This is a genomic window from Nostoc sphaeroides, assembly GCF_003443655.1.
Taxonomy (GTDB): domain Bacteria; phylum Cyanobacteriota; class Cyanobacteriia; order Cyanobacteriales; family Nostocaceae; genus Nostoc; species Nostoc sphaeroides.
In genome coordinates this window covers 2,652,713-2,710,383 of record NZ_CP031941.1, presented here as the reverse complement: position 1 = coordinate 2,710,383, position 57,671 = coordinate 2,652,713, and the positions used below count along the sequence as shown (strand labels likewise).

General features: G+C 40.5%; 46 protein-coding genes, 1 other RNA gene and 1 pseudogene (1 of these 48 cut by a window edge). 39 read left to right on the top strand and 9 right to left on the bottom strand.

The features are described 5' to 3' along the window. Window positions 1-333 carry the 3' portion of a peptidoglycan-binding domain-containing protein gene (locus D1367_RS12005; protein ID WP_118166661.1) on the top strand. Its footprint begins 1,095 nt before the window's first position, so 333 of the gene's 1,428 nt are visible here — the last part of the coding sequence; its start codon lies beyond the left edge, outside the window; the stop codon is at window positions 331-333. On the opposite strand, the gene sbcC is transcribed toward D1367_RS12005, so the two are convergent. Then, a complete protein-coding gene (sbcC, locus tag D1367_RS12000) occupies window positions 330-3,356 on the bottom strand; it encodes an exonuclease subunit SbcC (RefSeq protein WP_118166660.1) in 3,027 nt (1,008 codons plus the stop codon). The two genes, D1367_RS12005 and sbcC, sit on opposite strands and share 4 nt — an antisense overlap. A 125-nt stretch (window positions 3,357-3,481) precedes the next feature. Between sbcC and D1367_RS30750 the strand changes: the two genes are divergently transcribed. From D1367_RS30750 to D1367_RS30745, 10 genes and pseudogenes are all read left to right on the top strand, one after another. After that, window positions 3,482-3,925, top strand: coding sequence for a hypothetical protein (locus D1367_RS30750; protein WP_118166659.1), 444 nt, complete (start codon window positions 3,482-3,484; stop codon window positions 3,923-3,925). Between the two features lie 261 nt (window positions 3,926-4,186). Next, on the top strand, window positions 4,187-4,618 hold the full coding sequence (locus D1367_RS11990) for a hypothetical protein (protein ID WP_118166658.1): 432 nt from the start codon (window positions 4,187-4,189) through the stop codon (window positions 4,616-4,618). Between the two features lie 47 nt (window positions 4,619-4,665). Next, the gene (locus tag D1367_RS11985) at window positions 4,666-9,087 is read left to right on the top strand and encodes a tetratricopeptide repeat protein (RefSeq protein ID WP_181985153.1); all 4,422 of its coding nucleotides are present in this window, start codon (window positions 4,666-4,668) and stop codon (window positions 9,085-9,087) included. A 58-nt stretch (window positions 9,088-9,145) separates the two neighbouring features. After that, entirely contained in the window at window positions 9,146-9,406 is a 261-nt protein-coding gene (gene vap15 / locus D1367_RS11980) for a type II toxin-antitoxin system VapB15 family antitoxin (protein WP_118166656.1), read from the top strand. Between the two features lie 59 nt (window positions 9,407-9,465). Further along, the gene (locus D1367_RS11975) at window positions 9,466-9,690 is read left to right on the top strand and encodes a hypothetical protein (protein ID WP_118166655.1); all 225 of its coding nucleotides are present in this window, start codon (window positions 9,466-9,468) and stop codon (window positions 9,688-9,690) included. An 8-nt stretch (window positions 9,691-9,698) separates the two neighbouring features. Then, on the top strand, window positions 9,699-10,118 hold the full coding sequence (locus D1367_RS11970; RefSeq protein WP_118166654.1) for a PIN domain-containing protein: 420 nt from the start codon (window positions 9,699-9,701) through the stop codon (window positions 10,116-10,118). 22 nt (window positions 10,119-10,140) lie between these two features. Then, window positions 10,141-10,512: a hypothetical protein gene (locus D1367_RS11965; RefSeq protein WP_118166653.1), complete on the top strand. Its 372-nt coding sequence runs from the start codon at window positions 10,141-10,143 to the stop codon at window positions 10,510-10,512. Window positions 10,513-10,523: 11 nt separating this feature from the next. Further along, window positions 10,524-10,802, top strand: a complete 279-nt coding sequence (locus tag D1367_RS11960; protein WP_118166652.1) for a hypothetical protein — start codon at window positions 10,524-10,526, stop codon at window positions 10,800-10,802. Between the two features lie 2 nt (window positions 10,803-10,804). After that, window positions 10,805-11,254 (top strand): annotated as a pseudogene (locus D1367_RS33085) (HNH endonuclease). A 117-nt stretch (window positions 11,255-11,371) separates the two neighbouring features. Continuing rightward, window positions 11,372-11,524 carry a hypothetical protein gene (locus D1367_RS30745; protein ID WP_181985152.1) on the top strand — a complete coding sequence of 51 codons (153 nt, stop codon included), beginning with the start codon at window positions 11,372-11,374 and terminating at the stop codon, window positions 11,522-11,524. Between the two features lie 251 nt (window positions 11,525-11,775). Here the strand turns inward: D1367_RS30745 and D1367_RS11950 are convergent, their stop codons facing one another. Then, on the bottom strand, window positions 11,776-13,857 hold the full coding sequence (locus D1367_RS11950; protein WP_118166651.1) for a cation:proton antiporter domain-containing protein: 2,082 nt from the start codon (window positions 13,855-13,857) through the stop codon (window positions 11,776-11,778). Window positions 13,858-14,234: 377 nt separating this feature from the next. Here D1367_RS11950 and bchM point away from each other — a divergent pair, with 377 nt between their 5' ends. From bchM to D1367_RS11935, 3 genes are all read left to right on the top strand, one after another. Next, a complete protein-coding gene (gene bchM, locus D1367_RS11945) occupies window positions 14,235-14,921 on the top strand; it encodes a magnesium protoporphyrin IX methyltransferase (RefSeq protein ID WP_118166650.1) in 687 nt (228 codons plus the stop codon). An 849-nt stretch (window positions 14,922-15,770) separates the two neighbouring features. Next, window positions 15,771-16,256 carry a hypothetical protein gene (locus D1367_RS11940; RefSeq protein WP_118166649.1) on the top strand — a complete coding sequence of 162 codons (486 nt, stop codon included), beginning with the start codon at window positions 15,771-15,773 and terminating at the stop codon, window positions 16,254-16,256. A 79-nt stretch (window positions 16,257-16,335) separates the two neighbouring features. Next, window positions 16,336-16,716 (top strand): DUF423 domain-containing protein, encoded by a 381-nt coding sequence (locus tag D1367_RS11935; RefSeq protein ID WP_118166648.1) that lies wholly within the window; start codon window positions 16,336-16,338, stop codon window positions 16,714-16,716. Window positions 16,717-16,753: 37 nt separating this feature from the next. Here the strand turns inward: D1367_RS11935 and D1367_RS11930 are convergent, their stop codons facing one another. Next, window positions 16,754-17,533 (bottom strand): nucleotidyltransferase domain-containing protein, encoded by a 780-nt coding sequence (locus D1367_RS11930; protein ID WP_220451034.1) that lies wholly within the window; start codon window positions 17,531-17,533, stop codon window positions 16,754-16,756. Here D1367_RS11930 and egtC point away from each other — a divergent pair. The 4 genes from egtC to D1367_RS11910 all read left to right on the top strand — a co-directional run bounded on the left by egtC (window position 17,532) and on the right by D1367_RS11910 (window position 23,415). Next, a complete protein-coding gene (gene egtC / locus D1367_RS11925) occupies window positions 17,532-18,320 on the top strand; it encodes an ergothioneine biosynthesis protein EgtC (RefSeq protein ID WP_118166647.1) in 789 nt (262 codons plus the stop codon). The two genes, D1367_RS11930 and egtC, sit on opposite strands and share 2 nt — an antisense overlap. Window positions 18,321-18,610: 290 nt before the next feature. Next, window positions 18,611-19,645: an L-histidine N(alpha)-methyltransferase gene (gene egtD / locus D1367_RS11920; RefSeq protein ID WP_118166646.1), complete on the top strand. Its 1,035-nt coding sequence runs from the start codon at window positions 18,611-18,613 to the stop codon at window positions 19,643-19,645. Window positions 19,646-20,033: 388 nt separating this feature from the next. Next, window positions 20,034-20,258, top strand: a complete 225-nt coding sequence (locus tag D1367_RS11915; protein WP_118166645.1) for a hypothetical protein — start codon at window positions 20,034-20,036, stop codon at window positions 20,256-20,258. Between the two features lie 1,987 nt (window positions 20,259-22,245). Continuing rightward, a complete protein-coding gene (locus D1367_RS11910; RefSeq protein ID WP_118166644.1) occupies window positions 22,246-23,415 on the top strand; it encodes a PAS domain S-box protein in 1,170 nt (389 codons plus the stop codon). Between the two features lie 213 nt (window positions 23,416-23,628). On the opposite strand, the gene D1367_RS11905 is transcribed toward D1367_RS11910, so the two are convergent. Further along, the gene (locus D1367_RS11905; protein ID WP_118166643.1) at window positions 23,629-24,318 is read right to left on the bottom strand and encodes a CPBP family intramembrane glutamic endopeptidase; all 690 of its coding nucleotides are present in this window, start codon (window positions 24,316-24,318) and stop codon (window positions 23,629-23,631) included. A 519-nt stretch (window positions 24,319-24,837) separates the two neighbouring features. Here D1367_RS11905 and glpK point away from each other — a divergent pair. Further along, window positions 24,838-26,352 carry a glycerol kinase GlpK gene (gene glpK / locus D1367_RS11900; RefSeq protein ID WP_118166642.1) on the top strand — a complete coding sequence of 505 codons (1,515 nt, stop codon included), beginning with the start codon at window positions 24,838-24,840 and terminating at the stop codon, window positions 26,350-26,352. A gap of 418 nt (window positions 26,353-26,770) precedes the next feature. Here glpK and D1367_RS11895 read toward each other — a convergent pair whose 3' ends face one another. Then, window positions 26,771-27,937, bottom strand: a complete 1,167-nt coding sequence (locus D1367_RS11895; RefSeq protein ID WP_118166641.1) for a choice-of-anchor tandem repeat GloVer-containing protein — start codon at window positions 27,935-27,937, stop codon at window positions 26,771-26,773. A gap of 1,244 nt (window positions 27,938-29,181) precedes the next feature. On the opposite strand from D1367_RS11895, the gene argC reads away from it, so the two are divergent. The 14 genes from argC to queF all read left to right on the top strand — a co-directional run bounded on the left by argC (window position 29,182) and on the right by queF (window position 40,273). Beyond that, the gene (argC, locus tag D1367_RS11885; RefSeq protein ID WP_118171357.1) at window positions 29,182-30,153 is read left to right on the top strand and encodes an N-acetyl-gamma-glutamyl-phosphate reductase; all 972 of its coding nucleotides are present in this window, start codon (window positions 29,182-29,184) and stop codon (window positions 30,151-30,153) included. A 430-nt stretch (window positions 30,154-30,583) separates the two neighbouring features. Then, window positions 30,584-30,790: a hypothetical protein gene (locus D1367_RS11875; protein WP_118166639.1), complete on the top strand. Its 207-nt coding sequence runs from the start codon at window positions 30,584-30,586 to the stop codon at window positions 30,788-30,790. Between the two features lie 678 nt (window positions 30,791-31,468). Beyond that, window positions 31,469-32,110, top strand: coding sequence for a beta-carboxysome protein CcmP (locus D1367_RS11870; RefSeq protein WP_118166638.1), 642 nt, complete (start codon window positions 31,469-31,471; stop codon window positions 32,108-32,110). Between the two features lie 10 nt (window positions 32,111-32,120). Further along, window positions 32,121-32,927, top strand: coding sequence for a pentapeptide repeat-containing protein (locus D1367_RS11865; RefSeq protein WP_118166637.1), 807 nt, complete (start codon window positions 32,121-32,123; stop codon window positions 32,925-32,927). 146 nt (window positions 32,928-33,073) lie between these two features. Next, on the top strand, window positions 33,074-33,571 hold the full coding sequence (locus D1367_RS11860; protein ID WP_118166636.1) for a helix-turn-helix domain-containing protein: 498 nt from the start codon (window positions 33,074-33,076) through the stop codon (window positions 33,569-33,571). A 22-nt stretch (window positions 33,572-33,593) separates the two neighbouring features. After that, window positions 33,594-33,794, top strand: coding sequence for a hypothetical protein (locus D1367_RS32170; protein ID WP_228674536.1), 201 nt, complete (start codon window positions 33,594-33,596; stop codon window positions 33,792-33,794). Next, window positions 33,778-34,278 carry a transposase gene (locus D1367_RS11855; protein WP_244945000.1) on the top strand — a complete coding sequence of 167 codons (501 nt, stop codon included), beginning with the start codon at window positions 33,778-33,780 and terminating at the stop codon, window positions 34,276-34,278. Before D1367_RS32170 ends, D1367_RS11855 begins: the two co-directional genes overlap by 17 nt. Before the next feature lie 914 nt (window positions 34,279-35,192). After that, a complete protein-coding gene (locus D1367_RS32770) occupies window positions 35,193-36,536 on the top strand; it encodes a calcium-binding protein (RefSeq protein WP_118166635.1) in 1,344 nt (447 codons plus the stop codon). Between the two features lie 249 nt (window positions 36,537-36,785). Next, the gene (locus tag D1367_RS11845) at window positions 36,786-38,231 is read left to right on the top strand and encodes a PQQ-dependent sugar dehydrogenase (RefSeq protein ID WP_181985151.1); all 1,446 of its coding nucleotides are present in this window, start codon (window positions 36,786-36,788) and stop codon (window positions 38,229-38,231) included. An 89-nt stretch (window positions 38,232-38,320) separates the two neighbouring features. Then, complete coding sequence (locus D1367_RS11840) at window positions 38,321-38,587, top strand: YciI family protein (RefSeq protein WP_118171354.1); 267 nt, start codon at window positions 38,321-38,323, stop codon at window positions 38,585-38,587. Between the two features lie 38 nt (window positions 38,588-38,625). After that, window positions 38,626-38,722: signal recognition particle sRNA small type (ffs, locus tag D1367_RS11835), an RNA gene on the top strand. A gap of 25 nt (window positions 38,723-38,747) precedes the next feature. Continuing rightward, complete coding sequence (locus D1367_RS11830; RefSeq protein WP_118166633.1) at window positions 38,748-39,134, top strand: phasin family protein; 387 nt, start codon at window positions 38,748-38,750, stop codon at window positions 39,132-39,134. 156 nt (window positions 39,135-39,290) lie between these two features. Beyond that, a complete protein-coding gene (locus D1367_RS11825) occupies window positions 39,291-39,689 on the top strand; it encodes a hypothetical protein (RefSeq protein WP_118166632.1) in 399 nt (132 codons plus the stop codon). Between the two features lie 164 nt (window positions 39,690-39,853). Beyond that, a complete protein-coding gene (queF, locus tag D1367_RS11820) occupies window positions 39,854-40,273 on the top strand; it encodes a preQ(1) synthase (RefSeq protein WP_118166631.1) in 420 nt (139 codons plus the stop codon). Between the two features lie 101 nt (window positions 40,274-40,374). On the opposite strand, the gene D1367_RS11815 is transcribed toward queF, so the two are convergent. Further along, a complete protein-coding gene (locus D1367_RS11815) occupies window positions 40,375-41,610 on the bottom strand; it encodes an RNA-guided endonuclease InsQ/TnpB family protein (protein WP_118166630.1) in 1,236 nt (411 codons plus the stop codon). Between the two features lie 66 nt (window positions 41,611-41,676). Here D1367_RS11815 and tnpA point away from each other — a divergent pair, with 66 nt between their 5' ends. Then, the gene (tnpA, locus tag D1367_RS11810; protein WP_118166629.1) at window positions 41,677-42,090 is read left to right on the top strand and encodes an IS200/IS605 family transposase; all 414 of its coding nucleotides are present in this window, start codon (window positions 41,677-41,679) and stop codon (window positions 42,088-42,090) included. A gap of 163 nt (window positions 42,091-42,253) precedes the next feature. Here tnpA and D1367_RS32765 read toward each other — a convergent pair whose 3' ends face one another. The 3 genes from D1367_RS32765 to D1367_RS11800 form a co-directional block, all read right to left on the bottom strand. Then, window positions 42,254-42,379, bottom strand: coding sequence for a hypothetical protein (locus D1367_RS32765; protein WP_276469600.1), 126 nt, complete (start codon window positions 42,377-42,379; stop codon window positions 42,254-42,256). Between the two features lie 380 nt (window positions 42,380-42,759). Continuing rightward, entirely contained in the window at window positions 42,760-44,157 is a 1,398-nt protein-coding gene (locus D1367_RS11805) for a cytochrome c biogenesis protein (protein WP_118166628.1), read from the bottom strand. Between the two features lie 30 nt (window positions 44,158-44,187). Next, the gene (locus D1367_RS11800) at window positions 44,188-44,928 is read right to left on the bottom strand and encodes a cytochrome c biogenesis protein CcdA (RefSeq protein ID WP_118166627.1); all 741 of its coding nucleotides are present in this window, start codon (window positions 44,926-44,928) and stop codon (window positions 44,188-44,190) included. A 181-nt stretch (window positions 44,929-45,109) separates the two neighbouring features. Here D1367_RS11800 and D1367_RS11795 point away from each other — a divergent pair, with 181 nt between their 5' ends. From D1367_RS11795 to D1367_RS30735, 5 genes are all read left to right on the top strand, one after another. Further along, window positions 45,110-52,261: an AAA family ATPase gene (locus D1367_RS11795; protein WP_118166626.1), complete on the top strand. Its 7,152-nt coding sequence runs from the start codon at window positions 45,110-45,112 to the stop codon at window positions 52,259-52,261. A 589-nt stretch (window positions 52,262-52,850) separates the two neighbouring features. Next, window positions 52,851-55,433: a GAF domain-containing protein gene (locus D1367_RS11790; protein WP_118166625.1), complete on the top strand. Its 2,583-nt coding sequence runs from the start codon at window positions 52,851-52,853 to the stop codon at window positions 55,431-55,433. A 25-nt stretch (window positions 55,434-55,458) separates the two neighbouring features. Further along, window positions 55,459-55,614 (top strand): hypothetical protein, encoded by a 156-nt coding sequence (locus D1367_RS30740; protein WP_181985150.1) that lies wholly within the window; start codon window positions 55,459-55,461, stop codon window positions 55,612-55,614. Window positions 55,615-56,335: 721 nt separating this feature from the next. After that, a complete protein-coding gene (locus tag D1367_RS11785) occupies window positions 56,336-56,827 on the top strand; it encodes a hypothetical protein (RefSeq protein WP_118171351.1) in 492 nt (163 codons plus the stop codon). A 497-nt stretch (window positions 56,828-57,324) separates the two neighbouring features. Continuing rightward, a complete protein-coding gene (locus tag D1367_RS30735; protein WP_181985149.1) occupies window positions 57,325-57,468 on the top strand; it encodes a hypothetical protein in 144 nt (47 codons plus the stop codon). The last annotated feature ends 203 nt before the right edge of the window (window positions 57,469-57,671 follow it).

Below are 57,671 nucleotides of genomic sequence, written 5' to 3'. Positions count from 1 at the left end.
GAGAATTCTCCTGAGACTAATGGTTATGTATTTGCTGAGACTAATGACTATGTAGCACCTCAAAATAATCGCTATTTACCTCCTACTAATAACGTAGTGCCTGTTATCAATGGCAACACATTAGTTGCTAATAATCCCTACAGAGTAATAGTGCCAATTTCCAATAATGATACTCTCAGTAAAGTGCAACAATATATACCTGATGCTGTCACGGAGCAATCACATTTAGGGGATTATGTGAATGCTGGGGCATTTAGCGATCGCGCCCAAGCAGAAACGCTATCAAAAATGCTCCGTTCTTATGGTTTGGATGCACGCGTTAAATTTAATTAAATTGACAAACTCAACTGCGAACCTTCTTGAGTTTTATTAACCTCAATCCTGGCTTGGAAAGCTTCTTTGAGGTGGGGCATGTGAGTTACAGTGAGGATGCAAGCAAAATCGGAAGCGATCGCATTAATCGCTGCAATCAAGCGATCGCATCCTTCGGCATCTTGTGTACCAAAACCCTCATCCACAATCAACAATTGCAACGCCGCCCCCGCCCGTTGCGCTAATAATTTCGCCAAAGCCAAACGGATGGCAAAGTTAATTCTAAAGGCTTCTCCACCAGAGTAAGTTTCATAAGATCGCGTTCCTCTAGAATCGGCGATTAAAATATCTAGAGTGTCTATCAGCTTGGCATTTTTCTTGGTTGATTTAGCACTACGTCCAGCTTTTTGAGTAATAAATTGTACATGAAACTGATTACCACTCAGCCGCGAAAGTAGTTGATTTGTCTCGGCTTCCAGTTGCGGTAACACATTTTCAATCATCAGTGCTTGGATACCATTTTTACCAAAAGCTTGCGTTAATTCCTGATAAACACGATATTCCTGCTTACAAGATTGTAATTGCTGCTGCTGTTGTTCATACTGAATTTGCAGCGTTTCTAGTTGATGCGCCAACTGTTCTAAACGCCCTAACTTGGCAATTTGCTCATCGAGTTGGCGTCTGCGGATTGCTAACTGCTGCTCTAAAGCTTGAATTTGGGCAGATGGGTTAGCTGTTGCTTGTAGTTGCTGGATAATGCTTTCGATTTGTCCGCCAAGTTTTTGCCGTTCCGTTACTCTGGCGCTTCTGGAATCCTCCAACTCTTGCAATCTCGTCTGGAGTTGCGGATATTGCTGCTGGGCTGACAGCAGTTGTTGATACCGCAAATGCCAAGATTGAGCTTGGCGGACAGCCATACGTAGATTGTTGTGCTGTTCGGAACTGTAGCCAATTTCGGTAATGTGACGCTCAAGAGCCGCGATTTGTTTAGCACATTCAGAATCAATCTGATCCTGCTGGATTTTGGCTTGTAATTGAGCAATTTGGGATTGTAATTCTGGTTTTCGGGCTAATAGTTGCGCTTGTCGCTTAGTAGCATCCTTAATCTGCTGGAGTTTAATTTCTGCCCAGCGCCACCGCTCAACTTCACTCCGGGCGAGGGCGTGGTCTTGTTCATTATAATTAACCTGTTGTAAATATTGGTCTAGCTGCCGGAGTTCGGCTTGTTTATCGGGAGCGTAATCACCAGCTTGGAGCGATCGCTCTAAATGTTGTTTTTCAGCAGCAATTTGTTGTAACTGTTGTTGCACATCAGTTGTAGCTTCTAACTGGGCTGCCAACTGTCCCCGTTGTTCGCGTAAACCATCATAACCCGCTAATTGTTGCGAAATTTCCCGATATTCCTGCCTAAGTACCTGAATTTCTCTATCTGACACAGCCATTTGTTCTCGCACTACCCAAAACTGCCCTTGAGTATCCTCTATCTCAGCCTGGGTTTTTTCTACCACCCGACTCCAGTGATGTTCATCTAAAGGACGTTCGCATAATGGACAAAGTGCTTCAGGATTTTGCAGCATTTGCAATTTCTGCTCTAATTCTCCCAGCAGTTTTTCATAGTCGCGTTGATGAGCTTGCAAACGTTCGATAAAGTGCCGCCTTTCTTGCCCTTTTTCTTGGACTCGTTGTAAATAAACCCGCTTTTTCTCCAGTTCTTCAATCTGGATTGCCACATCCATCACCGCTTGTTGCAGTTGCGGTTGGCGGCGGTGCTGGCGTTGCAATTGGTTCTCAGTACTTTGGAGTTGTTCAAGTCGCGCTACTAAACCAGCATGAGTGCGATCGAGTTGGCTTTGCAAAGTTGCTCGTTGTTGCAACAAGGGAGTAACTTGCATTTGCAGTTGATCTAAACGAGCAACATGGTGACGAGCTGCGGTTAGTTGTGACAAAGCAGCTTCTACTTCACCTGATTTAGTCAGAGTTTGCTGAATATCTCGCTCTTGTTGCTGCAAAGCTTCAATTTGGGCTTGGGCTTGTTGCAGTTGCCGTTCTATTTCGTGAATTTGTTTGGTAAGCTGTTGTTGCTTTTGTTGGCGAGTTTGTTGGGCGCGAGTATATTCTTCAAATTTGGTAGCAAAAGCTTCTTCTTGAGATTGGAGACTTTGATATTGGGCGTATCCAGCTTTAATTTCAGTTTCTTGATGTAATATTTTTTCTAAATCTGATAGCTGAGAGCCAATAGCTGATTGTTCTTGTTGAAGGCGATCGCAATCTTGGGTAAGATTTTGGTATTGCTGCTTTACAAAGCTGAGTTGTTGTTCCCAATTTTGGCGCTGGTGCTGGACAACTTGCAAACTTTGTAATTGAATATTATCAAAGGCTTGTACTTGTTGCAGTTGATTGAGTTCGGCTTCTAACTCGACTCTTTGCGCTTGGGTTGTCTCGCGTTGTTGCAACTGAATTTTAATCGACTCCAAAGAACGCTCTAACTCTACTGCCCTGGCTTTGAACTGACGAGAAGATTCCTTTGCCCGTTCTTCCAAATCATCATACTGATTGAGTTTCAACAACTCCGCTAAAATTTCTTTGCGTTCCGTCGGGCGTTTGAGCATAAACTCATCTGCACGCCCTTGACGTAAGTAAGCAGAATTAATAAATGTATCATAATCGAGCTTGATATGTTCTAGAATCAAATCTTGGGTTGCTCTTACCCCTTTGCCAGTGAGTGAGCGAAACCCAGATGGTATTTCTATTTGAAATTCAAGAACGCTAGTACCTCCCCGAATTCGGGTACGAATCACGCGATATTTTTGCTGGTTACTTTGAAAAGTAAAATCAACCCGAACTTCTTTCGCCCCAGAATAGATCACATCATCTTCAGCAGTGGCGCGGCTTTCACCCCAAATTGCCCAAGTGATTGCTTCCAAAAGTGAAGATTTACCCGCACCATTGGAACCCGAAATACAAGCCGTATGCAAACCACGAAAATCTAAAGTTGCATCACGGTAACTAAGAAAGTTTTTGAGGATAAGTTGTACTGGGATCATTCACGCTATAGCGCCACATCTACTTTTAATAGTTAACAGTACAGATGCACTGTTTGTTAGTTTAGCTATCTAGATATCAGGTTTCTAGTCTTGAAGACATCAATTTTACAAAATTTAACAATAGGTTGAGTAAATTTTTCTTGTTGCATGAAAAAGTTTTGCTGTCTTTGGAGAAAAATAAAACTTCTGTGGAGGTTTGTTGTTATTTTTGCCTCTTATCTGAGAGAAAAACATTTATAGAAGAGTGGCAATACTTTGAAAATCGTGTTGAGGTACTTCAAAGTCGTGTTGGGGTACTTCAAAGTCGTTTTGAGGTACTCCAAAGTCGTGTTGGGGTACTCCAAAGTCGTTTTGAGGTACTTCAAAGTCGTTTTGAGGTACTTCAAAGTCGTTTTGAGGTACTTCAAAGTCGTTTTGAGGTACTTCAAAGTCGTTTTGAGGTACTTCAAAGTCGTTTTGAGGTACTTCAAAGTCGTTTTGAGGTACTTCAAAGTCGTTTTGAGGTACTCCAAAGTCGTTTGAGGTACTTCAAACTTTGTCGCACCGCGATCAAATACACAGGTGCGTAGGCGTAGCCCACACTTCGGCAAGCTCAGTGACCACCGTAAGCATCGCTTTCATAAATCTCCACAAACAAAGTGATGTCTACAACGGACTACGCCTACACTTGATTTTTAAAACAGTCGCTACAAATCTTCAAAATCTACGCAGTATTGAGATGATTGGGCTAAATTTCGCCTCAAAGTAAAAGAATCAAGGTGATAGGGGAAAAAGGGTTAATATACTTAGTAAAAATGTATGTATATTTCTGAGATAGACATCATAAACCAATGGATATAGCTCTAATCGTTAAATTTCTTGCTCCCTGTCTGCCATTTCTGTTAAATGTGGGTAATAAAGCTGTAGAAGGGGCATCTCAAAAAGTAGGTGAAGATGTTTGGAATAAAGCCAAGGCGATTTGGGGAAAGTTACATCCCAGAGTAGAGGCTAACGCAGACGCAAAAAAAGCAGCCGAAGCCGCAACCAAAAATCCAGGGGATGAAGATTACCAAGCAGCGTTCCGGGCGCAATTAAAAGATATTTTAAACTCTGATACAGCATTGGCAGAAGAGATAGCCGAGATTTTGCAAGAAACAAAATCTGCTGATAGTTCTGTTAGTCTCAATGCTCAATCTTACGATGAAAGTATACAGATAAATACAGCCGGTAACGTTAATAATCCAAATTATGACTTGAGTAAGAATATCAACAGCCCAAAGTAACCACCAATATTGCTGTTTTTGGTGCTGCACAGCAAGAAATATTGGAGTTGCTAGAACGCAGCACCAAAGTAGAATCGCCTGGGATTCTCAAAGCAGGGAATCCCGGTAAAAGTTTGGCTTACTGGCAAGGAAGAACAGCAGAAATCGCCCAAATACAGCAATGGTTAACTGATAAAAATACCTTTTTAATTGGCATAGAAGGCATCGGTGGCACAGGTAAATCGATGCTGGCTACGAAAATTTATGATGAAATTAAGGGTTTCCCCAAGCGATTTTGGGCTGATGTCAGTAATGGGGCAGGTTTTAGCGATTTAGCCCGCCAAGTCCTCAGTGAATTTGGCTTTCCGGTTCCAGAACAAGAAGCGCAGTTAGTAGAGGCGCTAGTTGGGTGTTTACGTTCTGGACAATTTTTACTGATCATTGACAACCTGGAGAGTTTATTACAGCCAGATAGACAGTGGGGAAATCTGTTCTACGGCGACTTTTTCCAAGCATGGGTGGAACATGGCAGTAATAGTAAAGTGTTAGTCACCACCAGGGAAAGACCAGAATTAAAAGGCTTTGAGTGGCTACCCCTAAAAGGTTTGCAAGTAGATGAAGGGGTAGCACTGTTAACTGTATTAGGCATTCGCGGAGATTTAACGCAGTTTGTGGAATTAGTAGATGGGCATCCTCTACTGTTGAGATTGGTAGCAGACTTATTAAAGGCAGAATATTCACAAGACCCGGACTTAAGTAGGTTAGCAGATTTAGGCTTAGGGAATTTGCGGCAATTGTTGACAGATTCCCAAGTGGTAGGTATCCATCACCGGGAAAATGTGGGGATGGTTTTGGTGTTGGATGCCAGTTTTGAGCGGTTGAATGAGTTACAAAAAGCGTTATTGCTGAATATTAGTGTTTATCGTGGTGCGGTTGAGAGTGCCGCAGCCGTGGCAATGTTGCCGGGAAGTTCAGAAACAGAGATTGAGAGAGAATTAAGAAATCTGGTTAAGCGTTCTTTGTTGGTAGAAAAACTCAATGGTAAGCGGCGATTTGAGTTTCAGCCCGTGGTTTTGGAATATGTGCGGTATCAGGCTGGCGATCGCACAGAGGCGCATCAACGAGCCATTGATTATTATCGCTCAATCGCTAAACAACCACCTTGGACAACAAAAGATGATGTTAAAGAATACTTAGAAATCTTTCATCACTTTTATCAGTTGCAAAATTATGACTCTGCCTTTGATGCGCTTTGGAATTGCAATAATTTTTTAACCTTGCGGGGTTATTATGCAGACCAAATAGAATTTTATGGACAGTTGGTAAGTAAATGGAAAGAAATTAGCGATCGCGAAAATTGGAATTATAGAGCTTCTCTCACTTCATTGGGTCTTGCTTACTTATATCAGGGGCAGTACCAACAAGCGATTGAGTTCTTGCAGCAGTCTTTGGATATCGCTACCGAAATTGGCAATCGCAATTCTGAAGGCTTATGCTTAATGAATTTGGGTATTGCTTACTCATATCAGGGGCAGTACCAACAGGCGATAGATTTCTATCAGCAGTCTTTGGATATCGCTACCGAAATTGGCGATCGCAATGGCGAAGGTAATTCCTTAAACAATTTGGGTATTGCTTACTTATATCAGGGGCAGTACCAACAGGCGATAGATTTCTATCAGCAGTCTTTGGATATCGCTACCGAAATTGGCGATCGCAATTCTGAAGGCTTATGCTTAATGAATTTGGGTATTGCTTACTTATCTTTGGGGCAGTACCAACAGGCGATAGATTTCTATCAGCAGTCTTTGGATATCGCTACCGAAATTGGCGATCGCAATTCTGAAGGCAAATCCTTAGCTAATTTGGGTAATGCTTACTTATCTTTGGGGCAGTACCAACAGGCGATAGATTTCTATCAGCAGTCTTTGGATATCGCTACCGAAATTGGCGATCGCAATTCTGAAGGCTTATGCTTAATGAATTTGGGTAATGCTTACTACTCCCTGGGGCAGTACCAACAAGCGATTGAGTTCTTGCAGCAGTCTTTGGATATCGCTACCGAAATTGGCGATCGCAATTCTGAAGGCAAATCCTTAGTTAATTTGGGTATTGCTTACTTATCTTTGGGGCAGTACCAACAGGCGATTGAGTTCTTGCAGCAGTCTTTGGATATCGCTACCGAAATTGGCGATCGCAATTCTGAAGGCTTATGCTTAATGAATTTGGGTAATGCTTACAATTATCAGGGGCAGTACCAACAAGCGATTGAGTTCTTGCAGCAGTCTTTGGATATCGCTACCGAAATTGGCGGTCGCAATTCTGAAGGCTTATGCTTAATGAATTTGGGTAATGCTTACTTATCTTTGGGGCAGTACCAACAGGCGATAGATTTCTATCAGCAGTCTTTGGATATCGCTACCGAAATTGGCGATCGCAATTCTGAAGGCAAATCCTTAGCTAATTTGGGTAATGCTTACAATTATCAGGGGCAGTACCAACAGGCGATAGATTTCTATCAGCAGTCTTTGGATATCGCTACCGAAATTGGCGATCGCAATACTGAAGGCAAATCCTTAGTTAATTTGGGTGATGCTTACGACTCCCTGGGACAGTACCAACGGGCGATTGAGTTTTACCAGCAGTCTTTGGATATCGCTAGGGAAATTGGCGATCGCAATGGTGAAGGTAATTCCTTAAACAATTTGGGCAATGCTTACAAGTCCCTGGGAGAGTACCAACGGGCGATTGAGTTCCACCAGCAGTCTTTGGAAATATCTAGGGAGATAGGCGATCGCAATGGCGAAGGTAATTCCTTAAACAATTTGGGCAATGCTTACAACTCCCTGGGAGAGTACCAACGGGCGATAGAGTTCCACCAGCAGTCTTTGGAAATATCTAGGGAGATAGGCGATCGCAATGGCGAAGGTATTTCCTTCAACAATTTGGGCAGTGCTTACAACTCCCTGGGAGAGTACCAACGGGCGATAGAGTTCCACCAGCAGTCTTTGGAAATATCTAGGGAGATAGGCGATCGCAATGGTGAAGGTAATTCCTTAATGGGTTTGGGCAATGCTTACTACTCCCTGGGACAGTACCAACGGGCGATTGAGTTCTACCAGCAGTCTTTGGAAATATCTAGGGAGATAGGCGATCGCAATGGCGAAGGTAATTCCTTAAACAATTTGGGCAATGCTTACAACTCCCTGGGAGAGTACCAACGGGCGATAGAGTTCCACCAGCAGTCTTTGGAAATATCTAGGGAGATAGGCGATCGCAATGGCGAAGGTATTTCCTTCAACAATTTGGGCAGTGCTTACAACTCCCTGGGAGAGTACCAACGGGCGATTGAGTTCCACCAGCAGTCTTTGGAAATATCTAGGGAGATAGGCGATCGCAATGGTGAAGGTAATTCCTTAATGGGTTTGGGCAATGCTTACTACTCCCTGGGACAGTACCAACGGGCGATAGAGTTCTACCAGCAGTCTTTGGAAATATCTAGGGAGATAGGCGATCGCAATGGTGAAGGTAATTCCTTAATGGGTTTGGGCAATGCTTACTACTCCCTGGGACAGTACCAACGGGCGATTGAGTTCTACCAGCAGTCTTTGGAAATATCTAGGGAGATAGGCGATCGCAATGGTGAAGGTAGTTCCTTCAACAATTTGGGCAATGCTTACGACTCCCTGGGACAGTACCAACGGGCGATTGAGTTCCACCAGCAGTCTTTGGAAATATCTAGGGAGATAGGCGATCGCAATGGTGAAGGTAGTTCCTTCAACAATTTGGGCAATGCTTACGACTCCCTGGGACAGTACCAACGGGCGATTGAGTTCCACCAGCAGTCTTTGGAAATATCTAGGGAGATAGGCGATCGCAATGGTGAAGGTAATTCCTTAATGGGTTTGGGCAATGCTTACTACTCCCTGGGACAGTACCAACGGGCGATTGAGTTCTACCAGCAGTCTTTGGAAATATCTAGGGAGATAGGCGATCGCAATGGTGAAGGTATTTCCTTCAACAATTTGGGCAATGCTTACGACTCCCTGGGACAGTACCAACGGGCAATTGAGTTCCACCAGCAGTCTTTGGAAATATCTAGGGAGATAGGCGATCGCAATGGCGAAGGTAATTCCTTAAGCAATTTGGGCAATGCTTACAACTCCCTGGAACAGTACCAACGGGCGATTGAGTTCTTGCAGCAGTCTTTGGAAATCAAAAGGGAGATAGGCGATATTCGAGGGGAAGCGATCGCATGGTTTAATTTAGGTCTGTCATTAGAAAACCTCAACCGAGAATCAGACGCGCTGGGTGCTTATCGCAATGCCCGCGAATTATTTCAGGCAATAGGACTTGATGCTGATGTACTAGATTGCAACAATGCAATTGAGCGTCTTTCTCAACCAAAAGTGCCTGTAGTCTCTCGTCGTGGGTTTTGGGCGTGGTTGCGTCGGTTGTGGCGTTGGGTTCGTGCTTGGTTTGCGCGATAAAATAAGGTGTAAGAATAGTGATAAAGATATAATTTAATATAGAAGAATATTTGACACTATGTTACAAAATATCTATCAACTACCTTTGACATTTGAGCAGATTCTTAGCCTAGTTAAACAACTTTCTGATTCGGAAAAATTGTTACTGAGTAAGGAACTAGAAAAAGAAACCTTGAATAAAAAGTTAACTCAGTTACTAGAAATATTTCAAACCGATGAATTATCTCTAGAAGAAATTACCGAAGAAGTTGAAATTGTCCGTTCTCAAATTTATGCCAGAAAACAAAGTAGCGAAGATAATCATTGGTTTCGCCGCTAAATAAAATCCATTCACTTATAATAAATCTAAACTGTTAATTTCCAATATCTTAATCAATTATGCAAAAACTAGAAATAGAAATTGACGAAGAAACACTTGCAAAAATCAACCAATTGGCACAAACCAATAATTGCCAAGTATCAGATTTAATTAAAGCTATGATTGATCATCTTACTCAACCAGAAGTTCTTAATGATTCATCTATTGGCAAATGGGCTAATGATTCTGAATTAGTTGATGAAATGGTTGCAGATATTTTCAAACACAGGAATTATAGAGACTAAAGTTAGTTGTGAGAAAATCTTTAATTGATACAGATATTTTATCAGAAACTCGCAAAGGTAAAAATCCTAAAATCAATGCTAAATCTATTACTTATAGAGCTATATGGCAACAGTACACAATTTCTGTAATTACTGTTTCTGAAATCATCAAGGGATGGAGGAAAATAAATCGCAATGACCGCATTCAAGAGTTTTTGGCAGATTTGTCTGAAGTAGAAATTTTGCATTTAGACCAAAGCTGTGCGGAAATTTCAGGTTTGATTCAGGCAGATTTAGAAAAAGCGGGACAACCAATTGGATTAGCAGATGTCTTAATAGCTTCTATAGCTATCGAAAATAATTTAATATTAGTAACGGGTAATACTAAACATTATCAAAATATCCAAGCATTAGGATATCCTTTATTAATCGATAATTGGCGAGAATGAAAATTTTTGTTTGATATTTATAATGAACCAAATTCAAGATTTACATAAACAAGCAATGGACTTTGCTGAAATAGCACAAGTTGCTAAACTAAAAGGCGACTCTGTTTTAGCCTTAGAACTCTCCAGACAAGCATTTGAAAAAGAACGGTTAGCAGCAGAATTAACAGTAAGTAATCTTGCAGCAGAACCAACACGTTCAGTATTGTATCGTAGTGCAGCAACTTTAGCAATTGACTGTGGAGAAATTACCACAGCAGAACGTTTAATTGCAGTCGCTTTATCAGGAAATCCACCCCAAGAGATTGCAGAAGAACTCAAGGATTTATTTGTGCAGATTAATATCGATAAATATTTTGCCCGTCGTGGCATTGTATTTGATAAAGCTAAATTGTAATTTTGGATGATATGACACCTCCATTGCTACCAAACCTTCAAAGTCTACCCGCTACCTTTCCTTTAGAAGGTGCAATCAGTATCAAGTTGCAAGAGGGAATACCTATATTTAAAGCTTCTAACATTGTCCAAAATCGTATTGCAGCTTTACTAGCCAAACAAGAAATTTCTCCACTCCACCCACAAGAAGAACAAGAGCTAGATAGCTATGAAGAAATTGACGATTACCTAAGTTTTCTCAATCGTCTAGCTAGAAATATTTTACAAAATCCCAATAATCAGACTGTGTAAAAGTGGCTAGTCGTAAAATTCCCGATGCAATTCAGCAACAAGTACGTCAGCGAGCCTCTGAATTGTGTGAATATTGCCACGCTTCAGAAAAGTGGCAGTATGTATTATTCACAGTAGATCATGTTATTCCTTGAAGTCAAAACGGCAAAGATACTATAGATAATTTGGCTTTAGCCTGTTTCCATTGTAACCGCAGAAAATCAGCCAAAACCACAGCCATAGATCCTGAATCTGGTTTAGAGTTTCCTTTATTTAATCCAAGAGAAAGTCTCTGGAGTGAACATTTTATTTGGTCTGCTGATAAACTTAAAATTAATGGGCTAACACAAACTGGCAAAGCAACAATAGCTGCACTAAATTTAAATCGAGAAAGAATTGTAAATATTCGTGCTGCTGACAAAGTAGTTAACCGTCATCCTCCACCAGAAGATCCTATTGAGGATATGAGTTAATTCATCAACATCATTGCAAATAGTGCGATCGCAAGTTCAACAACCCATCAGATACTCGACATTTTCGGAATTATGAGGCTTACCGCTCATTTGAGCTATTGTTATCTAAAGAGCAATTTGAATGATAGTTATAAAACTATGCGATCGCTCTTGTCAATTCCCATCACTGATCTAAGGCAATACAGTTCAGTTAAGCCCAAAAACCTTGGTAAAGACGCGAAATTTCGCGTCTCTACAGGTCTAAAATTAGTACCAAAAATCCTTAACTGAACCGTATTGTGATCTAAGGGACTTCCAAGTAAAAAAATATTCCATTGCTATTGTTCACTGTTGACCGTTGACGGTTCACGAGTTTTCAGTCAACAGTCAACAGTCAACAGTCAACAGTCAACAGTCAACAGTCAACAGTCAACAGTCAACAGTCAACAGTCAACGACTTGAATGTGGAATAATTTATTTTTTGGAGTTCCCTAAAAGCGATCGCCAGTCTTTTCTCTTTTTAGTGGCGTTGACTCCCTACATCACGAATGAGGTTCTCCCAACAACACAATTGAACAGGTCAATTCTCGAAGTAACTGCGTTGTCACTTCGCTGACGGCTAATCCACCTGCTGTGCGATAACGAACGGAACGTAACACCGCTAAATCAAATGCCTGAGCCTCCCGAATTATGACTCTAGCAACATCATCACCCTTGATTGTTTGGATATTCGTATTCACCTGTAACTGACCTTTAGAAGTAATATCAGACAATTGAGATACAAAGTTTTCTACCCGATTCGGTGGTGTTTTGCGAGCAGATACGTGTAACAACACAACTTCTGCTTGATTAACATCAGCCAAAATCTGGGCAAATCTCAAAGCGCCTATAGTTTCTCGCGTTAAGTCTCCAACTGGTACAAGAATTCTTTGAATTGTCTTGGGACTACTTAAGAGGCGTGTTACTGCTACTGGACAGTGAGAAGACCAGAAAACGCTATCAATTACATTACCAAATAAACGGGCACGCAAACCTGTTGTCCGCGACCAACCCATCACTATTAAACTAGCATTTTGTTCTCGACTGGTGCGGCTAATCCCCAAAGCTGCATCATCATCAATCCGAATTGCTGGTAATACTTCCACATCAAATTCTTGACTGATTTCTTTAGCTAATTTCAATCTTTCCCGGCTTTGGTCGAGTGCTGTTACTAATTGTGGATCATCCATCTGAATATGTGCTCTAGTAATAGCTAATGGCACAATTCTTCCAGATTCATGACTAGCCAGTAGCGCTGCCATTTCTATTAAATAGCGCTGGGTTTGGGGGTTGTATATTGGCACTACTACAGTAAATGGATATTCGTTTTTATCTACTTGCTCATCTTCATTACCTTGCCACCAAGTTGTCAAACTATCAGTTTCAAAATCTGTCTGAGAAAGCTGTAGTGAAGGAGCAAATCGTGCTGTTATTATAGGGCCCAAAATAGCTGTCACCAGCATAAGCACAATCACACTGTTTAAGACAGCTTCACTGATTAAGCGCTCACCAGCAGGATTTACAGTTTGATAAGCAACCAACGTTGCTGCTAGTGTGGCTGCTACCTGTGGTAATGACAATGACCACATCGTTAGCAATTCTGCTGTGTTATAGCGATACAATAATTTAGCTAACAATGCCGCTATAAATTTGCTGCCAATCAAAGCCACTACAATTACTAGAGTCAGCCAAATTGAACTGAGGGTTTTGATAAATGCAGGAATATTAATCAATAATCCCATGTCCACAAAGAAACAAGGGATAAATAAAACACTACCAATAAACTCGATTTTTTCTTTAACTGGGCTACGTCCCAGAACGTCGTTGACAGCTAAACCTGCTAAAAAAGCACCAACAATTTTTTCAACTCCAATTACCTGCGCTCCAACAGATGCCAAAAATAATGCTAGTAAGATAAACAAAAACTGCTTACTTTGTTCATCCCCAGAGCGGCGAAAAAACTCTTTTCCTGCCCAGTCAAAGCCAAACAGGACAACAGCAGTGTAAATTGCTAATCCACCTAATAAAATCGCTAAACTCATGGCGGAGAATTGTCCTCCATGAATTCCAACACAAATAGCTAATACTAGCAAAGCACCTGTGTCAGTAAAAATTGTGGCACCAATCGTGACGGTTACAGCTTCATTGCCTACCACTCCCAAACGACTCACAATTGGATATGCTAAGAGGGTATGAGAGGCCAGTAAAGAACCAATTAGGAAGGAGGAATTCCAGCCAAAATTGAATAATCTTCCTGTAGCAATGCCAGCAATCATTGGAACTAAAAATGTTAAAGTGCCAAACCCAATTGAGCGATTTCTAGTTTTACGAAACTGCTCTAAGTCAATTTCTAACCCTGCTACAAACATCAAATAAAGCTTGCCGATCTCCGAGAGCAGATTGATAGTTTCAGACTCAGGGTTTAATAACTTTAGTCCATTTTGCCCTAGTAATATACCTGCCACCAACAACCCCACTAATCCAGGTAGCCGTAATCGCTCAAATATAGGAGGTACAGTAAAGATTACTGTTAGGAGAATTGTAAATGCAACAATAGGACTGTCTGTTAGGGAGTTTAGTGCCATGTTTAATAATTAAACCTAAATAGTAAATTTACTTTTATAAGAAATTTTACTTAAAATTTTTCATAATTTCAGTTTTATTAGTTACAATAAATTAAATATTTAACAGCATAAATGTTGCGATCGCAATTACGATACCACCTAAAGAAGGGGTTGTCTACATCTACAGGTTGAAATAAGAATAGAATTTATAGTAACGAAAAAATGAATGAATAAATAGTAAAAAATGGCTCATACCGTTTATCCTTTGAATGATTAGAGGCGCAAAGATGTGCTAACCGACTTCTGTGCGCCATATCTATAAAAATCTGGAAGACCGTTCTTATGGGTTCCTATCAATGATAATTTTAAGCATTGGGAACCCCTAAAAATCAAAGTTTATGAACGTAGCCGACGATAAAACGATTGTTCGTGAGTATTTCAATTCCACCGGATTTGACCGTTGGAAGCGAATCTACGGCGATGGCGAAGTCAACAAAGTCCAACTAGACATCCGCAATGGACACCAGCAAACTGTGGATACAGTTCTCGGCTGGCTGAAGGCTGATAACAATTTACCAGAGCTATCAATCTGCGATGCTGGGTGTGGTGTCGGTAGTCTCAGCATCCCTCTAGCGGTAGATGGTGCGAAAGTCTATGCCGCCGATATTTCTGAAAAAATGGTGGAAGAAGGCAAGGATAGAGCCAAGCAAACTTTGCCAAATGCCGAAAATCCGACTTTTGCCGTGCAAGATTTGGAATCGTTGAGTGGTAGTTACCATACCGTTATTTGCTTGGATGTTCTCATCCACTACCCCCAAGAAAAAGCGGATGAGATGATTTCTCACCTCTGTTCTTTAGCACAGTCGCGGATAATTCTCAGTTTTGCACCGAAGACCTGCGCCCTAAGTATACTCAAAAAAATTGGCAGTTTCTTTCCTGGGCCAAGTAAAGCGACTCGTGCATATTTGCATCGTGAGGCTGATGTGGTGAGAATCTTGGAAAGCAATGGCTTTTCATTGGAACGAAAAGCGATGACGAAGACTCGTTTCTATTTTTCCCGCCTACTTGAAGCTACACGCAAGTAAGTTTAGAATCGCAGCAAGATAAATATTAGGGACTTCCAAGTAAAAAAATATTCCATTGCTATTGTTCACTGTTGACCGTTGACGGTTCACGAGTTTTCAGTCAACAGTCAACAGTCAACGACTTGAATGTGGAATAATTTATTTTTTGGAGTTCCCTTATAGCTTTGCTGCGATTTAAAAATCTCAAGGCTTAACACTGGTAAGTATTCTAGTACAGCGATCGCTCTGATTTGGAGCATGAACAATTATGATAGCGATCGCACAGCCATATTTAATTAATAAAGCCAAAATTTATCACTGATTTAACTGTCTTTTTGGATTTCACGGAATGAACGATAGGGTTTAAGGAACTTTCGGGGTTTAAGTCCCCTGTCTCTACAGGCAGCACGTTTTGTGTCGGGGTCTAAATCCCCGTCATAAAACGTAATTACGAATTACGAATTACGAATTACGAATTATTTTAATACCCCAACAATCTGTTTGTTGCAAGTTTTGGGTCGGGGTCTAAATCCCCCGAAGTTTTGTGGACGGAAACCGTCCCCACAACAGCACTCAACTCTTAGAGACGCAGCGCGTTCGTCACAAAACTTAATTACGAATTACGAATTACGAATTATTTAACCTAATATCTTACCAAATAAATGGAATCAAACGAGAACTAGATTGTTGATACTCTGCATACTCTAGATACTTGACAGACATTAGAGAGTTTGTAACACCTGAAGCAATTTAAGCAAAGATCGTTAAAGCAAGAATCACGCGACTTTGAGTCGTGTGAGGTTCAAATATTGGAACCTTTGCGAAAGTCAGGTTAAAATCGCTAGCAAAGTGTAAATCTAAAGTGTAACTATGAAAACTGCTGAAAAATTGGCCGCAGCTTGGCTACTGACAATGGGATTTATGTTTATAACTCTATCAGCAGCAGAGGTATTTAATAAAACGACTACGGAAAAATCAATCACGCTACCCTTAGCTTGGGATGGTTCGATTGAGTTCTCACCAACAAATACTCCTGTAATTGACGATACTACGGTAGAACGTCTAATTTTTGGCATTCCTACACTAACACTAGGGGCATGGTTAGCATTGGGATTATACCGTCAAAGCCGACAGGAGAAAAAAGCGCTTAATCAACAAGTTAGCGATCGCCTGCAATCGATTTTTTATGAGATGCTAAAAGAAAATCATGGGCGTATAACTGTTTTAGGCTTTGCAATGCAGTCACAACTACCCGCAGCCCATGCTAGGCAATATTTAGATGAAAAAGCTAAAGACTTCAATGCAAACTTTAAGGTGAACGAAGAAGGGGCCGTATCATATCATTTTGATGTCTAATTGTCATTTGTCCTTTGTTATTAACTAATGACTAATGACTAATGACCAATGACTAATAATTAACTTACGGCTAGGTCTAATGACGCAGATTTTTTTGAGTGTAGCTGCTATTTTAGGCGGTTTGTCAGTTGCTGCTGGTGCTTTTGCTTCCCATGCCTTACGGGAAAAGATTAGTGAGCGATCGCTAGAAATTTTTGAAACTGGCGCTCGTTACCAAATGTATCATGCTCTAGCACTTTTTCTCGTAGCAATACTAATTAGTCGCACCGAATTCCCTCAACCCACTCTCGTAGCCAGTGGATGGCTGTTTATCATTGGCATTGCTATTTTCTCAGGAAGCTTGTACGCCCTTAGCTTAACCGGTATTAAATCTTTAGGAGCGATCGCACCATTAGGCGGCGCAGCTTTTCTTGCTGCTTGGGGTACTTTAGCTTTTGCCGCTTGGAATTTGAAGTTGTAAAGTAACAAGAATATTTTTCTACAAACAAAGTTATGAATTATGAGTTGTTAACTTGTAATTCATAGCTCCTCATTCTCAGGCGTACCAACAAATTATGCAAATCCGCATTCGCTGAAGGTACTTCAGGTAATGGGCTAGATTGATATGCCTCCTGCAAATTATTACGCAGATGTTCATATTCTATTTGATGAAAAGCTACATTAATATCTGACAAAATAGACTTTTCTGTACCTGCTAACTTCTGGGCAATTAAATCAGGAATATATGGTAAATTAAAAACCTCATTCAGCTTAATTAAGTTAACTTCAAGTATCCCTGTTTGCATCAGATGAATCCCAGTTAATAGAACTCGATAAACATAAAGTAATGGCTTGATTCGATGTGTCTGTTCTTGATTAAAAAGTTTCCATTGTGTTGCAGCAAAACCAAGATAGTGGTAACTATGATGACGGGTAATGCAATTTTTAGCAATAAATTTTAATTCTTCATGTTCGGGTGAAGTGGTTAATATTAAAGGTGAATACAGTTGTTCTAATACGTAACCATTCTTTTTAAGTAGCATCAAAAAGAATTTTTTGACATCATGAGTAACTAAATCAATTTCCAAAGATTCCCGAACTTCTGAAACTTCAATAGTTTCACTCCCAGTCTCTAAGCCCACCACTTCTCTAACTGGTAAAATATGCACACCACGTAAGTCATAATCAGAATCAGGTGACGGAAAACCATATAAGTGAGAACCACTGATGATGGTGAATAAAAGCGGGTAAGGCTGTTGCCCAATAATTGTGTTAATAGAAGGTGGAATATTCATCATGGGTCGTTTACTTGCTTACCTCGGTTCGCCTGTTTCTTTAGATCATCTTTTGTATAAACCAGAACACTCACTGATACTCCAGAGCTATCAACCCCGCGAAATGACCTCTGGGGTAGTAAATGCAGATGGCTTTGGTGTGGGTTGGTATCATAGCCACAAAGATATCGAACCCTTTACATACAAAAATACCCTACCTATTTGGAATGACATAAACTTACCCAGTCTCAGTCGTTACGTTGAATCAAAGTGTATACTTGCTTATGTTGGTAGTGGTACATCCGAACAAGCCGTAAATTTTATTAATTGTCAGCCCTTTAACCATCAACAACAGCTATTTATTCACGATGGACAAATCGAAAATTTTCGCAAAACATTACACAGAAAAATTCGCAGCACTTTAACTCAGGATTTTTACGAAAAAATTAATGGAAGTACTGACTCCGAACACATTTTTGCATTGTTACTTTCACAAAGTAAAATTAACAAACATCGATCTCCAGAGTATGCTTTACGTACTACATTATTAACACTATTAGAGATGGCAAAGCGCTATCAAGTAGAAGCGTCAATCAATGTAATATTTAGTGACGGACATCGCCTGATAGCTTCTCGCTTTGCTACCACTTCCCCGGCTCCATCTCTTTACTGGATTCGAGATGATCCAACTTTTTCAAAATCTGTAATTATTGCGTCGGAACCTTTATTTATAGGTAATTGGATTGCTTTTCCAGAAAATAGCATCATTACTGTAGAAGCAGACTGTGAGATCAAAATTGAGCAAATTTAGTCTGAAAGAGTCTATTTTTCAAACCTTCTTTGAATGTCGCTCAAAAACTTTTGCACTATTTCAGGATATGGACGAAGCCACATTCTGTAGTCAGTCTCATCTTGACTTTAACCCCGTTGGCTGGCACTGGGCCTTATTGTCATTTGAATCGGTAAATTCCTAAAAATACCTTTAACGCTTAAGCTATATAGCTCAAGCATGATTTTATTAGCTATGGCTATGTGTTTCACTAATTAGAGTAAAGATTTGCCATCATAGGTAATCTATTACGCCAAGCATACGGAGGCTTAATGTCGATATCTAAAGCTGTAAACAGGAACGTTACTTTTCAAAACACCGTTGAAAAACGCTTGCAGATGCAGCGTTTGATAGGAGCAACTCAAATAGTTGCACCTAGTACTGGGAGCGATGTAGTGAAGGGATTAACTCAAACATCTAAATCTCTACCCCCCTGTTACTTTTATGATGACCGTGGTTCTGAGCTATTTGAGCAAATCTGTGATTTACCAGAATATTATCTCACACGCACAGAAACAATGATTTTACAGCAGTATGCTGGCGAAATTGCCAAGATAACTGGCGCTTGTGAATTAGTAGAACTTGGCAGTGGCAGTTCTACCAAAACCCGCATTTTACTAGATGCCTACCAGCAGCTAGACTATCCCCTGTACTACTTACCAATTGATGTGTCTACAGGTATCTTGGAAAGTAGCGCCAAGCAGTTATTAAAAGATTATCCTTTACTGCAAGTTTATGCTTTAGCGGGAACCTATGAATTAGCCCTTGCAAAACTCCTACCGACACAATTATCCAGCAGGATGATTTGTTTTATTGGTAGCAGCTTAGGTAATATTACACCTAATGAGTGTGATGTATTCTTCTCTCAAATTACAGAAGCCCTACAAGTAGGTGAGTATTTCTTGTTGGGGATAGATTTACGAAAGCCGAAACAGATTTTAGAACCAGCTTATAACGACAGCCAAGGAGTGACGGCAGCATTTAACCTCAATATGCTGGAGCATTTAAATCAACGGTTTGAAGGGAATTTTGACACCACCCAGTTTGAACACTGGGCATTTTACAATGAAAGTGAGCATCAAATAGAAATGCATTTACGCAGCCTGCGATCGCAAATTGTAGAATTACGCGCTCTTAACCTCAAGGTTAATTTTGCACTAGGTGAGACTATCCTCACCGAAATTTCCCGCAAATTTGACCTCAATATTATCAAGCAGCAACTCACCGCACAGGGTTTATTACCTCTTCATGTGTGGACAGATGCAAATCAATGGTTTGGTTTATTGCTCTGTCAGCTGCAAGCATAAAGCAAATCAGGATATGCCTCATATATACTAGACGTATCCGAAAATGAATGTAGAGACGTTGCAATACAACGTCTCTACAAGGGTTTCAGGTAACGCGTAATTAATTTATGGAGATGTGTACTGGTTCTGAGTTGAGTCCAATATAGACATAACAAAAGTAGCCCCAACACTAGAAGGGTTGGGGAATAACATTTGAGTGAGTCCTTATATTGCATACAAACGCGCTATAGATGATATTCGTCCCACCCCAACAACAGAGAACAATGAATCTCTCTCACAATTAGTATTTTCACCAGTTTTCGTTGTATATTATGTGTTGATGAATATCTCTATCAGCCCAAATGAGTAAACTAAATATTTAGCCCCTGATTATTGCTGCATCGAAGGTGTGGGAAAAATTCTGCTGAATATAGGAAGCCGTGGCTTCGGCTTAGTTGCAGTTATATTGGCATTAGCACCAGAAGAGTTATTGCCTGCCTCAGAGAGCATAGGTGGTTTACTATTAGTAGAATTGGCAAAATCACTCAATTGGATAGCGGAAGCTGAATTTGAAGATATGGAAGTAATATTCTCAGTATTTTGGCTGTTGGATTTTACCGGAGTTTCAGCTTGAGATGGAGTAATGATGAAAGCCGAGCTTGTTCCTAATACCAGTATTAGCAGATTAGAAATATATTGTCGCATGGGGATTTCTCAAATCGGTTAATAAATGTTTAAAGCTTCAAAAAGTTGTATTTGTTCTCAGTTGGAAATAAAACCGTGATTTTCCAAGAGAAATCACTCCGCCGTTAAAGAAAACCTAATTACAGCGATTTTTAGATGAATTGACTAGTAGCTATGCTTTAGATTTGAACGCAGCTTAGTACATCGATTCACTCACAAAAACTTAACCCCTTCATTTACCTTTACAACAAGGTAATGGAAAGCTAAAGTTTACTCTCCTTTTAGAGAGGGGTTATTCTATAATTACGGAATCGATCTTATAGAGAGCCGGTAAATAGATACACCTGAAATAATTGACATTTATTCATCAATTAAGCCAGCACAACTATTAATAATTTAGTTGTATTCTTTGATTATTGAAATAGAAATTTTACTGAAGTTTTTGAAAAATACAATTTTCAGTAAGTCAGCTAATAAATCACATATTTAATGAACTAAAACTAACAATATATAAAGTCTTCATAAAAGCTGACTTTTATGAAGTTTTTTTTATAAAAGTACGTATATGCGTTCAGGAAGAATACTACAGCAGTTTTCAGTTATTTAAATCACGACTGAGACGGGAAGTAGTGAGTTGGGAGTCGTGTAATTCAATTACTTGATCAGCGCTGTAAACTGAAGTAAGTAAAAAAAAGTGATGAGATGAGATTTTATAGTATTTACACCTCACCTATCACTCCTTATAACTTGCGCGTTAATAAGCTGTTACGCATTTTTAAATTACAACAGCTTACTGGTTGATTTATCCTCTAACTAAAGAAGCGGATACTTGTTAAGTTCTTCTGTGATATCCTATACAAATATTTTTAACTTATTAATATCCATTAGTCTTACTCTTGCTTATGCCAGATAGTTCCTTAATAGATTTGTGAAAATCGAAAAGCTCAGATTTCCGACTTTTCTAAGAAGTCAGGAATCTTTTTCTTCAAAAAAATGTCTTCATAAGCACAAATAAACTTAACTTAGACTATATATCTTTGGTAGTAGTAGCTTGATGCTTGTGAGGGAAGTTGAGGAAAAGATTATCAGTTATTCTGAGTAATCATGGAAACAATTATTATTAGCACTAAATCATTCATTGGGAGAATGAGAAAGTGGGTTAAACAAGAATAGGAACCAATACTGCGTAGGTTTTGAGTCTATCCCCCCAACCCCCGATAAATTGGGGAGCTTATTTTCCCCCAATTTATCGGGGGACTAAGGGGGATCTTCAATGACTATGCACCAAAACCTACGCAGTATTGGAATAGGAACTTAAAGTTGAGATCCAGAGTTTTCTAACTGTGTTGTTTTATCTAATTTCTCTGCAAGCCATAATTGTGACTGGCTTATAACTTTAATCACAAATTAGCATAATCTGAGGTCAGAGGATTTTGGATTTGTATTTAGCTGAGTTTAACAAATCTTCCCACTATAGGTAGAAATAATCCTTAGCAAAATGCTGTAAGCTTTTTTGTAAAAAAACATCTGAGTGCAAAAGTTATCAATGGACACTCTTTAATTCCCTAGATTCAATCTGCTTTGATCGTTTAGGTTAAATGCAATACATGTAATTTACAAAACTATACCACATGTAGTGCTATGAGACATAAGTTGTTGAAAACCTAGAATAGACATACGGGACTTCCAAGTAAAAAATATTCCATTGCTATTGTTCACTGTTGACCGTTGACGGTTCACGAGTTTTCAGTCAACAGTCAACGACTTGAATGTGGAATAATTTATTTTTTGGAGTTCCCTACTGTTATAGGTTCTATTGAATAATAATTACAGTTCAGAACTAGTTGAATTTATAATATGGAATGCTGCAATTTTTCCAATAATTTACCTAGTAGATTTTTTGCTTCGACTCTGCAAGTAAGTAGCGGGAATTTAAGGTGAACATAGAAAAATTTATCCAACGCTCAGAAACATTGCACAATCGTTTGGCAGATTTATATCAAACTGCTAGTGTATTACCTTGGATTTCACCTGATCTGCTACCGCAAGCTTTTAAGGAACTCTATAACACCTCAAAGGTAGTGCAGTTAGCAGCAGAGGAACTCCATCAGCAAAATGAGGAACTATTACAAACACGGAATTGCTTAGAAAAAGAACGCCAACACTATCAAGAATTATTCGAGTTTGCGCCTGACGCTTATTTAGTGACTAATACACAAGGAATCATTCAAGAAGCTAACTTCACCGCAGCTAAATTGCTCAATATTTCAAAGCAATTTTTGGTGGGCAAACCAATGATTAACTTCGTCCCTCTAGAAGAACGTCAGCATCTCCGTAACGAACTTATCGAACTATCTCAATCAGACAGAGTTAAAGAGCTATTGATACGCTTGCAACAACATCATGGCGAGTTATTTGATGCAGCTTTGACAGTGGCAGTTGCCCGGAATGCGCAGGGTAAGGCAACCTCTTTACGCTGGGTGTTACGTAATATTTCTGAACGGAAAGGAGCAGAATCAACAGTTGTCAAAAACGATAGCAACCTCTTGTACGATCGCGCTGTGCAAAAATATTCTAAAGGAGAAACTATTCCCCTTAACCCATTAGTAATTTTGTATGTTTGTCAGGGTTTGGTCAAACTTAGTACTTACTGTGAAACGGGTGAAGAAGTTTTAATAGGATTGGCAACACCAGAAATGGTTTTTGGCTCTAGTTTGACATCTCTAAACATTTACCAAGCAACAGCCCTCTCTGATGTTGAGTTGGTGTCAATTTACGCAGCAGAGATAGCAGCTTCCCCCAACCTGAGCCATATCCTTTTACCAAAAATTAATCAGCGCTTACGCCAAACAGAATCTTTTTTAGTGATTTGTGGAAGACGACGGGTACAAGAGCGCTTACACCATTTATTACAACTTTTAAAACAGGAAGTTGGTGAAACTGTGCCGGAGGGAAGTCGCCTAAGTGTTCGCTTTACTCACGAAGATATTGCTAGCGCTTGCTGCACTACCAGGGTTACAATTACACGATTGATCGGCAAATTACAAGAAGAAGGTTTAATCAGTTTTGACTTAAAAAAACACATGATTTTGAGAGGGTTTAATTAATTAATTACTTTCTTGTAGATTGATGACTTATAATTCAATACGGTTCAGTTAAGCGCTATTTCTACTAAATCGTGGGTTTTAAGACGCGATAAATCGCCGTCTCTACAAGTGTTTTGGTCTTATCTGAACTGTATTGACTTATAATTTTTAATTTTGAGTTTGAAATTTGGAGCGATCGCGTTGCTTCTCTAAGTAAGTGACGCGACATCTTTGTTAAGCAAAAATAAGTTGCCAGCCAATTAGGAAAATTGCTATATCTGCAAAAATATGGCTGATGTATCCAGGCCAGATTGAGCAATAATTTAAGTAGCACCATGACCAAATCGCTCCTGCTAAAAACACGCCCAATGAGCATAATGTTGTCGCACGCCAGTCAAAGTAAGCTGCCAAACCAACAATGTGATGGATTGTAAAAAACAGTGCAGATAGTATTACAGCTAAAGGACTCGATACCAATATTTCACATTGGCGATAGACAAACCGACGCCAGACAAATTCCTCAAGTAAAGAATTGACAAATATCCAGTACGCTGAACCTACTAAGTAAACTACAAAACTGTCCAATCCAACTTGCGTTGCTCTATCACGAACATATTCAACATCTATCCACTTTGCGCCCAGTAGCCAATAAACAATCAACATGATGCATAGCATCAGTAGCCCTAATCCGACTCCAGCTAACAAATCGCGTCTTTTAGGATATTCGGCTTTTAAATTCTCTTTATCGATAAATAACAACCAAATAATGGGTAGTACCAACATCCAAATTTTAGATAATAAAGCTACTAAATGTCCTTTCAAGCCGGGGAGCATATACAGTTGAGTTGCAACACCAATGCTCGGAACTGGCACAAGCAATAACAGAGCTAGTAGTGCATTTCGATTTAGGTTAAGTTTGAACATGCTAAAGTTTTGTTGTATTTTGATAGTTTCTGACAATTCAGGTCATCTGGAAAACCTCTCTCCTAAAAGGAGAAAGACTTTGAATTTTCCCCCTTCCCGCCACGGGAAGGGGGTTAGGTTTTTGGTGGACTTTTCCACATAACCTGAATTGTCAGCGATGGTTTGAAATTTTACTATTACTTTTGATATGCGAAGTATAAAACTTTAGTATCATAATCAAATTTGAAGAAAGTGACACTTTGTACGTTGTCACAGAAATTAATACTAAAACTAGTATAAAGTTGTGTGTAATATTCCCTCGATCGCAGCATTTATATCATGATTTTTTGTGTCGATTTACTTACACATAATTAAAATGCACAGCGTCCTGCAACGTTGTGAAGGATCTGGGATTTGAGGCGGACACAGCAAGGTAAGCGCAACGCTATGTCAACAGGGAATTTAAAATGTACCCAAAATAATGTATATCTAATTTGACGTGTATTGCTAAAATCGCCTACACAGCATGTCAAAGCAGCTATGCATACACTTGGCAACACAACTCCATCATTGGGCTACATCTTAGCACTGGACTTAGGTACAACAGGCAACCGCGCCTTTGTATTTAACGCAGACGGCAAGATTCTTGGGCAGGCATACAAAGAACTAACTCAGTATTATCCTCAGCCCGGATGGTTAGAACATGACCCTCAACAAATTTGGCAGGATACGTGTTGGGTGATGGAAACCGCAATTGGCAATGCCCAGATTGCTCCATCTACGATCGCAGCCTTGGGACTGACTGTACAGCGCGAAACCTGTTTGATTTGGGACAAAACTACTGGTAAACCACTCCATAAAGCGATTGTCTGGCAAGATCGCCGCACTGCTCCCCTTTGCCACCAATTGCAACAGCAAGGCTACGCTAACGAAATTTACGATCGCACCGGGTTAATCATCGATGCCTACTTTTCTGCTACTAAGCTCAGGTGGCTATTAGACAAGTTTACAGATGTTGACCTGAACAATGTCTTAGCAGGTACTATTGATACCTGGGTGCTGTGGAACCTGACAGGTGGGAAAGTCCATGCTACTGATCACAGCAACGCCAGCCGGACAATGTTGATGAATCTCAAAACTTGTGAGTGGGATGAGAATTTACTGGAGCTATTTCAGATTCCGGCGCATATTTTGCCCCAGATTCAGCCGAGTTTAGGAGTATTTGGAGTTACTGATGCTACTTTGTTGGGCGCTGAAATTCCCATTACTGCCATTTTGGGGGATCAACAAGCTGCTCTATTTGGTCATGGCTGCGATCGCCCCGGTTTAATGAAATGTACTTACGGGACTGGTAGTTTTTTAGTCGCTCATACAGGTGATCAAATTGTGCGATCGCACCATCAACTTATTTCCACAGTGGCATGGACACAAGCAAATCCGAAGGGAATTTTAGATGTAGGCTATGCCTTAGAAGGTAGTATGTTTACTAGTGGAGCTTGTATTCAATGGTTACGCGATCGCCTGAAGCTGATTAAAACTGCTGCTGAAAGTGAAGCGATGGCAAATCAGGTAGCAGATAATGGCGGAGTTTACTTTGTGCCTGCATTTAGTGGGCTAGGCGCACCTTACTGGGATATGAGCGCGAGGGGAGCCTTTTTCGGCATTACCGCCAGTGTACAACCAGAGCATCTAGTTCGCGCCGTATTGGAAGCGATCGCTTATCAAGTTCTAGAAGTAGTACAGGCGATTAATGCATCTAGCAGTACTCCAGTTGGGCGATTAACGGTAGATGGTGGTGCTTGCGAGAATAATTTTCTGATGCAGTTCCAAGCTGATATATTAGGTATTCCAGTTGAACGTCCGGTAATGCGCGATACGACCGTTCAGGGTGCAGCATTTGCAGCAGGTTTAGCTGTAGGATTTTGGGAGAGCTATGAAGCACTGGTGGAACAACGACAAATTGAACGGGTGTTTGAGCCGGGGAGCGATGCCCCATTATCCAACTTTGCTACTTGGCAAAAGGCAGTGAAACGCACTCTCGCTTGGGAGGAGTAGCCGTTCACCTGAACAATTAACGGTGGAAACACGTAGAGACGTAGCATTGCTACGTCTCTACAAAAGTTCTAAATAACACATATTTAATTTCTGGAGATGTCTATTGTTGAAGCACAAAAATCAGATTGTAGCTTTGATAATTTCTCAGTAAGCTAAAAATCTTTTAATTTGCATCCTCAAAAAAATGAATCTCTTGTGGGGTGGGCCGAAAAGCCCGCCCTAGTTGTGCAATCTTATTTGCGCGACAGTAAAACAATCTGATTAATTGTTTTGCTCCATCATCAAGCAATTTGGTTATCTACGAATGTCTTTTCCACTTTCAGATAGTTCAGTAAGCGTAAATATCTGAAAATGGAAAAATCCACATTTTTCTAATCTACGTTCTACTATTTATTAGGCAGGTAGATTGTATTTGAGGCTATGGTGTAAATTTAAACACAGTTCCTCCTCCAGAAGCGCCTTCAGCAGAGGTAGTACCGTAAAATGCACCATTAAATTGAATTAGGGTAGACTCTGGCGTTGCCCCATTCGTGCCATTAAAACTAACCAACAAAGTGAGGGTTCCTCCAGGTGTCAACCGATAGATGCCTCCTTTATTATTTGCACCACCTGTAGAAGTCGTACCGTAGAAGTTACCGTCGCGTCCTTTTGTGAGTGCAGCTGTGGGGTTGGCCCCATTGCTACCATTAAAACTGGCAACTAAAACTGGTGTACCGCCACCGACCGGAAACCTGAATATAGCTCCTCGATTACTGGCTCCACCCAGAAAACTTGTGCCATAAAGAAATCCACCATCTTCAATTAATGCAGACCGGGGATTTCGCCCATTAGCGCCACTAAAGTTATATGAAGTTATTGCTCCTGCGGAAGTTAACTTGTATACCACACCATCATTAGTTGCTCCACCTGCTGAGGCGCTGCCATAGTAGTTTCCGTCACTACCTAATTGCAACCTTGCTAATGGAGTTGCTCCATTAGTACCGTTGAAGTTAACTAAGATAGTAGGGACACCACCAGTCAGAGGAATCCTGAATACAGTCCCTCTGCCGTTGACCCCACCAGCAGAAGTTATACCCACCAAATTTTTGCCATCGCTATCTGAAATCAATCGACCTGCTGGGTTGGCTCCATTAGTGCCATTGAAATTTAAAAGAGTTGTCAAGTTTGTAAAAGTTGTTTTTTCCAACTTAAACAACGTACCGAGGTTATTTGTACCACCTGTAAAGGTTGCACCATATAGATTGTCATCACTTGCCTGGAATAATCTAGCAACTGGGTTAGTTCCATTGGTTCCAGTGAAGTTAACTAGTGTGGTCAGAGTACTAAAAGTAGAACCAGTTAATTTGAATGCTGTTCCTTGATTTTGCGAACCACCTGCGGAAGTGGTTCCATAAAGATTGCCATCCTTCCCTGGAAGCACACCTGCTCTTGGGGCTGCTCCATTAGTACCGTTGAAATTTACAACGGTTGTTAATGTTTGTGCAGAGGCTTGTTGCAAGGGCAATACCATTGGAGACGCCAACACAGCCAGAGAAGTTAAAATCAATACGCTATTTTTGCTTTGACGTTGTTTGTACAGTTTCATCTTGTTCACTTAACTCCTACAAAAGTTTGCTCAGACACGAACCCGAAATAAATCTCCAGCCTAATTTTTAAGACTGCTTTGCCGAAGGTGATTTCACTGTGGGCGTAGTCGCTTATTCGTTTTAATAAGGCTGGAGATTTATTTTTATGGATCTCCCTCAGAATGGGGATAGCGATTCTCGTATGGGTGCAATCCGCTATGAGGCGCAAGACTTTGCACTCCTCAACAGATATGTATTCCATACAATTGAAAACAGCTAGAATGGCTTGGTCTAACGGATTTTGTAGTACCTGATATCACAAATTAGTGTGATATCAGGTACTATAAATTCGTTGATTTCAACTAGCTATTTAGTGAAAAATCACCAGAAATTCTGGTATATCTTGGTCAGAAAGAATTTACAAATCCTCTGGCTGTTTATACCACAATGAGTGTATTTACACTTAAGTTAATTGCTGAAAATGAGAGCATTAATGATGTCGATAAGTAAGATAACATACTCATTATTTTTTAGATGTCGTGAGCAACACAAAAAACTTAAATTTAACTTTTATCTCTGCTATAGCAATCCGATTTTACTTTTGAAAAAAACTAAGGGAGAATACCAGTTTGGGTGATACAATCAATTTTTGGTGTTTTCTTTTCATTATTTGTTTTGACTTATAGGACTTATGCATTGACAAGAAATACTAAATATGGCTCAGTTTAAAAGCCACATCTTTTGTAAGGCCACAGCATTGCTCATACGTGTCAACTTAACCTGAAACCCTGGCAATGACGTTATAAGCTAAACCACATCTAGTTTGCATATTCAAAATGAATATAACTCTTGTCGGGTGGGCATCTTGCCCGCCCTAATTATGCAATTTTATTTGTGGAACAGCTTATCAAGACTACTCAATTACCAATTAAGTCCTCGGAACCCTTTCCTTAATCCCCTCCCCTTACCAAGGGGAGGGGAGACAAAGCGTAGCTTTGGCGGGGTGGGGTAAAACGCTTGTGGGATAAGCATTTTAACTTAAGTTGACACTAATGAGCATTGCGCCGTGCCCCTACAGCATGGTGTATTGACCATCGCACGATAATTAAGAAAAGCCTGAAATAACCTATTTTTAGTCAATGCACATCACGATGCATTTGTACAGTGCGTAAGTCCTAAATTAATATAATTCATTTACTAGAGGTCAAGTAAGTATTAATCGGTCAAAATAATACTACTCACAGATCAGGATGCTGGACGCATGATTACTAAACCTAAGATTTTCATTGATGGCGAATCGGGAACCACAGGCTTACAGATTTACTCACGCCTCAATCAACGGGATGATATCGAGTTAGTTAGCATTGAAGCATCTAAACGTAGGGATGCAACTGAGCGAACTAAACTAATTAATGCCGTCGATGTTGTCATTCTCTGCCTACCTGATGATGCAGCCCGCGAAGCTGTTAGCTTAGTAAGTAGTACTACGGTTAAAATCCTTGATGCTAGTAGTGCCCATCGCACAGCTAATAACTGGGTATATGGTTTTCCTGAACTAAATCCAGGACAGCGAGAGAAAATCGCCAGCGCCCAGTTTGTCAGCAATCCAGGATGTTATCCCACAGGATTTTTAGCCTGTATCCGTCCGTTGATTGCCAAGGGAATTTTAAAGAGTAATTTTCCCATCACCGTTAACGCAGTGTCAGGTTACTCTGGTGGCGGAAAGAATCTGATCAAACAATACCATACCTTCCATGAACAGGAAGCTGGAGGAGAGTCGCTTTATCCTTATGGTATCTACGGTTTGCAGTTTGGACATAAGCACGTCAAGGAAATGCATCATTACTCAGAGTTAGCATCGCCGCCGCTATTCGTACCCGCAGTAGGGGATTTTGAGCAAGGAATGCTGGTTCAGGTGCCTTTGCCGTTGGGGACTTTGGATAATCCACCATCAGGTGAGGTTATTCATCAAGTAATTACTAACTACTACCAAAGTGAAAAATTTGTCCAGGTTGCTCCATACCAAGATTCTACTCTGCTGCGAGACGGAATATTTTTGGATGCGCTCATAATGAACGGCACCAATATTGTTCAAGTTTTTGTATTCGCCAATGACACAACCAAAGAAGCATTGCTAGTTGCTCGTCTCGACAACTTGGGCAAAGGCGCATCGGGAGCCGCAATCCAAAACTTAAACATCATGCTAGGCTTTCCAGAAGAGTTGGGATTGTTATGAAAGAACGTTAAGCAATAGGGAAAAAGCAGTAGGGCTTTACTCCATGTTTAATGACTAATGGCTTGTGCAAGACAGCAATAACTATTATGAGTGCGTAAATTGCTCATTTTAAAAAGCAAAAAGGCAAATTGAGAAAGCAATCTGCCTTTTTGCTTGCTGAATCTACCGAAATGAGAAAGCAATTACGCATTTTGAGAAAGCAATATGCCTTTTTGCTTGCTGAATATACCGAAATGAGAAAGCAATTACGCATTTTAAGAAAGCAGTATGCCTTTTTGCTTATTGAAATTGACGCAATAATTTGCATAATTAGGGCGGGCAAGACTAATACCAATTCACGAAAATCTTGATATGTATAGATTTATCGTAGGGGCATGGCAATGCCATGCCCCAAAAGAGCCTATTTGTATCATTATTAAAGTGAAATGGTATGAGGCGTGAGCGCTCAGTCGAACGCTGTCCACCCGACAAAACTTTAATTGAATGTGCGATCGCCAACTGTGATAACCTCACTAGAAGAAGCGACGATGGTCAAATTGTGGTAGGAAAATATGGTGGAGCGATCGCAACTGAGTTTGTGATTACCCTGCCAGTCAAAGTTATGCAAACAGTCTGTTATTTCCTTGTTTCCACCTAGACCACGACTTGCCTAATTTGTCAATATATAAATCCTAGTACTGTGAGTTTGATTAGCTGCGGTTTTGGCAGCATATTGAAGATATCCGCAGAAGTCCAGTGGATTTTTCCCGCTTCAGTTTAGCTATTAAACTTTTCTGTCTAGCAAAAGCCTTGGTGATTAGGACATCAACAGATGATAAAACTTAGACACAAAAAGACTTTTCACCCAGTCCCCAGCGATGCACTGAGCGCAGTCGAAGTGTCCCCAGTCCCCAGTTCCCAGTCCCTTGCCATAACATCAACTTTATCAGTAAATCAAGACCACTTGGGCATTGCAGACAGCGATTTGTGTGTAATAAAGCTTGTACAATTGTCAAGGCGGTTTAACAGCCAGAATACTTCTCAGGCGTAAAATTTATCGACAGCAAAATTTTTCTACTCTGTGTTTTTCCATGCTTCACTTGTGGCAAAACTGACAATTCAGGTCATCTGGAAAAGCCCACGAAAACCTAACCCCCTAACCCCCTTCTCGTGTCGGTAAGTGGGAAAATTCAAAGTCTCTCTCCTTAAAGGAAGAGAGAAATAGAAGAGAGGTTTTCCCGATACCGATGAATTGTCAGGTAGCAAAAATGCCCCAACTTAGGCGCTCATATCTTGCAATAGATAACTTTTACCCTTATGACTGGAGAGCAAAATTTTGGGAATAGAACTACGCAGTTTCGTATTTCTCGACAGCCTGCAACCTCAACATGCAGCATATATGGGAACAGTAGCTCAAGGCTTCTTACCATTACCAGGAGATACATCACTGTGGATTGAAATCTCTCCTGGTATCGAAATCAATAAAATTACGGATGTAGCCCTGAAAGCTGCCTCCGTCCGTCCGGGAGTACAGGTAGTTGAACGACTGTACGGACTATTGGAAGTTCATTCTAGCTCCCAAGGCGAAACGCGAGCTGCTGGTCAAGCCATTTTGGCGTTACTGGGAGTCCGAAAAGACGAATGTCTCAAACCGCGTGTTATTTCTAGCCAGATTATCCGCAACATCGATGCTTACCAAACACAACTTATTAATCGCACACGTCGGGGACAGCTACTACTAGCAGGGCAAACGCTGTATGTATTAGAAGTGGAACCTGCTGCTTACGCCGCACTCGCTGCGAATGAAGCTGAGAAAGCGGCGGCGATTAACATCCTTGAGGTTCAAGCTGTAGGCAGCTTTGGACGGCTTTACTTAGGTGGAAAAGAACAAGATATTCTAGCAGGTGCTCAGGGAGCGTTAACGGCGATTGAAAGTGTAGCAGGTCGGGTAAATCCTCTGGGTGGGCGTCAGGAGTAAAGGAGAGAAAATGGCAAATCGAGAGCATCTAGCTTTACTCAAAGCAGGTGCAGTTACATGGATTGAGTGGAGAGAGAAAAATCCTCAGATTGAACCAGACCTCAGCGCCGCAAACTTGCAAGGGGATAACCTCAGAGGCGCAAATCTCCAGGGGGTAAATTTGAGCAAGGTGGATTTGAGTAATGCTTTACTCGTGCGAGCAAACCTCAGTGGTGCTGACCTGAGTAGTGCCAACCTATACAAAGCCTTCCTCACTGAAGCTAACTTGAGTGATGCTAACTTGAGTGTTGCTAACTTGAGTGGTGCTATACTTACACAGGCAGATTTGAGTCATGCTAATTTCATTGGAGCAGACTTGAGTGAGGCGAATCTTAGAGGCGCTGCGATCGCTCATGCTAATCTAATTGGAACCGACTTAAGAGGCGCTAACTTGAGAGATGCCGATTTAGGCGCAGCAAAACTAATGCGGACTAATCTCTCTTTTGCCAACCTCATTGAAGCTAACTTGATTGCAGCCGACCTCAGCGAGGCAAGTTTGTATGATGCAGAAGTATTGGGGGCTTATCTTTATAAAACTGACCTTTACAAAGCTAATCTAAACAAGGCTCACTTCAGTGGTGCTTACCTATTGCGGGCTAACTTAAGTGAAGCTGATTTGAGTCAAGCTGACTTGAGTTGGACTAACCTCAGAGGTGCGAATTTGGCAGGCGCGAATCTCAGAGAAGCTAACCTTAGAGGAGCCGACATTAGAGGAGCTAACCTCATCGGCGTAAATCTTCAGGAGACAATTATGCCTGACGCTTCGAGGCACCATTAATTAACAAAAAAAAGTGATTTTGACGTAAGGATTCATTTTTTGGAGTTTAAACTAGTACAGCACGGCGTAAATAAACCCACTATTTTTGTGGGAGAATAAGTAATTAGATTAAAACTACTTTTTGTTGACAGGTAAGGAGTCAGGGTGTGGCACGATTAGCTCCAAAAGAATTAAATTTAAGCGATTGCGATCGCTTAGAACTGCAACAGTTGCTAAACCGACATAGTACAGAGCAACAAATAGCACTACGTGCAAAAATAATTCTCTTAGCATCAGAGGGGAAAAATCATGGCGAAATTGCCCGAACATTAAATATAAGTCTGGACATGGCCCGTTTATGGCGAAACCGATGGTTTGAAACTAGCGATAAAAAGTTGCCTATTTTCGACAGATTACAAGACTCGGAACGTATTGGAGCACCAGTAAAATTTAGCATGGAGCAAGTAATCGAACTATTTGCCCTTGCATGTTCAAAACCCGAAGACTATGGACGACCAATAAGCCATTGGACGAACCGAGAGCTAGCGGACGAAATTATAAAGCAAGGCATTATTGAAAGCATATCTGTCCGCCATGTTGGAAGATTATTAGAAGAGGCAGAACTTAAACCAGACCAGAGCCGCTACTGGTTAACCCCCCCCTGAAGATGAAGAATTTGACACAAAAGTGGAAGATATTACTGACTTATACATCAGTGCGATCGCTCGTTATCAAGATGGAGAGCGCACAATATCGATTGATGAAATGACGGGTATTCAAGCTACAGAACGTTTAGAAAAAGACTTACCGATGCGACCAGGTAAAGTTGAAAGACGGGAGGAAAGAGTATATTCGTCATGGTACACAAACTTTGATAGCCAATTTTGATGTTGCCACTGGTAAGATTATCGAGCCTAATTGTGGAGATTCTAGAACCGAAGCCGATTATCTCCTCAATATTCGCCGAATAATTGAAAGTGACCCCAATGCCAAAAAATGGCATTTAATTATGGATTGTCTTAATACTCACCAGTCTGAGTCGCTCGTTCGCTTGGTTGCGGAAAAAGAATGTTTGAATATAGACCTGGGTATTAAGGGAAAAAGTGGCATACTTAAATCGATGAAATCTCGTGCTGCTTTTTTGAAGAACCCAACACATCGAATTGTTTTCCATTATACACCTAAACATTCTTCTTGGCTTAACCAAATTGAGATTTGGTTTAGTATTTTGGTTCGTAAATTACTAAGAAGAGCTAGCTTCAAGAGCCAGGATGACCTCAAAACTCGAATTCTCGGATTTATCGACTATTTTAATAAAACAATGGCTAAACCTTTTAAGTGGACATACAAGGGTAAAGTCTTGGCTATCTAATACTTGGTTTATTTACGCCGTGCTGTACTAGTAGTCTGTCAATAAATAATTTACGGATAGATTCCTTGTAGAGACGGCGATTTATCGCGTCTTGTAGAGACGGCGATTTATCGCGTCTCCCTAACCGTCAAAATGAATTTGACAGACTACTAGTAGTCTGTCAATAAATAATTTACGGATAGATTAAGAGTCAATACAGTTCAGTTAAGCCCAAAAACCTTGGTAAAGACGCGAAATTTCGCGTCTCTACAGGTCTAAAATTAGTACCAAAAATCCTTAACTGAACCGTATTGGATTAAGAGTAGAGCGATTTATCGCGTCTCCCTAACTTAAAGGAAGCATATAAAATTTATGTAAAGCTTAAGTGTTATTAAGCTCAAAAAGGTTATTCATAATATATCAATTTAACTTATGTATTTTACAATGTATTTCTTTAATAGAAAAATATTGATTTTACAAAAGAAAAACGATATTGAAACCTAACTTAACGATAATGTTGCATTTAGCTGAAAAATCTCGCAAATTTTTCTCAAAAAAACAGTAATTTTTAAAAAAACTTAATTAAAATTTATAACCCTTATTAACAGTATTAGAAATCCAAAAGATTAGATTTTTAAGATTTGCTAAAGAATTTGACGTAACTTTTGTTTCATGTTAATTAAGTAATTATAGGTAAGTTAAAAAATATGGGAAAAATAATCAAAATAAATTTTGACCCAATTACTTACCATTTTGCATAATCAACTAACCAAATCAATAATTGATATTATTTTATCTAAGTAATATTGGTATTAATTAGGTTAAAAACATCTGCATTTAAACTTACAGTTTTAAGTAATCGACATTCAACTTATAAACAGTTCTGTGACTGAGGCCGAAGTTAGGCATTAGTTTAGAAATTCAGGAAAAATAATATGGCAGTTATTTTCGGCACTACAGATCCTGACACCACAAATGGGACATTGGAAAATGATACGATATATGGCTGGGCTAATGGTGGTAATGCCAATAGTTTGTCTGGTAACGATATCCTAGATGGTGCAGATGGTAATGATAATCTATTTGGCGGGACGGGAAACGACAGTTTAATCGGTGGACTTGGCGATGACACACTTGATGGTGGCTTGGGTACTGACAGCTTAAGGGGGGGAGTAGGCGATGATACTTACGTCATTGACAGCGCTACCGATACCATTACCGAGTTTACTAATTCAGCCATAGATACCGTCCGGTCTTCTGTCCCCTACACACTCGGTGCCAATCTGGAGAACCTGAGACTCACCGGAACTAAGGGCATCAACGGGACAGGTAACAGTCTTAATAACATAGTGTTTGGTAATATTTACAACAACACTCTGAATGGGAGAGCAGGCGATGACACGCTAGATGGTAATAATGGCAATGATACCCTCAATGGTGACGAGGGTAATGATAGTCTACAGGGCGGCCCCGGCAATGACGTACTCAATGGGGGGTCTGGAAACGACATCCTCATCGGTGTTTTCCCTGGTAGTTCTCTTCCACCTGGATTAGGGGAGATTGATACCTTAACTGGGGGCGTTGGGATAGATACATTTGTCCTTGGGGACGCTATAAATGTCTACTACGACGATAAAAACACTACGAATGCTGGTTTTAGCGACTTGGCTACTATTACTAACTTCAACCCTAGTGAAGATCAAATAGAGCTAAAAGGCTTGCCAAAAAACTACCGCTTGGAATCTGTTGGAGCCAATACACAAATATTTCTAGACAAACCTGAAGCAGAACCAGATGAGATCATAGGTATTGTGGAGGGGGTAGTAAACCTCAGATTTGATAGTAACAATTTCCTTTTCTATGAGCCGGAAAATGCTGGACAAGCTACAAACAATACACTAGCCAGCGCTGAAAGATTAGGTTCTTTATCATCAGCCTCAGAATTTAATCTCGCAGGTGAGTTAGTAACAGTTCAACCGGGGGACAATCCTGATTTCGACTTTTTTACATTTTCTCTAGCAAATCCAGGAACTGTCACTATCACTGCGGCGACAACAGATGATACAGTTATCGGACTGTTTAACAATGCTGGGATTTTACTACAAAGTGATGACGATAGTGGCCCCGACTTTGGGTCATTAATCACACGTCCATTGGTTGCTGGAACCTACTCAGTTTCAGTGAGTAAATATGCTTTCTTCCCCCAAGATGGCGGAACTTTCTCTGGTTCTAGTGATAGCAACCCGGCTCCTTATACGCTAGAAGTCAGTTTGGCATAAAAATGAAAAGACTATTTATAAGCTAAGTAGGCAGGCATAACTAACATCAAATAAAATCCTAGTTCGTAGTGAGCGATTCATCGCTCAAAACCAGGATTATCAGGACTAAAGTCCTTACTACAAACTTTAACTGATTGACGCCGAGCTACTTAGTACCCATTGCTCATTTCAAGCGATAATCTCTAAAATTGTTTCCTTTCTAAAGAAGATTTAGCAAGAAAATCATCTGACTATTTTATGAAGACAATAATGAATAGCATTAACTCATCCAACCAAAAGCAACGCAGATTTATCGGTAAATTCGCTCTCAAAAGCTACTTTGTTGCCGCTAAAACGCTGTTATTTACAATAGTTCTATTAAATTATGGCGTTACTGGAGTAAATGCTGCACCTAAATCCCTGCGTCCTGATATTCAGATTCGCAATATTACAGATACCTTATCAGTCTCTCCTTCTGTTCGGATTGTAAAAGATCCACGAAACAATACGCTCTATTACCTCAAACAAAATGGTGACATTTATCGAGTCAATTTAGGCTTGTCTAATAGTACACTTGTGTACACCTCTAGCGATCATAATGCAGGTGAGACTCAAGGTATGGCCATTGGCCCCAACGGCACAATTTATTTGGTTGGCAATGCAGACCTTGTGAATAACCAGACCAAAGCAATTATTGTTAAAGGCGAAATTAAGTCGGGTACAGAACAGCGCGTCTGGTCTGTCTTAGCTAAAAGTGCAGGCTATCCCAAAAGCAAAACAGCCTATGACCATCGCTTCAACGGCATAGTTGTTAGCCCGGATGGTAATTTTATCTATGTAAATAGCGGTTCTCGTACCGATCACGGTGAAGTTCAGTCTGTTAATGGGCTATATCCTAATACTCGCGAAGTCGGATTAACCGCCTGTATAATCCGTCTTCCTACTAATGGCAAAAATATTTTTCTTCCAAACGATCGCCCAACTTTAAAGGGAGCCGGCTATATTTTTGCAGAAGGAGTACGTAATACTTTCGATATGGCCTTTGCGCCCAATGGGGATTTATTTGGCACAGAAAATGGCCCCGATCGCGACATGTCAGAAGAATTAAATTGGCTCCGTCAAGGTGGTAATTACGGCTTTCCCTGGCGGATTGGCGGGACAGACAACCCACAACAATTTCCCAATTATGATCCTGCCAAAGACCTTTTGTTAAGCCTCAAATTTAACGCCGTCCAAAGGGGCTACTTTCGTAACGATCCAACCTTTCCTGTTCAGCCTGTAAACTTAATTGAACCAATTGCTAATTTGGGGCCGGACGCAGACAAATTCCGCGATCCTCTAGATGGCAAAGTCAAAGACGCCAGTGTTCTTGGGCAAAGTGTGAGTACTTTTACAGGACACCGTTCTCCTTTAGGCTTAGTTTTTGATACACAAGGAGTACTGAGTCCAGAATTCAACAGAGATGGATTCATGCTGAGTTTTACAACAGGCGATCCCACTGGCGAAACCGTAGCAGGCCCTTTTAATGATTCTGGGCAAGACCTACTGCATTTAAAGTTAACTAAAGTAGGAAATACTAACTATAAATTGAATGCTACCCGCATTGTTGAAGGTTTTAGTAATCCCATTGACGCTGCGATTATCGGCAATAAAATTTATGTTATAGAATATGGTGGAAATCAAGGAATTTGGGAAATCACTATGCCGACTAGATAAAGCAGACTGAGTATTACAGTCTTACTTTTATAGTCCGACCCGAACGTGGTTGAGGCAGGAAGTCCTTAGCAATGGGAGATTACAAGCAGATGCCGTGGTTTGTCAAAATTGAAGAAGGGAAAGTCGATAAACCTACCTTTGACCAATATGTACCTGCCCACAAAGCCTACATTCAGGACTTGATTGCTAAAGGACACAAAGCGCGAACAGGCTATTGGGCAGAGCAAAGAGGCGGGATGTTGCTGTTTGAGGCAACCTCAAAGGAGGAAGCAGAAACAATTGTAGCTGATGACCCATTGGTGAAACACGGCTGCGTCAACTATCAGCTTTATGAATGGCGGATTGTTATGGAATAAGACACACATTACTGACTTTTAATGTTATGCTTTTAGAAGACCTGGATCTATGCGATCGCAACACCCAAATCTTGTCAGAACCGGAAGGTAGCAGCAACACGGGAGGCTTGTGATAGGCGTAGTCTCCGGGTCGCCCTATTTGTAGGAGCGGTCAGGGAAAATGGCTGGTTTTGGAGATATTGTTCAAAAAGCTTTTTACCTCGGTGTTGGATTAGCTTCTTACGCAGGTGAGAAAGCAGGGGGAAAATTAGCCGAAGTGCGATCGCAAGTCCAAAAACTGGCAGATGAAATGGTGGCAAAGGGCGAAATGAACACCGAAGAAGCCCGCCGCTTCGTTGAAGACATGATGAAGCAAGCCCAACAGCCCCAAGCATCTGGTGAAACCTCTGAAAAAACACCTACTTCTGAACCTCGCCGCATTGAAATTTTAGAGGAAGATGAAGAACCAACGGTGAAAGAGGGATCAACTGATGAAAACACAGAAAAATTACGCGACGAAGTGCTAAAGCTACAAGACGAGTTAAAACGATTGCAACGCGATCAATAAAAAGCATTATTGGAGCGAAATATTAGTAAGAAGTGGCATTTTGACATGGCACTTCAGATAGAAACTTGATAAGATACATTGCTTAGTGTGTACTCTAGTTCTTTAAGCCAGATAACACAAAGCGTCCTGTTTATAGCCTGCAAAGGTGTCAAGTTTATGGAACAGTGGCAAAAAGATTTAGTAGAGATCGTTGAAACAGTGGCTGATGAAGTAGAGCGTTTCTTCCTGGGAATGAGTGAAATGGTAGACGCTTTTTTTGAGCTAACGGAAGAAATTACCGAGCAAGTCCCTAACATTGCCATTGAAGTCGATCAGTATTTACAGGATTTGACTGAACCAATGTTTGAAGCTTACTGGGAACTGGAAGACATTATAGCAGATGTAGATCCAGGTTTTCCTTATTCTGTTGAACCCACAGCCGAAAAAAATCCTGCCTGTATTGGTTGTACTCACTATCACGGTCAAGTTTATAGTGGTAATTTGTTAGTTTGTGCCATGCATCCCCACGGTTGTGAAGATGAGAATTGTCCAGACTGGGAGAAGGAAGAGTATTGAGTTAGGAGTTAGGAGTTAGGAGTTAGGAGTAGAGACGCGATTAATCGCGTCTGTACAGGAGTTAAGAATAAAATTACTAAAAGGACGTAAAGATAAGTAAAATAACTAATAACTAATGACAAATGACAAATGACAACTGACAAATGACAAATGACAAATGACAAATGACAACTGACAAATTACCTGAAAGTTTAACCCAGGCAAGCCAAGAAATGAAGTATGGCGAACGCGATATTGCGGAAGGTAAACTAATTACCTTTCCTAATCCGCGCGTGGGGAGGCGATATGACATTAGCATTACTTTGCCGGAATTTACTTGTAAATGTCCGTTTTCTGGTTATCCTGACTTTGCGACAATTTACGTTACATATATACCTGATGAACGGGTAGTGGAATTGAAGGCGCTTAAGCTTTACATTAACAGTTACCGCGATCGCTACATTTCTCACGAAGAATCAGCTAATCAAATTCTGGATGATTTTGTAGCTGCTTGCGATCCGTTGGAAGCCACTGTGAAAGCAGATTTCACGCCTCGTGGTAATGTACATACTGTGGTTGAAGTGCGTCATTATAAGCATCCATAATGAAAACTTTGGCTTGGAGAGAGGACTTAACTCCTCTCTACGAGACGCTAGGTGAGCAAAATCAGGACTTTTGACTCAAGTTGATCAAATAATGCGATCGCCTACTGTAAAGTGACATACTCCCACACTCCCCTTCGGGTGAGTGAGGGCTTCTCAATGACTCCTAATCCGGACATTACTTGAGCTTTAAGACCGTGTGCCCCACGGTTCTTTATGTTTATAGCCGCGTTTAAATCTCTGCACAAGCTTGCATGACATACAGGACAATTATGCATTCTTTGAGATAGCGGTTTTTTGACTTTATGACCACAACTAGAACATTCAAGGCTAGTTCCGTTTGGATTCACAGCGATTACTTTTAAACCAGCGTTCTCGGCTTTGTTTGAAAGTATTGATATGAATTGACCCCATCCAGCGTCATTTATACTTTTAGCCAATCGTGTTTTAGAAAGTCCTTTAATATTCAGCTTTTCAACAGCTACAACATCATACTTATCAAGCAGTGATAAAGCTATTTTGAAGTGAAAATCTTTTCTAGTGTCGGCAACTTTTTTGTGTTGCCTACCCAATTGTTTTATCGCTTTTTTACGTCGGTTAGAGCCTTTCTTTCTTCTAGAAACTCTACGCTGTACTGATTTTAATTTACTTTCAGCTTTTCGGAAAAATTTTGGTGCTGATATTCGGTCATTGTCAGATGTGACGATAAAATCAATTAGACCAACGTCAATACCAACGATATTATCAGCCTTGAAATCAGGTTTGATAGTTGGTACAGTCTTATCGTCAAGACTTAGGGTTACATAATACCCGTCCGCTTTTTTAGTTACTGAAACTGTTTTAATATCAAAACCATCAGGAACTTGACGATGAACAATTACTTTTACATCCCCTATTTTTGAGAGTGTAATCTTGCTGTTATCAAAATGCTGTCTTTTGAATTGGGGATAAGTAAAAGTTTTGTATTGACCTTTACCTTTAAAGCGTGGTCTACCAGACTTCTTACCATTGATATCACCCTTTAACCATCTATCAAAAGTAATCTCAACTTTTTTTGGTACTTCTTGCAACACCTGGGAGTGAATGCTTTTGTACCAAGGTCTATCAACTTTTAGTTGCGTTAGCGAGGCTTTTTGATTGTAATAGTTTGGTTGTTCTCTTAATTCTGGAATATGACAAATTAAAGGACACCTATCAATAGAACAGCGGTTTTGCTCATACCAATCAAACCTTTGAGCAAGCAGATAATTATATTGATAACGCAACTTTTCTAGCGTGCTATCAATTTTTTCTGCTTGCTCTTTTGTCGGTTTAATTCTGTACTGGTATGAAGTTCTCACCTGTTCGACCTAATCAGCGTTATTTTTTTAATATACACTGAATTGAGCAACTGTACCACAATCCCTATGAAAAATGACTTTGTATCAAAAGGGCGTTCTGTAAGTGACCTTAAAGCTCATCTTGTCTTGACTACAAAATATAGAAGAAAAGCGTTCACAAACTCAATGCTAGAACGCTTACACCTTATTTTTGAAGACTTGCTAGTTAAGTGGGATTGTAAACTGGTTGAGTTTAATGGTGAGGACAACCACGTAAATCTACTTTTTCAGTACCATCCAGACTTAGAATTAAGCAAACTTGTGAACAATTTAAAGTCTGTCTCTTCAAGAAGATTGAGACAGGAGTTTGCAGATCACCTAGAAAGTTTTTACAGTCAGGATGTGTTTTGGAATGGTTCTTATTTTATTGCTAGTTGTGGAGGGGTTACAGTATCCACATTGCGTAAGTATATTGAAGATCAACAAAGCCCAGAAAATTAATATTTTGTTCATTCCTTATCGACCAACAACACTGATTAAGCTACGCTTAATTTCGCTCGTTGGTCAATTCGTCACTCACGCGCAATTCATCTCACACCCCGGTATAGTGGGTGTGAGATGAATTGCTGTTTCAGCTAAAAATTAGGGAACTCCAAAAAATAAATTATTCCACATTCAAGTCGTTGACTGTTGACTGTTGACTGAAAACTCGTGAACCGTCAACGGTCAACAGTGAACAATAGCAATGGAATATTTTTTTACTTGGAAGTCCCTTAGTAGTCTGTCTCATTAAATTTGAGGGATAAGAGAACGAACCGCAGAGGCACAGAGAACGCAGAGAGAAAGAGAGAAAGATTCTAAAACTTGGAATACTCTAAGCATTGTTGATTTGACAGACTATTAGTTATTCTGCAATCTTTTTTGCAGCAGATTGCACTTGAAGCACAACTTTATTTGACAAAGGGATATATCCGAGTTCCAAACTGGATTATTAACGGTATAAGGTAAATGCGTCCCTTGAATTGAAGTTGAGCAGACATAACAATCTTTTATTTCAATGTTTAATAAATACCTCTAGTAATTTTCCAATTTGTAGAAATTTTTAAACGCAAAGGTACGCAAAGTAATCCTCTGCGTTCCTCTGCGATTTCCTTTGCGCCCCTGAAGCGTTTAAACCTCAATCGCCTTTTCTTTCTCCTCACTTTTTGGCTGTGAAGTCAGTCGATCTAAAATCTCCAAAACCTCTTGTTCAAAAGCAACTTGGGCGCGATTAGTTTTGCCACCAACGTACAAGCGATCGCCTTTTTGCAATGCCCATATTTGGGAATGAGAAAAGTAACTCATTACCACACCCAGCATTAGTAAACCAAACCCTGAGTAAACAATTGGTATACCTGGATCGGCTTTAATTTGTAAGCCAGTGCTACCAATCACATCCAGAATTTTTAGCTTCACGCCATTAACTTGGGTAGACATCCCCGCCCGGACAGTATCAACGAGTTTGCCAGTGGCATCATAAATTAATACCATCCCTTGCAAATCTTTGGCTAGCAAAGAGACACCCTCACTCAAATCAGGTTTCGTAGGAACCCACGTTCCCCAAATGCGCCCTTGTCCCTTGGTGTTCAATAGCGCCATTGGTAGCTGAAAAATGGGGCTGTTGTTAAATTGGACGCGAACACCTGCAATTCCCCAATCAGTTTGATAGAAAGTGATGCCATGATAGCGCAGAGGCTCGTTGACAAAAATCTTTTTGTGGTCAATTTCCTCGCCCTGCTTATTCAAGACAGACATATCCGAATAAAATTGATCAATGCCGCCAGATGGTGTGTAGTCAATCCAAAAACGATTGACGCGCACAGACCAATCTTTCGAGATTTGGGTGGCTAAAGGGCCAGCATCGACAATATTTGTCACTTGAAATGTATCGCCACTAGCAACCATTTCCTGAGCCAAAAAACCAGTCATCGCTCCCCAAATTCCCCCGATCAGAATAGCGACGATGCCAATATGAACGATAATTGGCCCGATGCGTCCTACTATTCCTTTGCGTGCGTAAAGGAGATTTTCTTTTTCTTGATCTGGAAAAATTTTATAGCGACGTTTCTGTAATATTTGGCTGAGAGAATCTAAGGAACCACTATCTAGTTCTGCACTTAAAGCTAACTTTTTAAATTGCCGTGGTTCGTCGTAATATTTCCAGCGCTGGGCAGCTTTTAAGGCTGGTAACTGTCGGGTAAATGAACAAGCAGTTAAGCTAGTGCCAAATAAAATTAGTAATGCTAAAAACCACCAAGTACGATATACGTGGTCTAACCCAACTACCTGAATTACCTTCCAAGTTAAGAAACCAAACAAAGCTGGATGTTCTGGGTAGTTAGCCTGGTAAAATGCGGGTGACTGACCTTGCTCAATTACAGTACCGGTGGAGCTAAAGATGGCAATCAATAGCAGTAGTGCGATCGCTAGTCGTAAGTTAGTCAGTACAGGCAAAAGCTCTTGCCGTAAGAACTGCCCAGGTACTGCCCACCATTTTAATTCTTTCGACGCTGAATCTTCTAAAGTCATTATGTGTAAAATCTAACAAAGGTATTGATATTAAAAACTGCCAAGGGGAATTCGAGAAATTAAAGAAAATACACCGAATCCTACCAACAGCGCCCCGCTAACTGGGTTAATCCAACCAGACCAGCGACGCAATTCTAGTAATTTTTTAATTGAAGCTGTAAAAGTACCCGCTAAAATCAGTGGTGCTACATAACCGGCTGTGTAAGAAAGTAGCAAAACAGCCCCAAAAATTAAGTCTTGTGTATTGGCAATCCAACCCAACAAACTAGCTAAAACAGGTGTGCTACAAGGGGATGCGACTAAGCCGAAAGTCAGCCCCAGCAAATAAGAACGCAATCCTGCTGGCAAATCTGGCGAAATCCAATTCGTTTCGCCCAAGGATGGAAATTGCAAAGGTAGCGCTTCTAATAAGTTCAGCCCCATAAGAATGGCGATAATGCTGACGATAATCGGCAAACCAATTCCTACTTGACCGTAGACTTTTCCGACAAAAGCTGCTATAATACCCATCCCTGCCAATGTAGTTGCTAAACCTAAAGCAAACCAAGTTGATTGGGCCGCTGCTTGGAGGCGGCTTTTAGCTTCATAACCGCCGATGTAACCAATGGTAATTGGCAGCATAGAAAGCATACAGGGTGTAAGACTGGTAAGCAAGCCAGCAGCAAAGATAATACCAACGCTTACCACGCTAAGGTGTGTTAGTTGGTTAGAAACGACGATGTTGGCAAATTGTTCTAGTTGGTAAATTTGGGTTTGCAGGTTATCAAGCATAGAAGTTTATGAGCGGGAAATGCTTACTCTGCTTGAATTTTAGCTTATTTTTAGTTTGTGAGTCAGCAGAACGTAATTATCCAAACCTAATATCATCTAAATTTCATCTGTCCAAGGAAATGTATTTAAAATACAATTAAGCTCGAATTATCCCTGAAGAAGCACGGCTGGAGTATTTGGCATGATGATTGCATTACCCGGATTTCAAATTGTCACTTTGTTAAAAGCAGGGGTAAAAGCAGTCATATACCGTGGAATTAGAGTTAAAAATCAGTGTCCGGTAATTATCAAAGGGCTACGGAAAGAACAGTGTACACCCAATAACATTGCACAACTCAAACATGAGTATGCGATCGCACAAAGGTTAAATACCACAGCCGTAGTTAAAGCTTACGCCTTAGAGATGCATCAGGGAATCCCTTATTTAATTATGGAGGATTTTGAGGCGCGATCGCTCGATCAGTTGCTAGACCAATTTCAACAGCCTGTGCCGTTTCTGAAAATTGCTATTGAAATCACTAGTAAACTTGCACAAATTCACACTCATCATATTGTCCACAAGGATATTAAGCCGCAAAATATCTTAATTAACCTCGAAACTAATCAGATCAAAATTGCTGATTTTGGAATTGCTACGTTCATTCCATATCAGCAGCAAATGGTTAGCAGTTCCAGTCAAATTGAAGGCAGTCTACCATATCTGTCACCTGAGCAAACCGGGCGGATGAATCGAGGAATTGATCATCGCAGCGATTTATATTCTCTGGGAATCACTTTTTATGAAATGCTGACAGGTCAGCTACCATTTCAAGGTAAAGACCCCTTAGAGTGGGTACATTGTCATATTGCTAAATCTCCGCCATCACCGAAAAAGCTAAACTCTGATATTCCCCAAATCCTCTGTGATATCATCATCAAATTGCTGTCGAAGGTTGCAGAACAGAGGTATCAGAGCGCTTTAGGTTTGCAATTTGATCTGGAACGGTGCTTAAAAGAATTGGAGACAACTGGAGAAATCCAATCTTTTATTTTGGGTGAGCAAGATATCTCAGAGCGGTTTCAAATTCCTCAAAAATTGTACGGGCGAGAACCAGAGATTATCAAACTTTTACAAGCATTTGAGCGAATTATTAGCCAAGGAAAACCAGAACTCGTTTTAGTTTCTGGTTATGCTGGGGTTGGTAAATCTTCTTTAGTAAAAGAGATTCACAAGCCTATTGTGCGAGAACGCGGAGTTTTTATCTCTGGTAAGTTTGATCAATACAAACGAGATATTCCTTACTCTACTATTGTTCAAGCTTTTCAAACACTTGTTAGACAAATTTTAACGCAGTCTGAAGCTCGACTTGCTACTTGGAAAAAGCGAATACAAGCAGCATTAGGGAACAATGGTAGATTAATCGCAGATGTAATTCCAGAAGTTGAATTAATCGTTGGAGAACAGCCTCCTATACCAGAGTTGGGGCCTGCCGAATCTCAAAATCGATTCAATTTGGTGTTTCAGAATTTTATCAGCGTCTTTGCTCAAAAAGAGCATCCGCTCACTGTTTTTTTAGATGATATGCAGTGGGCAGACAGCGCTACTTTAAATTTAATTCAAACCGTCATTACTGGCTCTAGTATCCAATATCTCTGCTTCATTTTGGCCTATCGAGATAACGAAGTAGATGTTGTGCATCCCTTTAGTTTGATGATGGAGAAGGTTTACCAGTATGGAGCAAGAATAACTGAAATTATCCTTACCCCTTTGAATCTTGTTTATGTCAATCAGTTGATTGCTGATACCTTGCATAGTTCAGTAGAACAAGTAGAACCTCTTGCTCAATTGATTCTCCAAAAAACTGACGGTAATCCTTTTTTTGTCAATGAATTTCTGAAAACATTGCATCAAGAAAATCTGTTGATTTTTAACCCCCTTCAATCACCCACCGCAAAGGGAGGACAGAGGGGAATAAAAGGGGAGTGGCAATGGAATTTAACTCAGATTGAAGCCCAAGGGATTACAGATAATATTGTCAGTTTGATGATTGGGCGGCTGCAAAAACTGCCAGCCGCAACTCAACAGGTACTTAAGTTAGCCTCTTGTATTGGTAATCGCTTTGATTTAGAAGTTTTAGCGATCGTTGGTGAACAATCTATTGAAGAAACAGCGAATGCACTTGTTGATGCAATTTTAAGAGGATTAATTATCCCCATAGAGTCAGATGAAACTGCCCATAAAAGCTATCGTTTCTATCATGATCGAGTTCAACAAGCTGCATACTCCTTAATTGCTGATGAATCAAAGTCGGCCGTTCACCTGAAAATTGGACGGCTTTTGCTAGAAAATGCTAGTCATGAACAAGTAAACGAGCAAATATTTGATTTAGTCAATCAACTCAATTTCGCTGTGGTTCTAATTATTGAACAGACAGAAAAAGATGAATTGCTACGGTTGAATTTAATCGCTGCTAAGAAAGCAAAAGCCTCTACAGCCTACACTCCTGCTAAAAAGTTTTTTAGCGTTGCCATGAATCTTTTAGCTGAAAATGCCTGGATTGAACAATATGAACAAACATTTACGCTATTCAGAGAACTAGCTGAGTGTGAATTCTTAACAGGGAATTTATTACAAGCAGAAGAGTTATTTAAAATACTATTTATTAAAGCAGCATCCTCTATGGATAAATCTAATATTTATATGCTGCAAATCAGACTCTATCAAGTTGCAGGGAGGTATGAAGAAGCGCTGACATTGGGATTAGAAGCTTTAAAACTTTTTGGGGTGACATTCCCTAATACAAATGAGGAAGTGCAAGGTGCGATCGCAATTGAAAAAAACCAAGTATTAACCAATCTAGGTAATAGACAAGTCTCTGATTTAATTAATGCTATAGTAATCGAAGATCCAAATATTAAAACAGTGATTAGTCTGTTGACGACTTTGGGGCCACCTACTTATCTCGGTAGACCCGATCTCTTTCCCTTAGTCGTACTTAAAGCAGTTAACTACTCACTCAAGTTTGGTAATACAGAAGATTCCTGTTTTGCCTACAGCATGTATGCCATGTTGTTGGTTTCTATCTTCCATGATATTCCTACAGGGTACGCATTTTCTGAGATGACAATTCAATTAAATGAAAAGTTGCATGACTTGAAACTTAGAGGAGTTGTTCTGCACATTCATGGAAGTCATATTAACGTTTGGCGTAACCATATTGCTACCGATATTCCATTTTTAGAACGGGGATTTATCGGCTGCGTGGAAGTCGGTGACGTGACGATGGCGAATTACAATGGTTATCAAGGCTCGTGGCAAATTATCCAGTTAGGTTTTCCACTCGCAGAAACATACAAATCTCTAGAAAAATATATTGCATTCGCCCGCCAGTCTAAACATGAGACTGTCTATCAGACAATCAAACTACAGCAGATGCTATTGATGAATCTGCGCGGACTGACTCACCAAAATCTGACTCTAAGTAATGATGACTTTGATGAATTATCCGCTTTATCTATCATTACAGATGCAGGCTTTGTCAGTGGAATTATTTTTTATTATATTGTTAAATTAATTATGTTTTTTACTTATGAGAAATATTGCGAGGCATTTAATTCTGCCTTGGAATTGTCTAATTTTCCAGTTAATACACTGGCATTACCAATTGAAACAGATTACATTTTATATTATTCCCTGACCCTCACGGCTCTTTATCCAAGAGTATCTTATCAAGAGCAAGAACAGTTTTTAGAAACCTTAAAATCCCATCAACAGCAATTGCAATACTGGGCTAATCACTGCCCTGCAAACTTCTTACACAAGTCTCAATTAGTAGCTGCTGAAATAGCTCGAATTGAAAATCGAGACTTGGAAGCAATGCGCCTATATGAGCAATCAATTGCTTCAGCCCGTGAGCAAGAATTTGTGCAATATGAAGCTTTAGCTAATGAGTTAGGCGCTAAATTTTATGTAGAACGAAACTTTGAATTAATTGCCAAAACCTACTTGCAAGAAGCTAAAAATGCTTATGTACGCTGGGAGGCATCTGCTAAAGTTAAGCACCTCGAAGAATCCTATCCTCAGCTATTGTCACAACAACAGCTTGTCTCTAACGGAACATTTTTCAGCACAGGTGAACACCTAGACTTTTTATCGGTCGTGAAAGCGTCTCAAACTATATCTAGTGAAATTGTGTTTTCGCGGTTGTTGAAAACTTTAATGCAAATTGTTATTGAGCAAGCGGGAGCAGAAATTGGTTATTTATTGCTTGAATATGAGCAAAATTTGGCGATCGCAGTAGAAGCTAAATTTAATCCCCAAGCAGAAAAGCTCAATGTTTATCGACCTGTATTAGATGGTGAAATTTCACAGGTTATTCCGCAATCAATGCTGAATTATGTTCAGCGAACTCAAGAAACAGTGATTTTACAGAATGCCACTGAGCAAAATCTGTTTTCAAAAGACGAGTATATAATCCGAAAGCAACCTAAATCTGTACTTTGTTTACCGATCGCGCTTCAGTCGAAATTAGTTGGTATTTTATATTTAGAAAATAATCTAATCTCCAGCGCCTTTACGCAGGACAAACTTTCCGTACTGGAGATTTTGACAGTTCAAATTGCTATTTCTCTAGAAAATGCTCGTCTTTATCAAGGTCTAGAAAATAGCCAAGAAAAACTTAATCTGGCGTTGAAATCTGCCCAAATCGGTGTTTGGAGTTGGGATATTGCCAACGATCGCTTTAACTGGGATGAGCAGATTTATCAATTATTTGGGTTAACACCTGAAACCTTTACTGGCACTGCTGAAGCAATTTTAGCTCGTCTGCATCCAGACGATCGAGCATTGCTAGCTCAATCGTTGAGCCGAGCGATTAACGAAGGCGTGGAGCATGATTTAGAATATCGAATTATTCGAGATGACAGCAGTATTCGCTACGCAGCCTGCCGAGGAAAAGCCTTTTTTAATGAAGCAGGTAAAGCCACACACATGAGTGGTGTTGCGCTTGATATTACAGAGCGCAAACAATCTGAAGCCGAACGTATCCAACTGATTCAAGAGCAAACCGCCCGACAGGAAGCAGAAGCCGATCAGCAACGGGCAACATTTTTGGCTCAAATCAGCACAACACTCGCCTCTTCCCTCGATTATGAAAGCACATTAGCAAGTGTGGCAAACCTTGCTGTGCCCTACTTTGCCGATTGGTGCGGCGTTGATCTGCTGCAAAACAACCAATCAATCAATCGGGTAGCAGTTGCTCACCGAGATCCAGAGAAAGTGAAATTCGGTTGGGAACTCTATCAGCGTTATCCCAGAAAGTTGGATGCACCTGAAGGTGTGGCTAAAGTTCTGCGGACTGGACTTGCAGAATTGATAGCTCAAATTTCAGATGCAGCCCTAGCAGCAGCTATCCAAGATCCAGAACATCTAAGGATTGTGCGTGAACTTGGTTTAAAGTCCTGTATGATTTTGCCATTGATGGCACGCGGACGGATTTTTGGTGCAATTTCCTTTATTACTGCTGAATCAGAACGTCGTTACAGCACTGCTGACTTGTCACTAGCTGAAGATGTTGCCCATCGAGCTGCGATCGCCATCGATAATGCCCGCCTTTACCAAGAAGCGCAGCAAGCACAAAAAACAGCAGAACGAGCATTAGAGCGCATTGCCCGTCTTCAATCCATCACGGCTGCCCTTTCAGAATCCTTGACACCAGCCCAAGTATCTGAAGTCATTGTAGAGCAAAGCATGGCTGCCTTGGGAGCCAATTCTGCCCTCGTCGCCTTGGTGAATGAAAGTAAAACTGAACTGGAAATTGTGCGTGCAGTTGGCTATAACCAAGAGTTGGTAAACACTTGGCGGTATTTTGCTATTGATTCACCCTCTCCTTTAGCAGAAGCTGTGCGGACTGGGCAACCTATTTGGGCTGAATCAACAAAAAATCGGATTGCTCGTTACCCTAATTTAGCTGAAACTTACTCCAAATATGACTTTGAAGGCTGGATTTCTATTCCATTGATGGTAGAAGGTTGGGCAGTTGGCGGTATAAGTTTGGGATTTGCCCAGTCTCAACAACTGAGTGCAGAAGATCAAGCGTTTATCTTGGCTGTTGCTCAACAATGCGCCCAAGCGATCGCTCGTGCCCATCTTTACGAAGCCGAACGAACGGCACGAAGCGCTGCTGAATCAGCAAACCGGATCAAAGATGAATTTCTCGCTGTGCTGTCTCATGAATTGAGAACACCGCTTAACCCGATTTTAGGTTGGACAAAACTGATGCGAACCCGCAAACTTGATCAAGCAACAAGCGATCGCGCCCTCGAAACCATTGAGCGCAACGCTAAGTTACAAACCCAATTGATTGAAGATTTGCTTGATGTCTCCCGCATCCTTCAGGGTAAACTTAACCTCAACTTCTGCCCCATTAATTTAATATCAGTCATTGAAGCTGCGATCGAGACAGTGCGTTTATCAGCACAGGCTAAGTCCATCGAGATTCAGACAATTATTGAATGTAGCCTAAGTCCAGTTTTAGGCGATGCCAATCGATTGCAACAAGTTTTTTGGAATATCCTTTCTAATGCCATTAAGTTTACTCCCACTGGGGGACAAGTAAAAATTAAATTACAGCAAGTTAGCTCACAGGTACAAATCTGCGTCACTGATACAGGAAAGGGAATTGCACCTGAGTTTTTACCTTATGTCTTTGATTATTTCCGTCAAGCAGATGGTGCCACAACTCGAAAATTTGGTGGTTTAGGTTTAGGATTAGCGATCGTCCGGCATCTTGTAGAACTTCACGGGGGAACTGTTCAAGCCCAAAGCCTGGGCGAAGAACAAGGAGCAACTTTTACCGTCAGAATTCCATGCTTACAGGATGAAAGCAAAAAAATCAAAGATGCAAAAGATAACTCCTCACTTGTGGGACAGTCCTTACCTTTGTCTGGTTTAGATATTCTCGTGGTGGATGATGACGCAGATATGCGAGAGTTTTTGCCTTTCATGCTGGAACAATATGGTGCAACTGTGACTGCTGTAGCCTCAGCCATTGAAGCTTTAACTGCACTGAGTCAATCCCAGCCAAATTTACTCATTAGCGATATTGGGATGCCAGAAATGGATGGTTACATGCTGATGCGACAGGTGAGGAGTTTGCAACCAGAGCAAGGCGGGACAATTCCAGCGATCGCCTTAACTGCTTATGCTGCTGAGATAGATTATCAGCAAGCGATCGCAGCCGGATTTCAACAGCATATTTCCAAGCCTGTAGATCCAGAAGAATTGGTGAAGGCGATCGCATTATTAGACTTATTGAAACAGAATAAAGGCGTCAGTCGTCAGAATTCAGCATGAATTCTCTACGAGTCGGGGATCTGAATCCCCAACGAAGAGTGATTCTCAGGGCTATTTCGTTCTAAACAGAAACTGCCCAGAACTGAAGTAAAGTTCAGCGACTCATAGCTAAAATCCGTTTTAACGGACTATAACCCAATACGCTTGGGTTAAGGATAATTGTAGGTTGGGTTGAACATTCGTGTTACCCAACAAATGCCCAAAAATGTTGGGTTTCGTTCCTCAACCCAACCTACGCAATAACCTTCTCTTAGTCGTCTTTAGACGACTTTCGCTATTAGACTGGTGAATTCATTCTGAGGCTGACTAGATGAGAATGAAATAGCCTTGCTTGATTCTGACTTCTTCTTCAATACAAAATTGACGATCCCCAGAAGACTTTGTAACCAGTAGCAGGGGTTCGGAGTATTACTGCATCTGTACTGTGGCCATAAGTAATTGACTTCACCTTACTTCTCAGGATGACGCTAGCTAAACAAGCGATTAAACTATGGATAACATCAAGCAATTGTTGCTTTTAGCACCACTTACATAAATTTAATTGCATTGTTACATCTAAAATCTCATCCTGCTATATCAAAAACCTATTATGTCAGTGTATCAAGATTGTGGGGAGACCACCGATTTGATTATTGGTGTTCACAACCAAGAAAACCTCGAATTACAAGCAAATTCTGCTCCTGTGGGTGCTCTTGCCACAAGACAAGGAAATTTTTCTACCTTTCTTGCTCCCCTGACTCAGGATACTTTTAAGCAGGTTGTTCAGGATGTCGAGCAAAAATTACAGATTGTCCATCAAACCTTGTCAATGCTGGATTCTCAGGGGTTTGAAACTCTTCTGCAAGAAATGTTGCATTCGATTACCTTAAAAACCGGGGAATTACTGGGGGCGGATCGGACGACGATATTTTTATTGGATGAAGAAAAACAAGAACTCTGGTCGATTCTGGCTGAGGGAGAGGGCGATCGCTCTTTAGAAATTCGCATCCCCGCCGATAAAGGCATTGCTGGGGAAGTCGCCACCTTCAAACGAGTTATTAATATTCCCTTTGATTTTTATAACGATCCGCGATCGCATTTTGCCCAAGAACAAGAAAAAAGAACTGGCTACCGCACCTACACCATGCTGGCTTTGCCATTATTAAATGAACATGGACATTTAGTTGCGGTAGCGCAATTATTGAATAAATTAAAATCTGGGAATAATCCCGATGCTCCACTTGCAGAGCGCATTGATACCAAAGGTTTTATCCGCGCTGACGAACAATTATTTCAAGAATTTGCTCCTTCGATTCGCCTGATTTTAGAATCCTCGCGCTCTTTTTATGTAGCCACTCAAAAACAAAGAGCAGTAGCGGCGCTGATGAAGGCGATCAAGTCTTTATCTCAAAGCAGTCTCGACTTAGAAGATACCCTGAAACGGGTAATGGATGAAGCCAAAGAATTGATGAATGCCGATCGCAGTACACTATGGTTAATAGACCGCGATCGCCATGAATTATGGACGAAAATCACCCAGGATGATGGTTCCACTAAGGAGTTGCGAGTCCCGGTAGGTAAAGGCTTTGCTGGTATCGTAGCGGCTTCTGGCAAGAAATTGAATATTGCCTTTGATTTGTACCACCATCCTGATTCTGATACTGCCAAACAACTCGATCAGCAAAATGGCTATCGCACCTGTAGCTTGCTTTGTATGCCAGTATTTAACGCCGATCAACAACTGATTGGCGTTACCCAATTAGTAAATAAAAAGAAAACTGGGGATTTTCCACCTTATAATCCAGGTGATTGGCCCAAAGCTCCCGACTACTTCCAAGCTAGCTTTGACCGCAACGATGAAGAGTTTATGGAAGCTTTTAATATTCAAGCGGGAGTAGCACTACATAATGCTCAGTTGTTTGCCACAGTCAAGCAACAAGAACAAATGCAACGGGATATTTTGCGTAGTCTTTCCAATGGAGTAGTTTCCACTAATAAAGCCGGGTTAATTATCGCCGCTAATGAAAGTGCCAAGCGTTTGCTAGGACTGGAGCCAGAAGACCGTTTAGAAGGTAAATTAGTTACTGATGCGATCGCTATCAAAGAAGGTGACTTTAGCAAGTGGTATCAGGATGCTTTACATGCAACCGACTTAAAAGGCCGCGAGCAATATTACCCCGATCGCACACTCTTAACTACTGGTACAGAACAGCACAGTATCAATTTATCGATTAACACAATAGCTGATGCTAGCGACCAAGAACAAGTCCGGGGTGCGCTGGTGGTGATGGAAGATATCAGTGATGAAAAGCGGCTCAAGAGTACGATGTACCGCTACATGACCCAGGAATTAGCCGAAGAATTGCTGAAATTAGATGACGCTAAACTAGGAGGCGATCGTAAAGAAGTTTCGATTTTATTTTCCGATATTCGCGGCTACACCACTTTAACCGAAAACTTAGAAGCAGAAGAAGTGGTGAGTATGCTTAATGAATATTTTGAATCAATGGTGGAGGCAGTCTTTAAACATAAAGGCACTCTTGATAAATATATCGGCGATGCCATTATGGCTGTCTTTGGTTCTCCCCTACCATTAGAAGAACACGCTTGGATGGCAGTGCAAACATCCTTAGAAATGCGCCATCGTCTGCACGAATTTAATCAACGTCGCTATACAGATGATAAGCCCAAAATAAAAATCGGCATTGGTATCAACTCAGATACCGTGATTAGTGGCAATATCGGCTCTAGTAAGCGGATGGAATTTACCGCCATTGGCGATGGCGTTAATCTTGGCTCTCGATTAGAAAGTGTTAGTAAACAATATGGTTGCGACATTATTATTAGCGATAACACTTTTAAGCCATGCCAAGATCAGATTTGGGCTAGGGAACTAGATTACATTCGTGTCAAGGGTAGAAATGAGCCAGTAGCCATATACGAATTGCTGGGTTTGCGTTCCAATCCTATTGAAAGCGAAAAATTGCAAGTGATTGAACATTATCATAAAGGGCGCGAGTATTACCTCAAGCGCCAGTTTTCCCTTGCTAGAGCCGAGTTTGCCAAAGTTTTGGCAGCAGATAGCCATGATAAAGCTGCTATGTTGCATCTGTTGCGTTGTCAACATTGGTTACAATCACCCCCAACAGAATCAGATTGGGATGAAGGAGTCTGGACGTTTCAGGAAAAATAAGTGCCATTTCTGACGCTCCATTCCTGTGGAAGACTCAACAACAGTGAGTGCTATTGCCAAAAATAACTTAAATGTAGCGGATGCACCAGAGGGCTTCAGTCCTCACCACAAACTTTTAATTATTCTTTTAGGACTTACGCACTTTACAAAATTAGCATCTTATGAATATCAAGCTTATTAACATAAAAGTCTTGCCCTACCTCGTTCCCAGTCTCTGACTGGGAATGTGATACTTGGAGGCTCTGCCTCCTGTCAAACTGGGAGGCAGAGCCTTGTAACGAGAAATAATTCATATTTGGTTATGTCTGTCAATGCGTAAGTCCTATCTTTGTAAAGATTTCTCGTTTCCAGCCAGAGTCTGGAAATGTTGCTAATTGCGGCTCTGCCGCAAATTCAGGAGGCGGAGCCTCACATTAGCCATTCCCAGTCAGAGACTGGGAACGAGGTAAAAGAGATTATTCATGGATGAAAAATTCTTGGTTCCTCCGATATAAAAAAATTGAGTATTTCTAACACAATACAGTTCAGTTAAGGATTTGTGGTACTGATTTTAAACCTGTAGAGACGCGAAATTTCGCGTCTTTACCAAGGTTTTTGGGCTTAACTGAACGGTATTGATTTCTAACAGACAAAATCTATGTAAATTAATTCAGGACTTACGCAAAATACCTCTCAAACTCTTATTCCTCCGTGTTCTCTGTGCCTAATAAGGTTCGATTTTCCGTTACCTGTGCGTAAGTCCTATAATTTTTAAAACTTCTTAATATTTCTCAACTAAGTTTAAAAAATATTGGGATTTAGTTAATAATTAAGAGCGATCGCTTTGTAAAGGTTAGTTGATATTTCTTGTCAAACTGCTAATGAAGTTACAAACTAAGAAATACAACACACGCAATTATTTTATGACTGCTATTTCTAACTTTCAATCCAAGCGGCCAATTTGGCAAAGCGCCATCATATTAACTTTGGGCTTTTGGCTCAGTGCTAGTCTAGTTTTAGACTGGGTAATTATGCCTAGCCTTTATCTTTCTGGCATGATGAGCCAAGCTGGTTTTACGACAGCAGGCTATACGATTTTTTGGAACTTCAATCGGATGGAATTATTATCTGCTGCTATAGTCCTGACTGGGGCACTAGCTTTGAGCAAAACCCGATATCACTGGAGTATTGGCAGTATTGTTTTATCTGTGTTGTTGCTAACTATAGCTGTGCTTGACACCTATTTCTTAACTCCGCAGATGTGCGCCATCGGAGTTCAACTCAACCTATTTGAAGCTGCTGCTGCTATTCCATCGACAATGAATATACTGCATGGCAGTTATTGGGTACTGGAAATAGTTAAGCTGGTGGCTGGTGGCACACTTTTAAGCTGGTGCTGGCAGGAGCAATTTTAAGTAGATGGAGAATTTTAACAGTGAGAATTTTCACTTCTAAATCTCACGCCACAGACGCAAAGAAATTCTTTGCGTCTTTTTGCTAAATATAGCTTATGGGTTAATGAATGCGATCGCGGACAATTTTCTATTTATATTTGTGAATTTTAAAACTTGAGATTTTCGGTAAACATACAAAATTATCTTCAACTGTACATTCTCAGCCTTCCCGGACATCCGCTCAAATAAATACTAAAAAATAATATTAATTAGTTTTCATGTTTCCTTTACCGATTTATCATGAAGTTTATATATTTCTGCTAACTTTTTTTGAAAATTATAGTAATCTGAATTTTAGTAGTTACTTACTTGTTATCTACCATCTAGCTAAAAAGAGCTATTTTGCAGGTATGTACTACCAATCGAGAATTTCGCTGCAAGTTCTTGAATTTGTCACTTCAAATTGTGCAGGGTGACTATTTAGCCCCACACAACATTAGAAACCGTTTCCAGTAATTATGAAGAGACTCTCTTCTGCTGATTTGGTTGCCTGTGCATCTCACCACACACCATCATGGCGGCAATTACCAGCTAACTCATCCTTGATCGGAGGTTTACCATTCTTCTTTGGAAGTGATATTTTTGCCCAATCTCAACTCTAAGGGTTGCTCTACAATCACAAACCTAAGTAAGGCATTTAACTTTTTTAATGCTTAGTTTCTAATAATACGTTTTCTCTTGAAGAAGTTATCCTCAAGAATAAACTTCTAGCAAAAGTGCCCGACAACTTTCGTCACGACTGCAAAAACATAGTTCGTCAGCACGGATTTAATGATCAAAAGCCTTAATGGAGAGCCATTACCCT

Excerpts from the sequence above, each read along its gene's own strand:
- sbcC (WP_118166660.1), bottom strand. The coding sequence starts at position 3,356 with ATGATCCCAGTACAACTTATCCTCAAAAACTTTCTTAGTTACCGTGAT.
- D1367_RS11990 (WP_118166658.1), top strand. The coding sequence starts at position 4,187 with ATGGATATAGCTCTAATCGTTAAATTTCTTGCTCCCTGTCTGCCATTT.
- vap15 (WP_118166656.1), top strand. The coding sequence starts at position 9,146 with ATGTTACAAAATATCTATCAACTACCTTTGACATTTGAGCAGATTCTT.
- D1367_RS11975 (WP_118166655.1), top strand. The coding sequence starts at position 9,466 with ATGCAAAAACTAGAAATAGAAATTGACGAAGAAACACTTGCAAAAATC.
- D1367_RS11965 (WP_118166653.1), top strand. The coding sequence starts at position 10,141 with ATGAACCAAATTCAAGATTTACATAAACAAGCAATGGACTTTGCTGAA.
- D1367_RS11960 (WP_118166652.1), top strand. The coding sequence starts at position 10,524 with ATGACACCTCCATTGCTACCAAACCTTCAAAGTCTACCCGCTACCTTT.
- D1367_RS11950 (WP_118166651.1), bottom strand. The coding sequence starts at position 13,857 with ATGGCACTAAACTCCCTAACAGACAGTCCTATTGTTGCATTTACAATT.
- bchM (WP_118166650.1), top strand. The coding sequence starts at position 14,235 with ATGAACGTAGCCGACGATAAAACGATTGTTCGTGAGTATTTCAATTCC.
- D1367_RS11940 (WP_118166649.1), top strand. The coding sequence starts at position 15,771 with ATGAAAACTGCTGAAAAATTGGCCGCAGCTTGGCTACTGACAATGGGA.
- D1367_RS11935 (WP_118166648.1), top strand. The coding sequence starts at position 16,336 with ATGACGCAGATTTTTTTGAGTGTAGCTGCTATTTTAGGCGGTTTGTCA.
- egtC (WP_118166647.1), top strand. The coding sequence starts at position 17,532 with ATGGGTCGTTTACTTGCTTACCTCGGTTCGCCTGTTTCTTTAGATCAT.
- D1367_RS11930 (WP_220451034.1), bottom strand. The coding sequence starts at position 17,533 with ATGATGAATATTCCACCTTCTATTAACACAATTATTGGGCAACAGCCT.
- egtD (WP_118166646.1), top strand. The coding sequence starts at position 18,611 with ATGTCGATATCTAAAGCTGTAAACAGGAACGTTACTTTTCAAAACACC.
- D1367_RS11905 (WP_118166643.1), bottom strand. The coding sequence starts at position 24,318 with ATGTTCAAACTTAACCTAAATCGAAATGCACTACTAGCTCTGTTATTG.
- glpK (WP_118166642.1), top strand. The coding sequence starts at position 24,838 with ATGCATACACTTGGCAACACAACTCCATCATTGGGCTACATCTTAGCA.
- D1367_RS11895 (WP_118166641.1), bottom strand. The coding sequence starts at position 27,937 with ATGAAACTGTACAAACAACGTCAAAGCAAAAATAGCGTATTGATTTTA.
- D1367_RS11875 (WP_118166639.1), top strand. The coding sequence starts at position 30,584 with ATGAGGCGTGAGCGCTCAGTCGAACGCTGTCCACCCGACAAAACTTTA.
- D1367_RS11865 (WP_118166637.1), top strand. The coding sequence starts at position 32,121 with ATGGCAAATCGAGAGCATCTAGCTTTACTCAAAGCAGGTGCAGTTACA.
- D1367_RS32770 (WP_118166635.1), top strand. The coding sequence starts at position 35,193 with ATGGCAGTTATTTTCGGCACTACAGATCCTGACACCACAAATGGGACA.
- D1367_RS11845 (WP_181985151.1), top strand. The coding sequence starts at position 36,786 with ATGAATAGCATTAACTCATCCAACCAAAAGCAACGCAGATTTATCGGT.
- D1367_RS11840 (WP_118171354.1), top strand. The coding sequence starts at position 38,321 with ATGCCGTGGTTTGTCAAAATTGAAGAAGGGAAAGTCGATAAACCTACC.
- D1367_RS11830 (WP_118166633.1), top strand. The coding sequence starts at position 38,748 with ATGGCTGGTTTTGGAGATATTGTTCAAAAAGCTTTTTACCTCGGTGTT.
- D1367_RS11825 (WP_118166632.1), top strand. The coding sequence starts at position 39,291 with ATGGAACAGTGGCAAAAAGATTTAGTAGAGATCGTTGAAACAGTGGCT.
- queF (WP_118166631.1), top strand. The coding sequence starts at position 39,854 with ATGACAACTGACAAATTACCTGAAAGTTTAACCCAGGCAAGCCAAGAA.
- tnpA (WP_118166629.1), top strand. The coding sequence starts at position 41,677 with ATGAAAAATGACTTTGTATCAAAAGGGCGTTCTGTAAGTGACCTTAAA.
- D1367_RS32765 (WP_276469600.1), bottom strand. The coding sequence starts at position 42,379 with ATGAGACAGACTACTAAGGGACTTCCAAGTAAAAAAATATTCCATTGC.
- D1367_RS11805 (WP_118166628.1), bottom strand. The coding sequence starts at position 44,157 with ATGACTTTAGAAGATTCAGCGTCGAAAGAATTAAAATGGTGGGCAGTA.
- D1367_RS11800 (WP_118166627.1), bottom strand. The coding sequence starts at position 44,928 with ATGCTTGATAACCTGCAAACCCAAATTTACCAACTAGAACAATTTGCC.
- D1367_RS11795 (WP_118166626.1), top strand. The coding sequence starts at position 45,110 with ATGATGATTGCATTACCCGGATTTCAAATTGTCACTTTGTTAAAAGCA.
- D1367_RS11790 (WP_118166625.1), top strand. The coding sequence starts at position 52,851 with ATGTCAGTGTATCAAGATTGTGGGGAGACCACCGATTTGATTATTGGT.
- D1367_RS11785 (WP_118171351.1), top strand. The coding sequence starts at position 56,336 with ATGACTGCTATTTCTAACTTTCAATCCAAGCGGCCAATTTGGCAAAGC.
- D1367_RS30735 (WP_181985149.1), top strand. The coding sequence starts at position 57,325 with ATGAAGAGACTCTCTTCTGCTGATTTGGTTGCCTGTGCATCTCACCAC.